Origin of the sequence: Steroidobacter agaridevorans (assembly GCF_009932555.1) — a bacterium.
Taxonomy (GTDB): domain Bacteria; phylum Pseudomonadota; class Gammaproteobacteria; order Steroidobacterales; family Steroidobacteraceae; genus Steroidobacter; species Steroidobacter agaridevorans.
In genome coordinates this window covers 1-57536 of record NZ_BLJO01000004.1, presented here as the reverse complement: position 1 = coordinate 57536, position 57536 = coordinate 1, and the positions used below count along the sequence as shown (strand labels likewise).

50 protein-coding genes (1 of these 50 running past the window's edge) are annotated in these 57536 nt (G+C 62.4%); 21 read left to right on the top strand and 29 right to left on the bottom strand.

Going from position 1 to position 57536, the window contains the following annotated elements:
- Positions 1-218: the 3' portion of a hypothetical protein gene (locus GYH35_RS14930; protein WP_161828879.1), read on the top strand. Its footprint begins 310 nt before the window's first position; 218 of the gene's 528 nt are visible here — the last part of the coding sequence; its start codon lies beyond the left edge, outside the window; the stop codon is at positions 216-218.
- On the opposite strand, the gene GYH35_RS14925 is transcribed toward GYH35_RS14930, so the two are convergent.
- Positions 208-1956 (bottom strand): diguanylate cyclase, encoded by a 1749-nt coding sequence (locus GYH35_RS14925; RefSeq protein WP_161828878.1) that lies wholly within the window; start codon positions 1954-1956, stop codon positions 208-210. The two genes, GYH35_RS14930 and GYH35_RS14925, sit on opposite strands and share 11 nt — an antisense overlap.
- A gap of 193 nt (positions 1957-2149) precedes the next feature.
- On the opposite strand from GYH35_RS14925, the gene GYH35_RS14920 reads away from it, so the two are divergent.
- Positions 2150-4417, top strand: coding sequence for a di-heme-cytochrome C peroxidase (locus GYH35_RS14920; protein ID WP_161828877.1), 2268 nt, complete (start codon positions 2150-2152; stop codon positions 4415-4417).
- A 95-nt stretch (positions 4418-4512) separates the two neighbouring features.
- On the opposite strand, the gene tal is transcribed toward GYH35_RS14920, so the two are convergent.
- Positions 4513-5622 carry a transaldolase gene (tal, locus tag GYH35_RS14915; RefSeq protein WP_161828876.1) on the bottom strand — a complete coding sequence of 370 codons (1110 nt, stop codon included), beginning with the start codon at positions 5620-5622 and terminating at the stop codon, positions 4513-4515.
- A 166-nt stretch (positions 5623-5788) separates the two neighbouring features.
- Here tal and GYH35_RS14910 point away from each other — a divergent pair, with 166 nt between their 5' ends.
- On the top strand, positions 5789-6712 hold the full coding sequence (locus tag GYH35_RS14910) for an aspartyl/asparaginyl beta-hydroxylase domain-containing protein (RefSeq protein WP_161810709.1): 924 nt from the start codon (positions 5789-5791) through the stop codon (positions 6710-6712).
- Between the two features lie 253 nt (positions 6713-6965).
- Positions 6966-7760: a hypothetical protein gene (locus tag GYH35_RS14905; protein WP_161810708.1), complete on the top strand. Its 795-nt coding sequence runs from the start codon at positions 6966-6968 to the stop codon at positions 7758-7760.
- Between the two features lies 1 nt (position 7761).
- On the opposite strand, the gene GYH35_RS14900 is transcribed toward GYH35_RS14905, so the two are convergent.
- From GYH35_RS14900 to GYH35_RS14880, 5 genes are all read right to left on the bottom strand, one after another.
- Complete coding sequence (locus tag GYH35_RS14900; RefSeq protein WP_161828875.1) at positions 7762-8310, bottom strand: DUF2058 domain-containing protein; 549 nt, start codon at positions 8308-8310, stop codon at positions 7762-7764.
- An 84-nt stretch (positions 8311-8394) separates the two neighbouring features.
- The gene (locus GYH35_RS14895) at positions 8395-9342 is read right to left on the bottom strand and encodes an AraC family transcriptional regulator (protein ID WP_161810706.1); all 948 of its coding nucleotides are present in this window, start codon (positions 9340-9342) and stop codon (positions 8395-8397) included.
- Between the two features lie 274 nt (positions 9343-9616).
- A complete protein-coding gene (locus GYH35_RS14890; RefSeq protein ID WP_161828874.1) occupies positions 9617-10327 on the bottom strand; it encodes a pseudouridine synthase in 711 nt (236 codons plus the stop codon).
- Positions 10324-11400, bottom strand: coding sequence for a class I SAM-dependent methyltransferase (locus tag GYH35_RS14885; RefSeq protein WP_161828873.1), 1077 nt, complete (start codon positions 11398-11400; stop codon positions 10324-10326). Before GYH35_RS14885 ends, GYH35_RS14890 begins: the two co-directional genes overlap by 4 nt.
- Positions 11390-12673 carry an aminotransferase class I/II-fold pyridoxal phosphate-dependent enzyme gene (locus tag GYH35_RS14880; RefSeq protein ID WP_161828872.1) on the bottom strand — a complete coding sequence of 428 codons (1284 nt, stop codon included), beginning with the start codon at positions 12671-12673 and terminating at the stop codon, positions 11390-11392. Before GYH35_RS14880 ends, GYH35_RS14885 begins: the two co-directional genes overlap by 11 nt.
- 79 nt (positions 12674-12752) lie before the next feature.
- Between GYH35_RS14880 and GYH35_RS14875 the strand changes: the two genes are divergently transcribed.
- Positions 12753-13685 carry a ketopantoate reductase family protein gene (locus GYH35_RS14875; protein WP_161828871.1) on the top strand — a complete coding sequence of 311 codons (933 nt, stop codon included), beginning with the start codon at positions 12753-12755 and terminating at the stop codon, positions 13683-13685.
- 1 nt (position 13686) lies between these two features.
- Here GYH35_RS14875 and GYH35_RS14870 read toward each other — a convergent pair whose 3' ends face one another.
- Positions 13687-13986, bottom strand: coding sequence for a hypothetical protein (locus GYH35_RS14870; RefSeq protein WP_161810701.1), 300 nt, complete (start codon positions 13984-13986; stop codon positions 13687-13689).
- Positions 13987-14094: 108 nt separating this feature from the next.
- Between GYH35_RS14870 and GYH35_RS14865 the strand changes: the two genes are divergently transcribed.
- A complete protein-coding gene (locus GYH35_RS14865) occupies positions 14095-14922 on the top strand; it encodes a fumarylacetoacetate hydrolase family protein (RefSeq protein ID WP_161828870.1) in 828 nt (275 codons plus the stop codon).
- 82 nt (positions 14923-15004) lie between these two features.
- Here GYH35_RS14865 and GYH35_RS14860 read toward each other — a convergent pair whose 3' ends face one another.
- On the bottom strand, positions 15005-16246 hold the full coding sequence (locus GYH35_RS14860) for a VOC family protein (protein ID WP_161828869.1): 1242 nt from the start codon (positions 16244-16246) through the stop codon (positions 15005-15007).
- Positions 16247-16523: 277 nt separating this feature from the next.
- Between GYH35_RS14860 and GYH35_RS14855 the strand changes: the two genes are divergently transcribed.
- From GYH35_RS14855 to GYH35_RS14845, 3 genes are all read left to right on the top strand, one after another.
- The gene (locus tag GYH35_RS14855) at positions 16524-17216 is read left to right on the top strand and encodes a histidine phosphatase family protein (RefSeq protein ID WP_161828868.1); all 693 of its coding nucleotides are present in this window, start codon (positions 16524-16526) and stop codon (positions 17214-17216) included.
- Positions 17217-17301: 85 nt separating this feature from the next.
- Positions 17302-19365, top strand: a complete 2064-nt coding sequence (locus tag GYH35_RS14850; RefSeq protein WP_161828867.1) for a carbon starvation CstA family protein — start codon at positions 17302-17304, stop codon at positions 19363-19365.
- Positions 19362-19556, top strand: a complete 195-nt coding sequence (locus GYH35_RS14845; RefSeq protein WP_202624337.1) for a CstA-like transporter-associated (seleno)protein — start codon at positions 19362-19364, stop codon at positions 19554-19556. Before GYH35_RS14850 ends, GYH35_RS14845 begins: the two co-directional genes overlap by 4 nt.
- A 4-nt stretch (positions 19557-19560) precedes the next feature.
- Here the strand turns inward: GYH35_RS14845 and GYH35_RS14840 are convergent, their stop codons facing one another.
- The gene (locus GYH35_RS14840; RefSeq protein WP_161810696.1) at positions 19561-21717 is read right to left on the bottom strand and encodes a xanthine dehydrogenase family protein molybdopterin-binding subunit; all 2157 of its coding nucleotides are present in this window, start codon (positions 21715-21717) and stop codon (positions 19561-19563) included.
- Between the two features lies 1 nt (position 21718).
- On the bottom strand, positions 21719-22198 hold the full coding sequence (locus tag GYH35_RS14835) for a (2Fe-2S)-binding protein (RefSeq protein ID WP_161810695.1): 480 nt from the start codon (positions 22196-22198) through the stop codon (positions 21719-21721).
- Between the two features lie 229 nt (positions 22199-22427).
- Here GYH35_RS14835 and GYH35_RS14830 point away from each other — a divergent pair, with 229 nt between their 5' ends.
- From GYH35_RS14830 to GYH35_RS14815, 4 genes are all read left to right on the top strand, one after another.
- Positions 22428-22898, top strand: coding sequence for a bactofilin family protein (locus tag GYH35_RS14830; protein ID WP_161810694.1), 471 nt, complete (start codon positions 22428-22430; stop codon positions 22896-22898).
- Between the two features lie 14 nt (positions 22899-22912).
- Positions 22913-23263, top strand: a complete 351-nt coding sequence (locus GYH35_RS14825) for a hypothetical protein (RefSeq protein ID WP_161811367.1) — start codon at positions 22913-22915, stop codon at positions 23261-23263.
- Between the two features lie 14 nt (positions 23264-23277).
- Positions 23278-23859, top strand: a complete 582-nt coding sequence (locus tag GYH35_RS14820; RefSeq protein ID WP_161810693.1) for a histidine phosphatase family protein — start codon at positions 23278-23280, stop codon at positions 23857-23859.
- 147 nt (positions 23860-24006) lie between these two features.
- Positions 24007-24522 carry a DUF1993 domain-containing protein gene (locus GYH35_RS14815; protein WP_161810692.1) on the top strand — a complete coding sequence of 172 codons (516 nt, stop codon included), beginning with the start codon at positions 24007-24009 and terminating at the stop codon, positions 24520-24522.
- A gap of 44 nt (positions 24523-24566) precedes the next feature.
- Here the strand turns inward: GYH35_RS14815 and GYH35_RS14810 are convergent, their stop codons facing one another.
- From GYH35_RS14810 to GYH35_RS14785, 6 genes are all read right to left on the bottom strand, one after another.
- A complete protein-coding gene (locus GYH35_RS14810; protein ID WP_202624335.1) occupies positions 24567-25550 on the bottom strand; it encodes a hypothetical protein in 984 nt (327 codons plus the stop codon).
- Between the two features lie 141 nt (positions 25551-25691).
- Positions 25692-26762, bottom strand: coding sequence for an alpha/beta fold hydrolase (locus GYH35_RS14805; RefSeq protein WP_161828866.1), 1071 nt, complete (start codon positions 26760-26762; stop codon positions 25692-25694).
- Positions 26763-26822: 60 nt separating this feature from the next.
- Positions 26823-28013, bottom strand: coding sequence for an ABC transporter permease (locus tag GYH35_RS14800; protein WP_235936786.1), 1191 nt, complete (start codon positions 28011-28013; stop codon positions 26823-26825).
- Positions 28014-28026: 13 nt separating this feature from the next.
- The gene (locus tag GYH35_RS14795) at positions 28027-29178 is read right to left on the bottom strand and encodes an ABC transporter permease (protein WP_161810690.1); all 1152 of its coding nucleotides are present in this window, start codon (positions 29176-29178) and stop codon (positions 28027-28029) included.
- Positions 29175-29867 carry an ABC transporter ATP-binding protein gene (locus GYH35_RS14790; RefSeq protein WP_161810689.1) on the bottom strand — a complete coding sequence of 231 codons (693 nt, stop codon included), beginning with the start codon at positions 29865-29867 and terminating at the stop codon, positions 29175-29177. Before GYH35_RS14790 ends, GYH35_RS14795 begins: the two co-directional genes overlap by 4 nt.
- Before the next feature lie 161 nt (positions 29868-30028).
- The gene (locus GYH35_RS14785) at positions 30029-31273 is read right to left on the bottom strand and encodes an MFS transporter (protein ID WP_161810688.1); all 1245 of its coding nucleotides are present in this window, start codon (positions 31271-31273) and stop codon (positions 30029-30031) included.
- A 156-nt stretch (positions 31274-31429) separates the two neighbouring features.
- Between GYH35_RS14785 and GYH35_RS14780 the strand changes: the two genes are divergently transcribed.
- Positions 31430-31795, top strand: a complete 366-nt coding sequence (locus GYH35_RS14780; RefSeq protein ID WP_161810687.1) for a DoxX family protein — start codon at positions 31430-31432, stop codon at positions 31793-31795.
- Here GYH35_RS14780 and GYH35_RS14775 read toward each other — a convergent pair whose 3' ends face one another.
- Both GYH35_RS14775 and GYH35_RS14770 read right to left on the bottom strand, forming a co-directional pair.
- The gene (locus tag GYH35_RS14775; protein WP_161828865.1) at positions 31796-32761 is read right to left on the bottom strand and encodes a helix-turn-helix transcriptional regulator; all 966 of its coding nucleotides are present in this window, start codon (positions 32759-32761) and stop codon (positions 31796-31798) included.
- Between the two features lie 449 nt (positions 32762-33210).
- On the bottom strand, positions 33211-33834 hold the full coding sequence (locus tag GYH35_RS14770) for an inorganic pyrophosphatase (protein WP_202624334.1): 624 nt from the start codon (positions 33832-33834) through the stop codon (positions 33211-33213).
- Between the two features lie 123 nt (positions 33835-33957).
- Here GYH35_RS14770 and GYH35_RS14765 point away from each other — a divergent pair, with 123 nt between their 5' ends.
- From GYH35_RS14765 to GYH35_RS14755, 3 genes are all read left to right on the top strand, one after another.
- A complete protein-coding gene (locus GYH35_RS14765) occupies positions 33958-34461 on the top strand; it encodes an adenine phosphoribosyltransferase (RefSeq protein WP_161828864.1) in 504 nt (167 codons plus the stop codon).
- 108 nt (positions 34462-34569) lie between these two features.
- Positions 34570-36345 carry a redoxin domain-containing protein gene (locus tag GYH35_RS14760; RefSeq protein ID WP_161810684.1) on the top strand — a complete coding sequence of 592 codons (1776 nt, stop codon included), beginning with the start codon at positions 34570-34572 and terminating at the stop codon, positions 36343-36345.
- 220 nt (positions 36346-36565) lie between these two features.
- The gene (locus GYH35_RS14755; RefSeq protein ID WP_209005389.1) at positions 36566-37225 is read left to right on the top strand and encodes a TIGR04211 family SH3 domain-containing protein; all 660 of its coding nucleotides are present in this window, start codon (positions 36566-36568) and stop codon (positions 37223-37225) included.
- Positions 37226-37570: 345 nt separating this feature from the next.
- Here the strand turns inward: GYH35_RS14755 and GYH35_RS14750 are convergent, their stop codons facing one another.
- Positions 37571-38704, bottom strand: a complete 1134-nt coding sequence (locus GYH35_RS14750) for a metallophosphoesterase (RefSeq protein WP_161828863.1) — start codon at positions 38702-38704, stop codon at positions 37571-37573.
- Between the two features lie 156 nt (positions 38705-38860).
- Here GYH35_RS14750 and GYH35_RS14745 point away from each other — a divergent pair, with 156 nt between their 5' ends.
- Positions 38861-39334, top strand: a complete 474-nt coding sequence (locus GYH35_RS14745) for a GNAT family N-acetyltransferase (protein ID WP_161810681.1) — start codon at positions 38861-38863, stop codon at positions 39332-39334.
- 6 nt (positions 39335-39340) lie between these two features.
- Here GYH35_RS14745 and GYH35_RS14740 read toward each other — a convergent pair whose 3' ends face one another.
- From GYH35_RS14740 to GYH35_RS14725, 4 genes are all read right to left on the bottom strand, one after another.
- Positions 39341-41080: a DUF885 domain-containing protein gene (locus GYH35_RS14740; RefSeq protein WP_161810680.1), complete on the bottom strand. Its 1740-nt coding sequence runs from the start codon at positions 41078-41080 to the stop codon at positions 39341-39343.
- Between the two features lie 114 nt (positions 41081-41194).
- Entirely contained in the window at positions 41195-43609 is a 2415-nt protein-coding gene (locus GYH35_RS14735) for a TonB-dependent receptor (protein ID WP_161810679.1), read from the bottom strand.
- 32 nt (positions 43610-43641) lie between these two features.
- On the bottom strand, positions 43642-46590 hold the full coding sequence (locus GYH35_RS14730; protein WP_161810678.1) for a TonB-dependent receptor plug domain-containing protein: 2949 nt from the start codon (positions 46588-46590) through the stop codon (positions 43642-43644).
- Positions 46591-46797: 207 nt separating this feature from the next.
- Positions 46798-47400 carry a rhomboid family intramembrane serine protease gene (locus tag GYH35_RS14725; RefSeq protein ID WP_202624333.1) on the bottom strand — a complete coding sequence of 201 codons (603 nt, stop codon included), beginning with the start codon at positions 47398-47400 and terminating at the stop codon, positions 46798-46800.
- Positions 47401-47519: 119 nt separating this feature from the next.
- On the opposite strand from GYH35_RS14725, the gene GYH35_RS14720 reads away from it, so the two are divergent.
- Positions 47520-48854 carry a DUF418 domain-containing protein gene (locus GYH35_RS14720; protein WP_161810677.1) on the top strand — a complete coding sequence of 445 codons (1335 nt, stop codon included), beginning with the start codon at positions 47520-47522 and terminating at the stop codon, positions 48852-48854.
- Positions 48855-48860: 6 nt separating this feature from the next.
- Here GYH35_RS14720 and GYH35_RS14715 read toward each other — a convergent pair whose 3' ends face one another.
- The 5 genes from GYH35_RS14715 to GYH35_RS14695 all read right to left on the bottom strand — a co-directional run bounded on the left by GYH35_RS14715 (position 48861) and on the right by GYH35_RS14695 (position 55372).
- The gene (locus GYH35_RS14715; RefSeq protein ID WP_161810676.1) at positions 48861-49511 is read right to left on the bottom strand and encodes a PEP-CTERM sorting domain-containing protein; all 651 of its coding nucleotides are present in this window, start codon (positions 49509-49511) and stop codon (positions 48861-48863) included.
- 166 nt (positions 49512-49677) lie between these two features.
- A complete protein-coding gene (locus GYH35_RS14710; RefSeq protein WP_161810675.1) occupies positions 49678-51234 on the bottom strand; it encodes an ATP-dependent DNA ligase in 1557 nt (518 codons plus the stop codon).
- A 14-nt stretch (positions 51235-51248) separates the two neighbouring features.
- On the bottom strand, positions 51249-52502 hold the full coding sequence (locus GYH35_RS14705) for an RNA polymerase sigma factor (protein WP_161810674.1): 1254 nt from the start codon (positions 52500-52502) through the stop codon (positions 51249-51251).
- Entirely contained in the window at positions 52483-52839 is a 357-nt protein-coding gene (locus GYH35_RS14700; protein ID WP_161810673.1) for a YciI family protein, read from the bottom strand. The genes GYH35_RS14705 and GYH35_RS14700 overlap by 20 nt, the downstream gene beginning before the upstream one ends.
- A 175-nt stretch (positions 52840-53014) precedes the next feature.
- Positions 53015-55372: a TonB-dependent receptor gene (locus GYH35_RS14695; protein ID WP_161810672.1), complete on the bottom strand. Its 2358-nt coding sequence runs from the start codon at positions 55370-55372 to the stop codon at positions 53015-53017.
- A gap of 378 nt (positions 55373-55750) precedes the next feature.
- Here GYH35_RS14695 and GYH35_RS14690 point away from each other — a divergent pair, with 378 nt between their 5' ends.
- Both GYH35_RS14690 and GYH35_RS14685 read left to right on the top strand, forming a co-directional pair.
- Positions 55751-57262 carry a tryptophan halogenase family protein gene (locus GYH35_RS14690; protein ID WP_161811363.1) on the top strand — a complete coding sequence of 504 codons (1512 nt, stop codon included), beginning with the start codon at positions 55751-55753 and terminating at the stop codon, positions 57260-57262.
- Positions 57263-57300: 38 nt separating this feature from the next.
- Positions 57301-57447, top strand: coding sequence for a hypothetical protein (locus GYH35_RS14685; protein WP_161828862.1), 147 nt, complete (start codon positions 57301-57303; stop codon positions 57445-57447).
- Positions 57448-57536 lie beyond the last annotated feature (89 nt).

Here is a 57536-nt window from a genome sequence, read left to right as displayed (position 1 = left end):
TAGCTGCCATGACCGATGGCGTGCTGTTCGATACCGAGCCGGGTCATTTCATCGCGGCCGACGAAGCACTGGCCTGGGCGCGCAACGAGCGGTATCAGCCGATCGCCACTTATCACCGGCGCGCGATGCGTCGCAAAGCGCGCCTGACGCCGCCCATCATCCTGCGGCTGCTGATCATTCTGTTTCTGGTGCTCGCGATCTACTGGCTCAGGAAGTAGCGGCCCGTTGCGCCGGAGGCTCCTGCTCCCGCGCCGGTTCGAGCGAAGCGTGAAAGGCCACCACGCAATTGCGTCCTTGCTGCTTGGCCCGGTACAGCGCCGAGTCGGCCGCCTCGAAGAATTTGTCGGCGTTCTCGAAGTCGCCGCGCGACAGGCACGCATAGCCCACGCTTATAGTGATCGCCAGCTCGCCGTTCAATGTTTCTTCCACGGTGCGGCGTAACCGCTCGCTCATCGCCGATGCTGTCTGGCAATCGATGCCGGGCAGGATCACCGTGAACTCTTCGCCACCGTAACGACAGGCAACCATGGGCTTGCGGGCGAACTTACGCAAGGCATTCGCAACGGCTTTGATGGCGTGGTCGCCGCGCGCATGGCCGTGCCGGTCGTTGTAACCCTTGAAGTGATCGATATCGAGCACCAGCAACGACAGCGGCTTCTGCTCCTGCCGGGCGATGATGAACTCCTGCGGCAGCCTGTCATCGAACAGGCGGCGATTGCCGAGCAGCGTGAGCGGATCGGTCCGGCTCTGGTGCTGCAGCTCATTCATGCGCGTGCTCAAGGTCATCGACAGCAGGATCATTTCCAGCAGCGAGCCGATCTGCCAGCCGTTCTGAGTGAAGAACGTGTGCGGCAGCACGCCGAAGGTCTTCAACAGGAAGATCACCGAGCCGCACAGGAACGAGCTCCATGCGATGACGTAGAAGCGTGCCGGCCGCGAGCCCAGCAGCATCGCAGCGATGCCCATCACCAGCATGAAGATCACGCCGATCAGCACCAGCCCGGCGACTGGCGCGATGATGGTCGAGTAAGGCACGAACGGCGAAGCCAGCAGCAGGATGGCTGCAACCGTCTGCAGTCCTCGGGCTGCCAGATCCAGCCGCGGTGTGACTTCCTTCGCACGCAAGATCATCCGCGAGAACTGCAACCCCGCGAACAACGCGATGTTGATCAGAGCGACCAGACTCGTATTGCCCCAGCGCGGACTCTCCGGCCACAAGTACTGATAGGCCAGCCCGTTGTGAATCAACATGTACAAGCCGAAGGTGCCCACATACGCGAAGTAGGCGAGGAAGGCCTTATCGCGCACGGCGATGAACACCAGGCTGCTCCACACCAGCAGCATGATCACGCAACCGTAGTAGATGCCGTATGCCAACTGCTCGCGGCTGAGCGATTCCAACAGCTCCGGCGAACTGAACAACGACAGGCTGATGTCGATCGGCCCCTGGGATTGATAACGCAGGTACACCACGCGCTCGCCTTGCGACGGCACATGAATCGGAAACACGAAGTCGCGATGAGCGATGTCGCGCGCGGCGAAGGGCCGACGGTCGCCGGTCTTGTGAATGCGCCACTCGTTCGAGCCGGTGTGCTCGTAAACGTCGAGATAGTCGATCAGCGGGTAGGTCTGGCGAATGAAGATCTCACGCTCGCGCGAGCCCGAGTTACGAAATGTGACCCGAGCCCACCAGACCGAGCTGGTAAAGCCGACATTGGCGGCCGCCAGGCTGCCGGGGCTGAAGGTCGACTGGGCCACCCGGTCGAGCGACAGATCGCCCTTGGCGTCTTCGAGCAGGTCGATGTGACGGCTGAATTCCTCGACGTGGATGCGCTCGGCGGCGGGCAACTCGAACACGGTCGCGCCCGGCCCGGCAGCGGCGGCCTGCACGCTTACGCCCAGCAGCAGCGCCAGCATCAGGCGCCCGGCGAAAACGGCAATACGAAGCGGCGACATCGGCACTCTCTCCTCCCTATCCGCTGTGCCTCTACGAATTGGCGCGAAGTATGCGACACCGCGACCAAAGCCGCGACCTTCTCAGTCATGAAATATTGGAATTGTGATGTCGTCTGCGGGCGCTGTGTGAGCCTGTCGGTAACTTCCGCGCCTCGATGTGACTTGAATTCAAAAACACAACAGGGAGTAAGCGATGCGGCGTCCGGTTCGTTGGCTGCTCGCGCTGGTGCTGATCGCCGGCGTAGCACTGGTGGCAGGGTTTCTCTGGTTCGTGCTGTGGCCGGTCCACACCATTCCCGCGCTCGAGCCGGTCGACGAATACGTGTGGCTCGATCAGAACTGGGGCGCGGGCCAGCACACCGAGCAGCGCCAGACCTACTACTACACCGGCCAGGGCACCTCGATGCCGCAGGGCGCCTCGGGCGGCGCGCTTCGTTACGACTGGTTCGTGCATCTGGAGCTGCCGTTCTCCAGCGAGCGCTTCGCGAACCCGGATCACATGCGCAAATACCGGTTCCTGGTCGATCCAGAGCCGAGCCCGGCCAATCCGGATCAGCTGCCCATCGGCTTCACCAGGCACTTCGATCCGGCGATCGGCGAGTACGTGCTCGATATCACTTGTGCGGCCTGTCACACCGGCGAGATCCACTACACCCAGAACAATCGCACCATTGCGATGCGCATCGACGGCGGTCAGGCCATGCACGCCTTCACCGACATGACCCGCGGCAGCTTCGCGCCGGTGCTGCTGGCGTCTCTGGTCGACACCGCGGTCAAGCCCTGGAAGTTCGATCGTTTCGCACAGCGGGTGCTCGGCCCCGGCTATCCGGATTCCAAATCGGAATTGAAGTCGGCGCTGTGGGCGACCATCAAGGCCATGCTCGGCAGCGGCCAGAACAACCCGCTGCGCAAACTGTATCCGGTGCACGAGGGATTCGGCCGCACCGACGCGCTGGGACGTATCGGCAATACGGCCTTCGGCGATCACCTGGCGAAAGGCAATTACCAGGTCGGCGACGCGCCGGTCAGCTATCCCTATCTTTGGAACATCTGGAAGTTCGATTGGGTGCAGTACAACGGCTCGGTGGCGCAGCCGCTGGCAAGAAACATCGGCGAGGCGCTCGGCGTCGGTGCGATTGCACCGCTGCGCAGTGCCATGAATGAGCCGCTGCCGAACGATCACCGATTCCGCAGCAGCGTCGACATCGCCGGCCTGCAACGTATCGAACACACGCTGCAACAGCTCGCACCGCCCACCTGGCCTGAGCAGATCCTCGGCCCGGTCGATACCGCCAAGGCCGAGCAAGGCTCCAAACTGTTCGAACAATACTGCCGCGGCTGCCACGGCCCGCATGTTTCAGATGCTGCCCGTCAGCAGGCGAGCGCGCCGCTCAAACCGTTCCCCGAGGTGGAATGGCGCATCGAAGTGATTCCACTGGAACACATCGGCACCGATCCCAATGCGGCGAAGGGCTTCATGGAGCGTCGTTACAATCTGTCGACGACTGGCCTGACGAATGCCCAGCTCGCCGATGCTCTGCGTCCGTTGTTAGTTCGCTCGCTGGCACGCGATGCGCGCTTCCGTCTGCGCGAAGTCGTACGCCTGCGCGGAGAGCAACAATTGCCGCTGGGTGAAATGCCGGCATTGCTCGAGAGCTATCCGGATCCCGACGCGACTGCCACGCCGAGCTTGCCGCAGGACAGCTTCGATGCGATCGACACGGCGTTGGAAACATTGCTGTCGCCGATGCCGGTCCTGTCGGCCACGCAGCCGGACGATCCGCTCGACTGCGGCCTCGATTGCCACACGCTCAATCTGCTGTGGGATGTGCGCAATGGTTCGGCCAACGTCGAGCAGACGGTCGCTGGTCTGGATGTGACCAAGCTCAGCGAAGGATTGGCGCTGAATCTGGTCGGCATTCTGATCAAGAACCGGTTCTACGCGGACTACGGGATCGACTACGCCACTCAGCAATGTTTGGAAGGCTTCGGCGCACTGGATCTGCCGCAACAGATTTCTGGCTATAAGCCGCGCCCACTGCAAGGCGTGTGGGCCACGCCGCCATTCCTGCACAACGGCTCGGTGCCGTCGCTGTATCAGATGCTGCTGCCGCCTGCGAAGAGAGATCAGAAATTCTTCGTCGGCCGCCGCGACTTCGATCCGGTGCACGTCGGTTATGTGACTTCCCCGGACGCGGAAGGCGATGATGACGGGTTCTGGCTGGATACCAGCATCCCCGGGAATCGAAACATCGGCCACGGTTTCGCGGCCGATGCCGCGACGTGGAGTAAACATTTGCAGGATCCGAACGCGAACCCGCTGCCGAGCGGCGTCATCGGCCCCGAGTTCACGGACGAGCAACGGTTCGCGCTGATCGAATATCTAAAGGTTCATCGGGATCCGCCGACGCCGGAAGGGTTCCAGCCGCCACAGTGCCAGTTGTTTGGGCGTTCGCTTTAAGTCGGCCTGACCTCGGCCGGGTTGGAGGTTAGTCACGCTCGACGCCGCTGTGACGTTTCGGCGGCGTCGGGAGCGAGCCACCGACGCTCCGGCTCCTACTTCCCCGCACGCTTGGCCAACGTCACAAACAACGCGTCGAACGGCTCCTTGAACTTCTTCACGCCCTCGCGCTCGAGCTGCTCGCTCACGGCCTTCAACTCGATGCCCATGCCGCGAAGGATCTGCACCGTCTCTTTCGCTTCAGCCAGATCCTCCTCGATACGAACTCCCGCATCGCCGTGATCGCGAAACGCATCGACCGTCGCGGGCGGTAATGTATTAACAGTGTTCGGCGCGATCAGCGCCTCGACGTACATCGTGTCCTTGTACGCCGGATCCTTGCTGGAAGTAGACGCCCACAACAAACGTTGTGGTTTCGCACCCTTCTCCGCCAGCGCGCGCCAACGATCGCTCCCGGTCCACTGCTTGTAGTACTGATAAGCCAGGCGCGCGCTCGCGATGGCAGCGCGGCCGCGGCGGGCTTTGGATTCGTAGGTGTTCATCGTGTCGAGCTTGGCGTCGATCAACGTGTCGATGCGGCTGAGGAAGAAGCTCGCAACAGAAGCCACTTTATCGATGGGCTGCCCCGCCTTCACTCGCTGTTCCAAACCAGCCAGGTACGCATCGACCACCGCGCGGTAGCGATCGACGCTGAACAAGAGAGTGACATTGATGTTGATCCCGGCCGCGATCAGCTCGGTGATGGCGGGCAGGCCAGCCTCGGTGCCGGGCACCTTGATCATGGCATTGGGTCGATTGAACGCCTTCCACAGGCGCAGCCCTTCGGCGATCGTGCCTTGTGTGTCGTCCGCCAGATGCGGCGAGACTTCCAGGCTCACGAATCCATCGCCGCCGCCCGTCGAATCGTATGTCTGACGGAACAGATCGGCCGCGGCCTGCACATCTTCGAGCGCCAGCGTCTCGTAGATGTCGTTGATGCTTTTACCGGCGCGGGCCAAAGCAGCGATGGCGTCGTTGTACTCCGCACCTTCGCCGATGGCCTTGGCAAAGATGGCGGGATTGGAAGTCACGCCCGCGAGTGCGTCCTCGGAGATGAGGCGAGCCAGGTGCCCGTCGCGCAGCCAGCTGCGACGGATGTCGTCGAGCCAGATGCTCTGACCCAACTGGTGGACCTGGCGTAACCGATTCGGGACTCGCTCATTCATCTCATGACTCCAGTTCAAAGACTCTGCAATGCATCACGCGCAATTGTATAGGACCCGAGTGCGATTAGAGCTGTAGCGTCAATACTGCAATTCCCCACAATGGCTTGTTCTCAAGCTTTCGGTGAGTATCCTCCGCCCAACACCGCCTACTTCCTCACGCCGCGCAATGCTTCACTCGCTCATGTCACCCCGGATGCTGATCCTGGTGACGTTCCTCGCCTCGGTCACCTTCGTCCAGTTCCGCGGCCGGGTTCGCCACAAGTTCTCGCGCCTGGTGGCCGATCACGCCAACCTGCTCGCGCCTTACAACACGCTGATGTATTTGTTCTCGGCGGTCAAAGCCAAGCCCTATGCCGACATCCGGGAGTTCCCCGAGCTGCAACAGGTCACCGAGCAGTGGCAGATGATCCGCGAAGAGGCACTGAAGCTGTTCGACGAAGGCCATATCCGTGCCGCCTCGGGTTACAACGACATCGGCTTCAACACCTTCTTCAAGCGCGGCTGGAAGCGCTTTTACCTGAAGTGGTACGGCGACTTCCTGCCGTCGGCCTCGGCGTTGTGTCCGAAGACGGCCGAGCTGCTGGGGAAAATTCCTTCCATCAACGCGGCAATGTTTACACTTCTGCCGCCCGGCTCCCGTCTCGGCGCCCACCGCGACCCGTTCGCGGGCTCGTTGCGTTATCACCTCGGCCTGATCACACCGAATTCGCCCGACTGCTACATCGTGGTCGACGGCCAGAAGTATTACTGGAAGGACGGCGAGGCGGTGATGTTCGATGAGACATACATTCATCAAGCCGAGAACCGCGCCGACACGACCCGCGTGATTCTTTTCTGCGACATCGAGCGGCCGATCTCTAACCCCGTGTTGCGATGGATTAATCGCACCGTCGGCCACGGCATGATTCGCGCGGCGGCAACACAGAACGTGCCGGGCGAGCACGTCGGCGTGCTGAATCATATATTCGCTTACGTGTATCAAATTCGCGCGCTCGGCATCCGCATCAAGGAATGGCACAAGCCGCTTTATTACCTGCTGAAGTGGTGTCTGATCGCCGCCATCGGCTACGGGATCGTTGTCGGTTTTTGAGACAACGTCTCATTCGAGTTTTCGTTCGTCGTCGATCCTACCCTCGATCGCCGCGGCAATTATTTCCTCCGCGGCTTTAATCCAAGCCCACATCGCCTGCTAATTTGCTGGTCACGGCGGTGATCCGCTGGCGCGCCTTTTTCCACATGGAACTTCCGTGCGTGCGTGTCGTTGCTTGCTTATCCTCGGCATGGTTTCTGCAAGTTCCTAAGGGCCAAGGGGACTTGACCAGTGCCGCTGGACGGGGGCTGCAATGATGATGCGTCTCGGACTCGCGTGTATCACTCTGCTATTTCCTGTGTTGGGTCTCACCTGCGAGAGCGTCAATCGCGAGCAATGCAAGCAGCGCTTCGAAGCGCTGGTGAATTACCGCACCGAAGCCATCACCAACGCCTTTGGCGATTTGCTCGGCACCCTGCCCACCGAGCTCGATGTGAAATTCGTCGGCAGCAAAGAGCTGAAAGACAGCGACGGCAAAGAAACGTACGACGCCGACCACCACGCGCTGGTGTTTCCTCGACGCCTGCTCAGCGCCAAGGTGCCCAATCCGATCCGCGCCGCCGCTTACTACTGGCCGTTCTACGAGAACGAGCAATATAGAAATGCATTCCCGGTGGTGGAGACCATCGATCAGCTGATCTGGACCGCGTTCCTGCAGGAAGCGGCCAAACGCCGCGGCCTGTCCTGGCCGCACAAGGACTGCAACTCCAGCGATCTGGGCGAACGCCTGCCCTGCGAGATGCTGGTCGAAGGCATCAACGAACATCTCAAGGAAGTGCGCACGCCCATCTTCAATGCCAACCGGCTCGACATGATCTGGCCGGAAGACTTCGCGGGCTTCCGCCGCGGGTTATGGAATAAAGGCGATCAGCTGTATCTGGACGTGCAGCGCTATGGCGGGATTCTGTTAATCGGCCCGCTGATCGATCAATTCGGCGTCCCGCGAGCACTCGCGTACATCGCGCAGACGCCGTTCCATGTCGAAGACAACAACATGCGCCTGTCGGCGCAGCGCTATCAGGAGCGAGCGCGCAAGGTGCTCGACTGAATTACCACATCAGATCGTCGGGGACGACATAGTCCTTGTACGGATCGTCTTCGGCCGGCTTGCCTTCTTCGGCGTTCAGTTTCACGACGGCGCGCTCATCGCGCTCGCGGATGCGCTCGGCGATTTCCGGAAGCACGAGATCGTACTTGCCTTCGCAGCGGGCGATGACGACCGTGCCGGCGATCAGCTTTTCGCGCAAAGCATTGTCGGCGACGATCCGACGCACCTTGCCGCGATCGATGAAATTGAAATATTCCTCGCTCTCCGGCTTCGGCAGCCGATGCTGCTCGATGAGCTGCTTGATCTGCGCCCAGCGCTCCTTGCGGTCCTGATTTTCCTGGCGTTTGCGGTTCAGCTCGGCATCGCGCGCAGCTTTCTCGGCCTGCGCTTTGGCGCGCGCCTCGGCAGCCCGCTTTTCCTGCTCTTCACGCAGCTGGCGATTCTTCGCCTGCTGATGTTGCTGCTGCTTTTGCTGATTTTCGGCCTGGCGCGCCTGCTTCTTGCTGCCGAGGCCGGCGGCCAGCAGCTGATCGCGCAATGACATGCTCATCGAAGGCTCCGCACGGACTCCTTGGGGGACGGCGCCATTCTACGCAAACCGCCGCCGCGGGGGAGTGTGATGCTCTTCGAAAACTCAGGCCGGTTGCAGGCCGCCGCCGCGCACCGTCTCTATTTCCCGTCGCGGCGGGGCGCCGAACAGGCGTCGATACTCGCGACTGAATTGCGACGGGCTTTCATAACCCACGCGATGCGCGGCCGCGGCGGCCTCCAGCCCCTCGGTGAGCATCAGGCGGCGCGCCTCGTGCAGGCGCAGGTGTTTCTGAAACTGCATCGGCGACATGGCCGTCACGGCTTTGAAACGATGATGCAACGATGATTCGCTCATGTGCGCGGCCGCGGCCAGGTCTTCGATGCGCAACGACTCGGTGAATCGCTTGCGCAACAGATCGATGGCGCGCGCCACGCGATTCACCTGGCTGTCGACGACGCACAACTCGCGCAATCGATGCCCCAGCTCGCCCGTGAGCACTCGATAATGAATTTCTCTCAACACCAGGGGCGCGAGAATCGCCGCATCCCGCGGCTGTTCCAACAAGCGCGTCAGCCGCAGAACGGCGTCGAGCAATTGCGGACTGGTGCGTGCGACATACAGGCCACGATCCGTCGATGGCGGCACGGCGCTGCGGCCGACCTGCAACAACAGCTCGCCGATCATGCGGGCGTCGAGCTCGAGACGCAGACACAGATAGGGCTTCTCGGAGGTCGCCTCGAGGACATGACCGATCGCCGGCAACGTGACTGACACGGTGAGGTAATTCAACGCATCGTAGTAATAGACATCGTCGCCGAGCACCGCGCGCTTGCGCCCTTGCACGACGATGCAAAGGCTCGGCTCGTACACCGACGGCGTCGGCACCGAGGGCGTGTTGGCGCGAATCACCGTCAGGGCCGGAATGGCGGACGGATGAATGCCCTCCTGGGGCGTCAACCGGGTCACCAGGGCGGCCAGCTCGGCTTGCTGCTCGTCCAGGTTGGGGAGCTCGACGGTGGCGGGATTCGGGATGGGAATGGCGGCGCTCATGAGTGCGGCCTGCGGAAGCTAGGAGTAAACGAGTTCCCTGATCGTGCAAGTTTGCCACTGGTTGAAATGCTCCGTCCGGCACAGCCGGTCTGCCGAGGTTCAAGCATGAGTTGGCAATCTCGGGACGATAATCAGGCTAGTTCGACCGCCGGATTATCAACATAGTTCAGCGTCCTTGTCCCACGCGGGCAAGGCACCTTTGCGGAATCAGGCAAGAATCGACGAGGAATCGACAGCGCCCGCCGGGCTGGCTGACGGCTGTGTCAGCCCGGTGTCAGTCGGCGGTCACAGCGAACAGGCGTTCGCGATCGGCGGCGTCGAGCGGGCGCCATCGGCCCTCGGGCAGAGCGCCCAGGTCGAGGCCCCCAACCTGGCTCCGGTGCAGCTTCTCGACGTGATTGCCGACCGCCGCGAACATCCGGCGCGCTTGATGGTAACGCCCCTCGGTCAGCGTGAGCCTCGCCTGTCTCGGGCCGAGCACTTCGAGCTTCGCAGGCGCCAGCGGCTCGCGCTCGGACTCGAGCATCAACTTGCCGCTCGCGAAGATCTTTACCTCGTCGCCACGCAGATCGCGCGCGAGCGTCGCTTCATAGATTTTCGGCAGCTTGGATCTGGGCGAGACGATCTGATGCAGCAACTTGCCGTCGTCCGTCATCAACAGCAGACCGGTCGTGTCGCGATCGAGCCGCCCGACTGTCGCCACGATGGGATTGCGAGAACGAAACCGCTCCGGCAACAGGTCATAAACGATCTGGCCCGGATCGCTGGTCGAGCAGGTATAGCCCACCGGCTTGTTCAGCATGAGCAGCAGACCGGGCGCGGGATCGAGCGGCTCGCCATCGATCAACACGCGCGAATGATCGACCTTGTCGTCCGAGTACAGCACGTCGCCATCGACGTCGGTGATGCGACCGTCGCGAAAGATCGCGAGCACCTCCTTGCGGCTGCCGTAGCCCAGATTGGCGATGAGCTTGAGCAGCTTCATCGCGCGGCCCTGCGGGCGGCCTTGGCGCGCACCGCTTCGATGATCTTGTAGCCGTGCTGTTGCACGACCGTGCGCACGCTGGCGAAGCTTTCGCTCAACACGTTCTCATAGGGCAAGTGTCGATTCGCCACCAGCCACAGCTTGCCGCCGGGACGCAGCGACTCCGCCGCGACTGCAATGAAACGACGGCCGATGTCCGGCCGATCGATAGCACGCTGCGCATGGAATGGCGGATTGGTGACGATGACGTCATAGGTATCGGGCAATCCGGCCGCTACGTCATGCCACCGATAGTCGATGGGTGTGCGCGCTTCGAAACTCTTCAAATTCACACGCGCCAATTCCAACGCGCGGTTCTCCGCCTCGTAAGCATCGAGCGCAGTAATGCCGGGACAGCGAGTCAACAACTCCGCCGACAAATAGCCGAACCCCGCGCCGAGATCCGCAGCCCGGCCGGACAAGTTGGATGGCAAATGCTCGGCGAGCAACGCCGACGCCACGTCGATGCGATCCCACGCGAAGATGCCGGGGCGGCTCGTGAAACGACCGTCGGCGATCGACCGAGGCGCATCGAGCTCCTGCCAATGCGCGATCAAAGAAACATTGAGCCGCGCGAGCGATGCCGTCCAGAACACACGACATTTATTCTTGCTCATCGACTCGACGTCGCCGGTGAGCTGCGTGAGATCCGCTTCGCTCGAGCGAGCGCCTTCGTCATTGCTCTGGCTGACAACGATGCGACCGCCAGGCTTGGTCATCGCGACGGCGCGCGCCATCAGCGCACGCGCCTCATCGCGTTGACGAGGCGGCAATATCAGCACCAGCTCGTAGGTCTTGGCCGCGCCCGTGACATTGACGGCGAAGCCCGCCTGCGACAACGCGTCCGCTTCGGGCTTGAAGCTTTGCTCACAAACCAGCCCGGGCAACGGCCGCTCGTGCAGCGGCCAGCCGTCGCGCGCGCGAAGAAACATCGCGCCGCCTGCAGGCCCACTTTCTGTCGGCCATGGCAGGCGGCCTTCGCTGAATGGTACGAAGAGCGTTTCGAGCGCCGCGTCGCTGCGATCAGCCGGCATGCGACTGCAACAGCTTCTCGGTGGCGGCGAGCAGCACGCACACGGCCACGCCTTGCACGGCTTCCGTCACTTCCGCCAGCTCCGGGAAGCTCGGCGCGATACGGATGAAACGATCCTGCGGATCCTTGCCGAGCGGATGCGTCGCGCCGGCAGGCGTGAGCTCCACGCCGGCTTCTTTCGCCAGCTGCACGACGCGCTTGGCGCAGCCGTCGAGCACTTCCAGCGAAATGAAATAACCGCCCTTGGGACGCGTCCACTTCGCCACGCCCGAATCGCCGAGCACTTGCTCGAAGGTATTCAGCACCTGCTCGAATTTGGGCGCGAGGCTTTCGCGATGACGATCCATCAGCGCGGCCACACCGCCGTTGCTGTTGAACAAACGGATGTGACGCAGCTGATTCACCTTGTCGCCGCCGATGGTCCGCATGCTCATGTTCTTCAGATACCAGGCAGCGTTGTCCTTCGAGCCTGCGAACAATGCGACGCCGGCGCCGGCGAACGTGATCTTGGAGGTCGAGCCGAAGATGAAGGCGCGATTCGGATTGCCATGGCGCGCGCAGAGCTCGTCGATGTTTGCAATCTCGACGCGCTCGGCGGTGAGGTGGTGCACGGCGTAGGCGTTATCCCAGAACAAACGAAAGTCGCGCGCGGCGGTCTTCATCTTCGCCAGGCGCTCGACGGTTTCGTTGGCATACACCGTGCCGCACGGGTTGCTGTATTTCGGCACGCACCACATGCCTTTGATCTGCGGATCGGCGGCCACCAGCTTCTCGACCGCGTCCATGTCCGGACCGGTCGCGAGCATGGGCACCGGAATCATCTCGATGCCGAACTGCGCGCAGATGGAAAAGTGACGGTCGTAGCCCGGTACCGGGCAGATGAAAGCCACGCGGGATTCGCGCGACCACGGCTTCTCGCTGTCGACCGTGCCCTTCAGCATCGAATACACGACCGCGTCGTGCATCAGCGAGAGGCTGGCGTTGTCGCCGAGAATCACGCGATCCGGGCTGACACCGAAAATCGGCGCCAACTGCGCGCGCAGCTCGGGCAAGCCCTGCAGCTCGCCGTAGTTGCGGGTGTCCACGCCACCGGCCAGGTAGTCGGCGCCGGGCAGGCTCAGCAGCTCGTTGCACAGGTCCAGCTGTTTCGACGACGGTTTGCCACGGGTCAGATTCAGTTTCAGCTTGCGCTCGGCAAAAGCCTGGTAGCGGCGGCGGATGTCCTCGTGGACGGCGCGCAGGTCGTTGGCGCCTAAAGTCGTCAGGTTGGGCATGGGTGGGTGAAGTTCGGGGCCGGTGCGGCCAGTTGGGGTAAATTTCGCGGCTGCGGATCTTAGCGGCTATTCTCAACCCATGACATCCATCCTCATCGTCGGCGCCGGCGCGGTCGGTGCTCTCTTCGGCTCGGCGCTGGCCCGTCAGGGGGCCCAGGTCGCGGTGGTCTGTCGGTCGGATTACGACATCGTCGCGCGGGAAGGCTATGACATCACCAGCCCGCTGCTTGGCAATCATCGGTTCTATCCACACGCCGTGTTCAAGAGCGTGGCCGAGTGCAAGGCGCCGCCGGACTACCTCATCCTGACCACCAAAGTGCTGGAAGGCGTGGATCGCGCCGCCCTGATCCGCCCGGCCGTCGGGCCGAAGACGGTCATCGTGCTGATCCAGAACGGCGTGGATATCGAGGCGGAAATCGCCACGGCTTTTCCCGAGAACGAAATCCTCAGCGGCCTCGCCATCGTCGGCGTGGGGCGCAGCGCCCCCGGCATGGTGAATCACCAGACGATGGGCCAGCTGAACCTGGGCCGCTACCCGAACGGTGCGTCACCGGCGGCCGAGCGGATCGCCGCCCTGCTCAACGGCGCGGGCATCGGCTGCAAAGTGACCGACAACGTGGTCGGGGCGCGCTGGCAGAAGGCGGTGTGGAACGCGACGTTCAATCCGATTTCCATCACCGGCGGCATGCTCGATACGGCGATCATGCTCGGCACGCCGGAGTCGACGGCCTTCATTCAGCGGGCGATGGAAGAGGTCTGCGCTGTCGCCGGGGCCGCTGGGTACCCGATGCACCCGAAAGTGATCGAGCAGTTCATCGGCGGCACCAAGGCCATGCCGCCGTACCACACCAGCATGGCGCTGGATTACAAGTACGGCCGGCCGATGGAGATCGAGGCCATCCTGGGCAACACGGTGCGTGCCGCCCGGAAGCACGCGGTCGACACGCCGATCCTGGAGACCCTGTACGCGGTCACGAAAATGATCGAGGCGCGGATCCGCGCCGATCGATAGTTCAAGTCCCCGCGGCTTTTTTCCGCGTCTTCGGCGGCTGCTTCACCGCATGGAGCACGTTGTCCGCGACTCGGGACATCCAGCCGCCCGAGTACAGCATCATCTTCAACGTGTGCAGCAGCACCTGGCCCGGGCCTTCCACGGCCAGCCGGCAGTCTTCTTCGATCTTGCAATTCTGCATCTCGAAGAGCCCATTGCCCTCGATGATCAGATTGGTGTCCTTGAAGTGGCAATCGACGAACGACTTGCCGTCGAGGACCACGCGCTGCCCGTCAAAGGTCTTCCCGGTTACCTTCTTCATCTTTATGTAACTACCGCGCTTGGCGCGCCACATTGAGCGAGGCGGTCTTTCTACACGAATGTGCCGGCTCTTGCACGGCCGGACGCCGTAGGGGAAGCTGCCGGCCGCATGCGTCTATGTAGATTCGATACCGACAGAGTAGGTGTGCTTCGCGGCGACATGGTCGTCGATGTGACCACCGTCCTGGACTCCATCCCCGCCGCGCGCTGGCCGCTCGACCCGGGGGACCTGCTGATCGCGAACTTCGACCGGCTGCGCGGCCTGATCGACTCGATGGCCTTGTCCGGCGTGCCCCGCCATCTGGCGGACTGCGCGCTGAAAAGCCCGATCGCCAATCCCAGCAAAATTCTGGGCGCGCTGAAGAACTATCACGAGCCCGCCGACGACGCGGACTATCCGGTGAGCACGCTGGACCGCGACGGCCTGTTCCTGAAGGCGAGCACCTCGGTCGCCGGTCCGTCCGACGGCATCGAGCTCACCCTGCCGGGCCGGCAACACGATCACGAAGTGGAGCTGGCGGTCGTCATTGGCTCCTGGTGTCGCAACGTCGGTCGTGAGCGCGCCATGGATCATGTGATCGGCTATACGGTCGCGCTGGACATGACGGTCAAAGGCACGGAAGAGCGCAGCCTGCGCAAGTCGCCGGACGGCCATACCGTCCTCGGCCCGTGGCTGATTACGCGCGATGAGATTGCAGACCCGGGAGCACTCGGCCTGTGGCTGCAGGTGAATCGTCAGCCGCGTCAGCGCGGCAACACTCGCAATCTGCTGAACGACGTGCCGCGCCTGATCGAATATGCGTCGTCATTTTTCACGCTGTATCCGGGCGACATCATTCTCACGGGCACGCCGCCGGGCGTGGGGCCGGTGGTGTCGGGCGACATCGTCGACGCCGGCATCGGCGGCATCGGCTCGATGCGGGTGGAAGTCAGATAGAAGTCGGGGTCGTCGAATCCTTCGACGACCCCGGCGCTAATCGCTAAGGCTAATTACTAGTCCCTTCCCTGGGAGTGTTTGATCACTTCCCCTTACGCGGCTTTTTCGCCGCCTTCTTCTTTCCCCCTGAGCGCGTCTTGCTCTTGGCCGCAGCCTTTTTCTTGCTGGCTTTCTTGGCTGCGGTCTTCTTGCTGCCGGCGGTTTTCCCCGCCGACTTCTTACTCGACTTCTTCTTGCCACCCTTCTTGGGTGCCTTGCCCGGCGCTTTCTTGGCGGGTGCCTTCTTCTTGGCAGGCGCCTTCTTCGCCGGAGACTTCTTCTTCGCGGGCGCCTGCTTGGCGGGCGCTTCCTCAGCCGGGGCCTCCGCGGGCGGAGCTTCCTTCGGCGGAGCCTTCTTCGCAGGCGCGCGCTTCCTGGCGGGCTTCTCTGCCGGAGCGGCGGGCGGTGTTTCGACCGGCGGCGCCTGCTCTTCAGCCGGCGTTTCCGGATCCTGCACGGCCGACGGCGGCGTCTCGGTATCGAGTTTCAACTGTTCAGGCTTCACCTTCTTCTCCTTCTTTTCTGATTTCTTCATGTTCGCCGCCGTGGCATGGGCCGCGAACATCGCGCCCTGCGGGTCGATCGCTTGTACGATCCAATCGCCACCCGGCACTTCCATCGGGCCATTGATCACCTGGCCGCCGGCAGACTTCACTTTCTTGGCGGTCTGGTTCACGTCCTTGACGTGCACATAGCTCAACCAGTTCGGGCTCGGCCCGGTCTTCAGGGTCATCATGCCGCCGAACGGCACGTCGCCGACGCCGTAGATCAGATACTTGCCCATCGGCCCCATGTCGTGCTCGACCATGTTCTCCCAGCCGAACAAGGCGGAGTAGAAGTCGAACGCGCCCTCGTGGTCGGTGCTGATCAGCTCGTGCCAGGAATGCTCGCCCGGCTGCGGTGGCGTGATCTTGCCGTAGTCTTCGGCGGATTCATACACACCGAACTTCGCGCCATAGGGATCTTGCAGCACCGCGTGGCGGCTGCCGCTGGACAGCGTGTCTACATCCTTCAAGACCGAGCCGCCCTTTTGCCTGGCCAGCTCGATGGTCGCGTCGATATCGCCGGTGCCGATATACGGCAGCCAGTGCGGAGCGGATCCGTTGCCTGCGACGGTGGCGCCGATCGGACCGCGCTGCGCGGCGAACATTACGTAAGAAGCATCCTCTTCCCAGGGCTGGGGCTTCCAGCCGATCGCCTTCCCATAGAACGCATGGGCGGCATTGGCGTCCGGCGTCACCAGCTCATGCCAGACGAATCGTCCACGGACACTCTGATCTGCCATCGCGATTTCCCTCGATGAACTTTGTTAGGTAATCAAGCGGTCGAGTCAAGAGACGTTTCGTTGGCGGCTGAGCATACTCCGCTCGTTGGCTCAAAAGTAGTCAACACTCGATCGACGATCTCACATTGCACGTTTGCTACATGCGATGCGCACGCGAGGCGTACGCAGACTTGCCAAAAAATGGCGATGAGGTACAACAGCACGCCAGACTTGCCACCCTCATCGCAGCAATACACCGGATCGCATGATCACCACGCGGCTCAATCGTCGTGCATTCGTGGGCCTCGTCGGCGCGGTGGCGCTCGCCGCTTCGCTGCCGTCGACGGCCGATACACCATTGCAGATCTGGTTCGTCCGCCATGGCGAGAGCGAGATCAATGTTCCCGGCAATCCGCGCACCGTGCCTGACGGCGGGGTGAGTTATCCATTGACGCGGAAGGGCGTGGAACAGGCGCGCGCGCTGGCTGAATCGCTGAGCGGCGCGCCCATCACCAAGATCTATAGCAGCACCCATCTGCGCGCCATTCAGACAGCGGATGCAGTGGCGTTCGATCACACCCTCACGCTGTCGCTCGCGCCCGAAGCGGTCGAAATCGACTTCGGCATGACACCCGAGTCCACGCAGGACATCCGCGCGGTCTACGGCGAGCTGACGCGTAAGTGGTTAATCGAAAAAGACCTCGACGCGCGCAACGGCGCCGGCGAAAGCTTCGCCGACGTGCAGCGCCGCTTCCTGCCGTTTGTGCGGGAAGTAATGAACCGTCACGCGCTGGACTCCGGCATCGTCGTGATCGTCGCGCACAGCGCGACCCTGGGCTTCATGGTGCCGGTGCTGGCCAGCAATGTGCCGGCCGATTTCGCCCTGCGCCATCCGCTGCCGAACACCGGCATCATCAAGACCGAGCTGCGCGACGGCCGGCTGTTCTGCACCGACTGGGCCGGCCTCGCCGCGAGCCAATTCGGCGAATAGCCCTGCAACTCTTAACTTCGATTGGGGGCTGACCGGCGCTACCATGCGGCCCGCATCAGGCGGCGCAGGGACCCGGCGGAATAAAATGATACGAAAAGCGTTCTGGACTCTGGTGGCGCTGGTCGGCGCCTTCGCGGTCGGCGGCGTCGCGCTCCATCGCGGCGAGACCATCAATGCCATGTGGATCGTGGTGGCCGCGCTCTGCATCTACAGCCTCGGCTATCGTTTTTACAGTGCGTGGGTGGCCGCCAAGGTATTGAGCGTCGACCCGACGCGCGCGACGCCGGCACTGCGGCTGAACAACGGCCGCGACTTCATGCCGACGCATCGCTGGATCGTGTTCGGCCATCACTTCGCCGCGATCGCCGGCCCCGGCCCCTTGATCGGTCCGACGCTCGCGGCCCAGTTCGGCTACCTGCCCGGCACCTTGTGGATCCTGGTCGGCGGCGTGCTCGGCGGCTGCGTTCAGGACATGACCATCCTGTTCCTGTCCACTCGACGCAATGGCCGCAGCCTCGGCCAGATGGCGCGTGACGAGCTCGGCCCGGTCGGCGGATTCGCGGCCATGCTCGGCACGCTGACCATCATGATCATCCTGATCGCGGTGCTCGGCCTGGTCGTGGTCAATGCGATGAAGCACAGCCCGTGGGCCACTTCCACCGTGTTCGCCACCATCCCGATCGCGGTGCTGGTCGGTCTGTATCTGCGCAATATCCGGCCGGGTCGCGTGCTGGAAGGATCGCTGATCGGTCTCGCGCTATTGCTGTTCGCGGTGGTCGGCGGTGGCTGGGTCGATTCGCATCCGGCGCTGCGCGAGCTGTTCAACCTGCAGGGCAAGCCGCTCGCCTGGTTCGTGATCGGCTATGGATTCATCGCGGCCGTGCTGCCGGTGTGGCTGCTGCTCGCGCCGCGCGATTATCTGTCGACCTTCCTCAAGCTCGGCACCGTCCTGCTGCTGATCGTGGCCGTCATCCTGATGCGGCCCGAGATCCACATGCCGGCGGTGACGCAGTTCATCGACGGCAGCGGCCCGATCTTCGGTGGCGCGCTATTCCCGTTCGTGTTCATCACCATTGCCTGTGGAGCAATTTCGGGGTTCCACGCGCTGGTCTCGAGCGGCACGACGCCGAAGCTCATCGGCAACGAGAGCGATGTGCGCCTGATCGGCTACGGCAGCATGATGCTGGAATCGGTCGTGGCGGTGATGGCGATGATCGCCGCAACGCTGCTCGAGCCGGGCGTGTATTTCGCGATCAATAGCGCGCCCGGCATCGTCGGCGCGACTGCCGAGGCGGCCGTCACCACCATTTCGAGCTGGGGCTTTCCGGTGACCGTCGATCAGATGGCGTTCCTTGCCAAGGAAATGGGCGAGTCGACGCTGTTCGCGCGTACCGGCGGCGCGCCGTCGCTGGCGGTCGGCATGGCAAGTATTTTCTCGAGTGCGTTCGGCGAGAGCATGCTGGCCATCTGGTACCACTTCGCCATCATGTTCGAGGCGGTGTTCATCCTGACCACGCTCGACGCCGGCACGCGCGTCGGCCGCTTCATGCTGCAGGATGCGCTGGGCCATGTATGGAAGCCGATGGGCGAGACTTCGTGGTACCCGTCGGTGCTGATCTCGAGCGGCCTGGTGGTGGCCGGCTGGGGTTACTTCCTGTACATCGGCGTGGTCGATCCGAACGGCGGCATCAACATTCTGTGGCCGTTGTTCGGCATCGCCAATCAGCTGCTGGCCGGCATCGCACTGAGCGTGGCGACCGGCATCCTGATCAAGCAAGGCAAGCTGCGCTATAGCTGGGTCACCGGCGTGCCGCTGGCGTGGCTCGCGATCATCACGACTTCGGCCACTTGGGAGAAAGTAGTTTCCGACGATCCGCGCATCGGCTTTCTGTCGGCGGCGAACCAGATGGCGGCCAAGCTGGCCTCCGGCGCGATGTCACCTGAACAAGCCGCGGTCGCCCCGCAATTGATCTTCAACCAGCGCCTCGACGCCGTACTCGCGGTGCTGTTGTCGGCAATTCTCTGGGTTGTCATCGCCGACATGGTGCGTGTTAGCCTGCGCGCCATCCGTGGCCAGCCGGTGCCTCCGAACTCGGAAGCGCCGCATGTCCATATCAGCAGCATCAAACTCGGGGCGGAAGCGGCATGAGCATGCAACGACTGACATCATTCCTGGGCCTCGCCTGGAGCATGATTCGGTCGCTCGCCACCGATGACGCCTACGACAAATATCTGGCGCATCATGCTCACGCGCATGCCGGCTCTCCCCCGATGAGCCGGCGCGCCTTCTATCTCAAACAGCAGCAGAGCAAATGGACCGGGGTCTCGCGCTGCTGCTGATTCCTCACACCACAAATCCCTGCTTTACGATCGGCAACTTCCTGAGCCGCTTCCTGGTCGCCGCGTAGATCGCGTTACAAACGGCCGGCGCTACCAGCGCGACGGTAGGCTCGCCCATACCGCCGGGTTTCTCGTCGCTGTTCAGCAAGTGAACCTCGATGACCGGCGCCTCGTTCATCCGCAGCAGTCGATACGTATCGAAGTTCTGTTCCTGGACCTTGCCGTTCGTCACGTTGATCTCGCTGAACAGCGCCGCGGTCAAACCGAAGATGATGCCGCCTTCGGCCTGGGCCTGAACGATGCCGGGGTTCACCATCTGGCCGCAGTCGACGGCGCAGACGATGCGATGGACCTTGAGCTTGTCGCCTTCGAGCGAAATCTCCGCGACCTGAGCCAGATAGGAATCGTAGCCCGACATCAGAGCCACGCCTTGATGACGTCCCGCCGGCGGACTGCCCCACTTCGCCTTGCTCGCCGCGGCGTCGAGCACCGACAGCCAGCGCGGCTGCTTGGTCAGCAAGGAACGACGGAACTCAACGGGATCCATCTGTGCTTCGGCGGCCAACTCGTCCATGAAGCTTTCGATGGTGAAACAGTTGAGCGCATGGCTCACCGAACGCCAGTAGCCAACATCCAGCCCGACTTCGTGCTGCACATAATCGATGTGCAGATTCGGCGCCTCGTACGGAAAGTTGTGAGCCGCCTCGATCGCGAATGGATCGGGCGTTCCCTGCGGCACAGCGCCTGGCGCCCAGCGTGCAGTTATGGATGGCGCGACCAGGTGCACCTTCACCGTATTCAACTTTCCATTGCCGTCAAACGCCGCCGACAGCGTGTTGCGAGCGGGCGGACGATATTTGTCGTGCGACGTATCGTCTTCACGCGTCCACAGCAGCTTGACCGGCTTGTTCATCGCCTTCGCGCATTCGACCGCGGCAGGAACGAAATCGACATCCAGTCGACGACCGAAGCCACCGCCCAGGAACGTCGTATGCACGAACACTTTCTCCGGCGGCAGCCCAGCCGCTTTCGCCGCCACAGCCTGTGACATCTGCTGCACTTGAGTGGGCGCGTACACGTGACAGCCATCGTCGCGGAACTCGACGGTGCAGTTCTGCGGCTCCAACGTCGCATGTGCGAGCATCGGAAGCTCGTAGGTCGCCTCGACGCGCCGGCTGTTCGCTTTCCAGCCCGCATCGACATCGCCTTCCTTGCGAACATCCAAGCCTTTGCCGCCCGAAGCCTTCTTCAATCCGGCGTAGATGGCTGCATTGGTGAGCTTCGCCGCTGGGCCCGGGCTCCACTGAATATCCAACGCATCGCGGGCGGTCTTCGCCTGCCACCAAGTGTCGGCAACCACCGCCACGCCTGACGATGTTTGTAACACCTCGCGCACGCCGGGCATTGCCTTGGCTTTGTCGGCATTGAAGCTCTTCACGGCGCCGCCCAGCTCCGGCGGCTGCGCGAGCGCTGCGTACAACATGCCGGGCAAGCGCATGTCGATGCCGAACTGCGCGCTGCCATCCACCTTCGATGGCGTGTCGAGTCTGGGCAAGGTTTTGCCGACGTATTTGAACTCGTTGCGCCCTTTGACCTGAACGTCCTGCGGCGCCGGCATCGCAGCGGCAGCTTCGGCCAACTCGCCGAAAGAAGCACGACGGCTGGTAAACAACACATAGCCATCGGCGACCGTGCATGACTGCGGTGGCGCGCCCCACTCTTTAGCGGCGGCGGCAATCAAACGAGTGCGCGCTTCGGCGCCCGCCATTCGAATCTTGTCCCACGCTTCACGAACGCTCGTGCTGCCGCCCGTTGCTTGCGCGCCGAGCAGCTTGTTCACGTACTCGTCTCCAGGCGGTGCGAATTCAACTTTGATAGCGGTAGGCGCAACGCCCAGCTCTTCGGCGAGCAGCGTCGGCAGCGCGGTGTATACGCCCTGGCCCATTTCCGATTTGTCACAAAACATCGTGATGGAGCCGTCGGTGCCGATCTGCAGGAAGGCATTGGCTTTGACCATCTTCGCCGGACCGGACTGGCTCGCGACTTCTTCCGGCTTGCTACAGCCCGGCAAGTAACAAGCGATGACCAGACCGCCAGCGGCAGTCGCGCTCGATTTGAGAAAGCCACGACGAGACAAGGCGATGATAGGTGTGGTTGCCATGTCAGCCGCCCTCCCTGCCGGTTTGCCCCGCGGCTATCGCCGCGGCTTTATGAATCGCCTTGCGAATGCGCGGATAGGTGCCGCAGCGGCAAATGTTGCCGCTCATCGCCGCATCGATATCGGCATCGGAAGGTTTCGGGTTCTGCTCGAGCAGCGCCGCCGCCGACATGATCTGTCCGGACTGGCAGTACCCGCATTGAGGCACATCGATTTCCATCCAGGCTTTCTGCACCGGATGACTGCGATCGGAAGACAGACCTTCGATCGTGGTGATCGCCTTCCCCGCGACACTCTCGACGGGCGTGATACAGGCGCGGGTTGGCGCACCCTCGACATGAACGGTGCAGGCTCCGCACAGCGACATCCCGCAGCCGAACTTGGTGCCTGTCAGCCCCAACGAATCCCGAAGCACCCAAAGCAGTGGTGTATCCCCCGACACGTCCACATCGCGTGGCTGGCCATTGACCGTGAGCTTGATCATGTAGAAATCCTCACCGGCTTAGAGTTGTGCGGTCCGAATATAGGCCCGCGAGTGAGCAAATTCACAATCCGTATTCCTGCATCGCAAAAGCCGCAACTGAACGACGCGGCGGAACGAACAGCCTCGCAATGCTGTCTCCAGCCCGCGACGCTTCATGTCGGAATGTTTGACACGTTTTAGCTGGCTGTGTAATTAACCGCAGCTCGTTCAACTTGAGGAGTGTGCCGATATGGCGTTGTGGAAAGATCAGTACGGCAGGGAACAGAACACCCCCGATCCCGCCCCGGAAAAAGCCGTGGCCACGGTCGCGAGTGTCGAAACAGCCCGTACCCCCGCGCCGGCGGCTCGCTCTGCCGTTGCTGCGGATAACAAGGAATCGGTGCTGGCCGCCGGCCTGACCATCGAAGGCAAGATCGAAGGCTCGGGCAACGTCCGCGTTGCAGGTAATTTCAAGGGCGACGTGCACGTGCAGGGCAACCTGACCATCGAGCAGGGCGCCAAGATCACCGGCAGCGTTCGCGCCAACACCGTCGTCGTCGGCGGCGAGCTGGAAGGCAACATCGATGCGGCCACGCGCGTCGAGCTGTTGCAGACCGGCGTGCTGAACGGCGATCTGAAGGCTGGCTCGCTCACCGTCGCTGCGGGCTCTCGCATGCGCGGCCGTGCCGAATTCGGCTGGGATGAGAAGGGCGGTAAGTAACCGCCGTGGCTTCGATAGGTTCGGGACGCGCGTCCGCCTATGGCAAGACGCGCGTCTGCCCGCACTGCAAGTCGACCATTCTCGAAAGCGCGAGCATCTGCCCGGCGTGCAAGCACCACCTGCGCTTCGATCCCAAGGCCGTCGCGGAACAGCGAGCGAAAGCCACCTTCTCGGCCTTGCGGGTCGAGGGCGGGTTCCGTCATCCGGCGGAAGGCGAGCCGTGGGAATATTCGATCGTCATTTCGGTCCGCAATGACCGCGGCGAGGAAGTCGAGCGCAAGGTGGTCGGGGTCGGCGCGCTCAACGTGAACGAGGGCCGGACCGTCACCTTGTCTGTCGACGTGTACAAGCCGCCCGAAAAATAACGCAAACTGGCGGCATGCCACGTTTGTATCTGGTCCGACACGCCAAACCCGCCGCGTCCTGGGGCGAGGATCCCGATCCGGGCCTCGACCCCAACGGCCTGACCCAAGCGCAATCCACCGCTGAAGAGCTGGCCCGCTCGTTGTCCCGGCTGCCGCTCTACTCCAGCCCGATGCGCCGTTGCCGCGAAACCGCGCAGCCGCTCGAACAGATCTGGTTCTGCAACGCCGAGCCGATGGCTTCGGTCGCGGAGATTCCCTCACCGCCGATCGCCGCCACCGAACGACGCGACTGGCTGATCGCATCGATGCGCGGCACCTGGCAACAGCTGCACGAGAAAGCGCCGCCAGGATCGATCGATTATCTGCAGTGGCGCCGTCAGCTGATCGAGTCCTTGCTCGCCATCGAGCACGACTGCGTCATCTACACTCATTTCATCGCGATCAATGCCGCCGTCGGCGCCGCCCAGCAGAGCGATGCTGTCGTGTGCGTCCGGCCGGATCATGCATCGGTCACCGTCATCGGCAACGACAACGGCCGGCTGCGCCTGATCGAGCTCGGCCGCGAAGCCGACACGTTGGTGCTCGCTCGACAGTGAGGTGTCTGACACCTGCGGTGTCAGGCAAAAGACTCGTGATCCAGAGCGCTGAATATTCCGTCCGCCGACCGGAGACCGGAATGTTACCGCCCACCTATAATCCGCGGCGCCAAACCAATAGAGCCCAGGGGGGCTGGAGACCACGCCATGAGCCTGTCACTGTACGACGTGTCGATTCCCACGTTCCTGCATTCGTTGCGCAGCCTGAAAACCATCCTGGACAAGGCAGTCGCGCATGCCGAAGCGCGCAAGTTCGATCCCAACGTATTCGCTTCCATGCGGCTGTATCCGGACATGCTGCCGCTGGCCCGTCAGATTCAGATCGCGAGCGACGCCGCCAAGGGCGCGGCCGCGCGCCTGAGCGGCACTGAGCCGCCGAAGTTCGAAGACACCGAGACCACGATGGCTGAACTGATCGCGCGCGTGACCAAGACCATCGACTATCTGGAGGGCTTCAAGCCCCAGCAGTTCGACGGCGACGACAACCGCATCGTCACGGTCAAGACGCCGCGCACCTCGCTCAACTTCAAGGCAGTGGATTTCGCGCGCCACTGGGCGCTGCCGAACTTCTTCTTCCACGTCACGACCACGTACGCACTGCTGCGTCATGGCGGTGTGGAGATCGGCAAGCTGGATTACCTGGGTCCCATTCCGCAGGCCTGAGCGGTAGTTCCGAATGGGGCCGACGAGCGTCGGCCCCTCAGCGTTCAGACTCGTCCGCCCATCATCAGCGCCAGCGACGCCTGCACGCGCTGCAACTGCTGGCGCGTCACCATGCTGCTCAGCATCTTGGTGAACTGCGGATGCTGGACGCCCGACACGATGTACTGCCAGCGATAGGCTCGCAGCATCGTGTTCCGAATCTGCTGCTGCTCGGCCGGCGAGAAGCTGCGCTCACACAGCCGCATGAAATATCCCGCGTCCGCCGAGGACTGCGCGCTCACTACCTCATCGAGTGTGCGCAGCAGGGAAATGAAATCGTCGACGGCAATGTCACGCTCCGCCGACGTGAGATTGCGATCCTCACGACTCCACTCGATCTCGTCCATGACCGCGTGCTGACATTCCTCCAGCCAGTGGAAACGGAAGATGTCGCGATACAGATCCGACAGCTCGTCGTCGCGCTCCAGGCTTTCACGATAGTGAGCCTGCGTGAACAACTCGATGTGACAGGTCAGCGCCAGCACCGCCCACGTGGATTTGTTCAGCACGGTGCGCGCCACTTCGTTGGCATCGGCGATCGAAGCATAGCCACCCGGCATGCGCGCGGCGATTGCCGTTTCGATGCGGCGAAACAGTTCCTGATGTTTCAGCTCTTCGTCGCTGAAGCGCACCAGCCCTTCGAGCGCGACCTGATCGCCCAACACCTGCTTGCTGGCGAGCTCGAGCGTCTTGGCGCTGATGAATCGTTCCACCAATCCGAACAGGCACGCATAGCTGCGCCCCTGCACGTGACTCATCGCCCGCTTCTCCTCCACAGTGAGGAACTCGAGCTCGTCCACCTTGGTGAGACCGTCGGGCAGGAACTTGCGGCGAAAATCGAACGTCCGGCCGCGGAACACGTCGGCGTCGATATCCCAGCGCACTCGTTTGGACGCCTTGATGCAGCGGGCATAGCGGGCACGGTCGGAATTTTCCTGGAAGAGCTTTTCGGCGGCGGGCGACACCACCATGGCGGCTGCGGCACTCATACGTTTGACTCGCGAGCGGGTTTTCAAAGTGCGCGCATGTTGCAGATTTATGGCAAGCGGCGCATGAGGCAGAAGGCTCATTCGCAGCGCCATACGAGCGGGACAAATGTCCCGGTCTGCTTCAAAACCTGCCCGATAGGACTATGCGACGCCCCGGTCGCGGGCCACGACGATGGCCCGGGCGCGCGATTCCACGCCCAACTTCTCGAAAATGTTCGTCAGGTGATTGCGCACCGTTTTCTCGCTGATGAACAGGCGCCGTGCGATTTCCCCATTCGCAGCACCCTGCGCTACCAGGCGAAGGATTGCGTTCTCACGAGCGGTCAGTTCCGCCAGATCCACTGGCGCGATCGCTTGAACGCCGGCATCGGAGGGCTCAGTGACGCCCATCCATTCGTTGAACGCCTCGCCGAACCGGGCCCACGCCGGTTCGCTCTCGATGAGAATGTGATTCCGGCTCTCCAACGTCACGAAACTGGCGTTGGGAATCTCGGCGGCCAGCAGCCGGCCTTGATCGAAGGGAATGCGGGCGTCATTGCGAGCATGCACCACGACGGTCGGCACTTTCACCAGAGGCAACAGCGAGCGAACATTGATCTGCCCGAACGATTCGATGATTCGGGCGGCAATCTCCGGTTCTGTCGTGGTGCGCATCAGGTCCGAGAACCAGCGGACCTGCTCGGTCGTCGCGTCCGGGATGAACAACGAAGCAAACAACAGGCGGAACGCCGGATTCTCCTGGCCCCAACCCTGACGGATCAGCTCGACCAGCGCCTCGCCGTGGCGTCGCGAATCGTCGCCTCGTTGCGCCCAGCCTTCAGCGTAGCAACCATGCAAGAGCAGCTTGCTGACCCGCTCCGGATGGCGCACGGCGTACTCGATACAGGCAGCGCCGCCTTGTGAAACGCCGAGCAGCGGAAACGTTTCCAGATCGGAAGCATCGACGATCGCTTCGAGGTCCGCGACCTGAGCGGCATGCGAGAGATCGGCGACATTCCAATCCGAGAGTCCGCAGCCGCGGGGATCGAAACGAATCAGCTGCCGGCCGGCGGAGAGAAAGCGAAACCAGTGCCGCCACACCGGGCTTTGCCAGTCGAACTCCAGATGCGACAGCCAGTTGGCCGACTTCACCAGCGGCGCTCCCTGCCCCGATGTGCCGACCGCCAGACGCGTGCCGTCCGCGGATTTTATGAATCGAATCGTTTGTTGCATGGGGGCGCCCGCTCCGCCCCCAGAATAACAAAATGTGTCCCGCAGGGATGGCGCTGCGGACTAAACCGCCCTTAAGGCCACGGCCACCGGCAAGCGCGCGGCCCGCAATGCAGGGAACAAACCGCCGAGCACGCCGATGACGCAGGCCCAGACAACGCCAAGAATCATCAGTTGCGGGCTGACGCTCAGCTCGAACACCACCTGGCCGAGACCGCCCGCACCGCCTAACGTGCTCACGGTATTGCCATTGAAGAATCCCCACGCGAGCAGCGCGCCGATGACACCGCCGATCAACGCCAGAATCAGCGCTTCGGCCAGCACCGACATGACCATCGCGGTTGAACCGAACCCGAGCGCTCGCAACGTTGCAATCTCCTGTAAGCGGGCACTCACGGCCGAGTACATGGTGTTCAGAGCGGCGAACACCGCGCCCACCGCCATGATGCCGCCCACCACATAAGCAATGATGGAGATGATGTTGGCCATGGTCTTCGATTGTTGTTGGTAATAATCGCGCTCGCGCACCACGTCGATGGCGAGCGCCGGGTTGGCGCTCAACGAATCCTTGAACGCCTGGAATGCCGCTGGCGATTCGAGCAAGGCGGTGACACTTTGGAACGAACCGCGCTGATCGATGGAGATCAAGGTTTCCGCGTCCGTCATCAGCGACGATTCGTGCGCATCGCCACCGGTATCGAACACTCCCACCACGGTCCAGTTCGCGCCTCGCGACCGGACCACGTCGCCGACATTCAAGCCTTTGAACTGCGCGTGCGCCGATTTGCCGACGATCACCTCGGCCACCGCCGGCTGAAACATCCGGCCTTCGATAATCTTCAGCTCGGGACGCACCGCGAGGATTTTCGGACCGACGCCCCGCAGGATTGCACTCACCTCGGCGTCATCCGCCTGCTTGCGCAGGCTCAGGATGCGGAACGTCTCCGCAGACAGAATCGGCTCGCCGTTCTCGTCACGTTTGATGCCTGCGCCATCGACGATCAGCTTCGCCGAATTCCGGTCGAGCGCGCTCGACGTCTCGGCGATCGAGCCGTTGCGCATGACAATGGCGCGATCGTCGCGGCCCGTGCTTTCCATCGTGCGAATCAACCCTGTGGACATTGCGAGCACCGACACGAGCACCGCGACGACGCCGGCGATGCCGATGACGACGACCAGCGACGTGCTCACCCGCTGCGGCAGGCTGCGGAAATTCATCGCGGTGACCGCGCCGATCTGACGGAACATTTTCATAGGGCCACCCTGCTCAACGTCCGGCCAGGGCGTCGACGATGTTCAGCTGTCGCGCCCGCCATGCCGGCGGAAAGCCGCTGACGAACGCGACGAACACCGCGATGCCCGCGCCCATGCTCGCCACGAACAACGGCATGGAGAAGTTGCCGAACAATGTCTGCAGCGCCGGCGATTCGAATACCAGTGCGGCCAACCCGATACCGACCGCGGCAGCAAACAAGCACAACAGCAGCGACTCGGTGAGCACCAGAATCAACACCTTCGTGTCCGAATAGCCGAGCGTCTTCAGCACGGCCAACTCAGAAGTGCGCTCGCGCACCGACTGCATCATCGTGTTCGCGGTCAGGAACAACAGCGTGAACAGCACCGCGCCCACGATCGCATTGGCGATGAAGTTGATGTCGCCCAATTGCTTGAGCTGGGACTGCGCCAGCGCGGACTCGGTTTGCGTGCGCGTTTCCACCGACGAGTTGGCGAACATATCGTCGATCTCGCGCGAGACGCGCTGCGCCTGCTTGGGATCCTGCAGGGAAACGATGTAGTAATGAACCTGGCCGGTACCGAACTGCCGCGCTTCGTCGAAGTAGCTGTAGTTCAAGTAGAACGAGGGAAAGCCGGCGCCATACGCGCTCGAGTCGAACGTGCCGACGATGTCGAACTCCCAGGTATTGCTGCCGGACTTGTTGGTCCAGATCGACGTGCCGATCGGCACGCGGTCGCCGACTTTCCAGCCGTGCTTCGCCGCGAGCGCGTCGCCGATCAGCGCGCCGGTGCGGGTCTTGGCCATGGCCTCGATGTACTCGGGGCGAATCTTGATTTCCTTGTAGACCTTCATCAGCTCGACCGCATCGGTCGCGAAAGCCGGCACGGGATTGCGAGCGTCCTGATAGTAGCCGCCGAAGTACGCCCACATGGAGACGGCGCGCACGCCCGCAACATTGCGAATGCGAGGCAGATAGGAAATCGGCATGCCGTCGGTCATGCCGGTGCGTGCAGTCACGTACAAGCGATCCACATCCAGGCGGGACAGCGCCGTGCTGAAGCCCTGATTGATCCCTTGCAACAGGCCGAACAGCAGGAACGCGATCACGATGGAGATCATCGTGAACACGGTGCGCGTCTTCTTGCGCCACAGCCCGGCCCAGACGAGGCTGAAATATTTCACGCCGCGCGCCTTGTATCGTTGGTGAGCAGGCCCTTGTCGAGATGCAGCTCGCGCGAGGCGTACTCGGCGGCTTTCGGGTCGTGCGTCACCATCACGATGGTTTTGTTCTGGCTGCGGTTCAACGCCTGCAGCAGATTCATGATCTCTTCGGCGTTCTGCCGGTCGAGGTCGCCGGTGGGCTCGTCGCAAACCAGCAGCGTGGGATCGGAGACGATGGCGCGGGCAATGGCGACGCGCTGCTGCTGACCGCCCGACAATTCGTTGGGTTTGTGCCGGGCCCGCTCGGCGAGACCGACCAGCTCCAGCGCAACCTGCACGCGCCGGCGCCGCTCGGCCTTGGAAAGATTGGTCAGCAGCAACGGCACTTCGACGTTGGCCTCGGCGGTCAACACCGGCAGCAGGTTGTAGAACTGGAAAATGAAGCCGATGTGCCGGGCGCGCCAATCCGACAGGCTGCCGCGCGACAGTCGATCGATGCGATCGCCCGCCACCAGCACTTCGCCGCTGGTGGGCTGATCCAGGCCGGCGACCAGGTTCAGCAACGTGGTTTTGCCCGAGCCCGACGGGCCCATCAGCGCCAGGAACTCACCGGTCTCGATCGTCAGATCGACTCCATGAAGCACTTCCACCTTCTGCTTACCGCGAACATAGCTCTTGGTGACATTGCGCAAAGTCACGAGTGCAGTCATGGCACCGGGTCCGTGTCGACTATTGGAGGCGCGGCAGTGTACCCACTGGAGCAGCAGGACGTCAGGGGGTGCCGGCAAAATACGGTTATCAGCCGGGCTTGGGCAGGGATGCCCTGATGCAGCGGGCACATGGACGTGCAGGAGCTGCCGGCCGCGCGGGGTCAGGCCGTTGCTGGCTGAGCCTGCAACCTTTGTTCGCGAATCGGCAGATTGATAATCGCCGCCAGCAGGGCCAGCGCGATGTCGGCGTACCACATCCATTGATATGAATTGGTTTCCGACAGCACCACGCCGCCGAGCCACGCACCGAGGAAGCCACCGACCTGGTGCGAGAACAGCGTGAGACCAAACAGTGTCGCCAGGTAGCGCGTGCCGAACAACTTGCCGACCAGGCCCGCCGTCGGCGGCACGGTCGCGAGCCAGGTCACACCGAGCGCAGCGGCGAAGATATAAATGTTCAGCGCCGTCTTCGGCATGACGAGATAGACCGCAATCATCAGGGCGCGACTCGCATACACCCACGCCAGCAGATATTTCATCCGGTAACGCTGGCCGAGCCAGCCGATGCCCAGGCTGCCGACGACATTGAACAAACCGATCAAGCCGAGCGAGTTAGCCGCCACGTTCGGCGTCAGTCCGCACAGCTGCAGGTCGCTCGGGAAGTGCGTGACCAGGAACGCGATGTGGAATCCGCAAGTGAAGAAGCCGGCGTGCAGATACAAGTAGCTCGGATTGCGCAGCGCCTCGCGCAACTGACTGCTAAGGGTAATGTGACCCGCCGCGACGGTGCTGACAGCGTTGCTCGCCGCACTTTTAGCTGAGCGTATCAACGGCAGCACCAACGGAATCGTCAGCAACGCCGCGAAGGCCGTAGCAAACATCGCACTCGCCCAGCCCGCCACGCCGATGATGAACTGCACCAGCGGTGCGAACACGAACTGACCGATCGAGCCGCCGGCGTTGATGATGCCCGAGGCCATCGAGCGCTTTTCCGCCGGCAAGCGCTGCGAGGCGATGCCGATCAATATCGAGAAGCTGCCCGCCGCCGCGCCGGCCGCTGCGATCACACCCATCGTCAGCAGCAACCCGGCGCTCGTCGTCATGAGCGGCGTGAGCGCGGCGCCGAGCGCCAACAACAATGAGCCGGCGATGATGACTTTCGGCGCGCCAAATTTGTCGGCGACGGCGCCGAACACCGGCTGAGCCGCACCGAATACGAACTGGCCGACCGCGAGCGCGAAGCTCATGGCGACGATCGAGACGCCCGTGGTCTGCGTGATGGGCAACAGGAACAAGCCGGTCGTTTGCCGCACACCCATCGTAATGAGCAGGATGGCCGCCGCCGCGAGAATGAGTCCAAACGTGCTGGCGGAGACGTTGGACGGAGATGCGGTAGTTGTGCTCATAAGGCGGCGAAGTATTGCGCGTTATCCGTGCGCGTCACCAGATGCTTTTAGACGTGATGCGGTCATCACTCTGATGATCGAAATTCCGCTAATGCTGCAATCACCGACGCGCTCCCTTATGATCGCGCGCCTTTTCTAAAGGATAGCTGATCGATCATGAAGATCTCTTCAATCATGGTGGTGCGCATCGCGGTCGCGGCCATGTTCATCATTCATGGCGTCATGCGTGTCGTCGAGAATGCAGTGGGCCCGTTCGGGCCGTTTCTCGAATCGCGAGGTTTGCCGTTCGGTCTCGCGTGGGCCTGGGCGGTCACACTTATCGAGATCGCCGGCGGCACGTTGCTGGCGCTGGGCCGTTACACCGCGCCGCTCGCGGCTTACTTCATCATCCAGACCGCGCTCGGCATCTGGTGGGTGCACTGGCATGCGGGCTGGTTCGTGGTCGGGCTCGGCCGCAACGGCATGGAATACAGCGTGCTGATCATCGCGTGCCTGATCGCCGTGCTGTTGGGGAAAAAATAATCAGGTGGTCGCGGCCACGACTCTCTTGGCTTGATTGCGCAGCTTGCGACGCAGTTCGGTGGGTTTGACGATATCGGCCTCGAACACCAGGTCGAACAGGATGCGCAGCGCCGCTTCCTCCCGCTCGAAATCGAGTGTCACCGGCTTGCGGCCCTTGAAGTTCTCGCCGAGCGGCTCGAGCCGGGTGCGAAACCAGTTGCCGAAGCTGTCGAGCAATTGCTGCTTGCCCTTGGCGGAAATATTCAGATCCACCGGGAAGGCGACCGGCGGATTCTTCTCGAACTTCTCGCACCAGGCGTTCCAGAACTTGTGCAGGTCGAAATCGGGATCGCGCGTGAAACTCGTGCCGGTCGTCGCCAATGACAACATGCGTGAGATGCGGAAGACGCGAGTCTCACGCTTCACGCGGCCGATCAGATACCAGGTGTCGACCTTGACGACGAGCGCATAAGGCTCGACCAGATACTCCTTTTCTTCCCCGTTGCTGCGGCGGTAGTTGATGTTGATGCATTCGTCTTTCCAGATCGCGGCCCGCAACGTGTCCAGGTAAGGCGAAACGGAATACGAACGGAACCAGGGCTTGGTATCGAACAGCAACCGGCCGCGAGCATGCTGAGCGCGCAGCTGGTGCATCGTCGGCACGGCAGCCGCGAGCTTGTCGAGCGCGGTTCGAGTTGGAGCGGCGAGATCCTGAACGCCGATGCCGGCAGGGCTCGCGATGAGCGCTAATGCTTCAGCTTCGCCGGAAGACAGGCCAGTCAGATCGGAGGTGTAACCTTCGACGAGCCGGATGCCCCCGCCCCGCCCCTGCTCGGTGTACACCGGCACGCCCATGGTCGAGAGCGCGTCGATATCGCGAAATATCGTGCGAACCGAAACACTCAGACGCTGAGCAAGCTCACCGGCGGTGAGCGCCTGAGCCCTCTGCAGGGCCATGAGAATGGCAATGAGTCGTTCGGCGCGCATGTCGGGATTACAACTTCAAACGCTGACAGGCAGTGGCAGGGTATCAGCCCAAACCTGTCAAATGCCGCCGACTTTAGCTCCCCTCGCGATTTTCCTGGGAGCATCTCATCGAATCTAACGGTGTCACCGAGGCTCAGGAAAAGAGGCGTCAGTGGCTCGCGCCGTCCGAGGTGACGTCTCTCCTCCCGGCACCGGGCGCCGGCCGGAGCGCATTGCGCCCCTCGCCGCACGTCCATGGTGAGCCCTGCTGTTTCGGCTCCGTCCCTGTGCCGAAAAGCTGCCGGGAGGAGAGACGTCACCTCGAACGACGCCGATAGGTTCGCTGAGACTGAGAGGTTCGGACGAGGCTGGAGCCCGATGACTTTCCGTGGCTGTGAGCGCGAGAAGGCTCCCGCCATTTCTTTAGCCCCCTCGCCCTTGAGGGCGAGGGGGTTGGAGGTGTGGGTGTCTTATCTCACACCCATGAACGCCGACGTGTAATCCGCCTGGCTGCGTCGAATCGCTTCGTACGCTTCGTCGCGGCCATACGCGTGCGTGATCTCGACCGCGTGATCCGGCGAGCCCGGGGCGTGTTTGTACGTCAGGAAGTAGTGACGCACTCGCTCGATCACCGACTTCGGACACTGCGAAATATCGGTCAGGTGACCGTACAGCGCGTCATCGCGCATCACGGCGATGATTTTGTCGTCGGCTTCGTTGTCGTCGATCATGCGCAGGCCGCCGATCGGGATCGCCTGCACCAGCACGTCGCCGTGGCCGATCGATTTTTCGGTGAGCACGCAGATATCCATCGGGTCGCCGTCGCCCTTGATACCGGTCTTGCCAGTGCGCTCTTCGCAATAAGCAGCGACGCGCTCGGCGCACAGCGTGCGCGGCAGGAAACCGTAGAGCGAGGGGCAGATGTTCGAGAAGCGCTGGGGCCGGTCGACCTTGAGCAGGCCGGTGGCCTTGTCGAGCTCATATTTCACCGTGTCGGTGGGCACGATCTCGATGTACGCGGTCACGATGGACGGGGCTTCGGCGCCGATTTCGACGCCATGCCAGGGATGGGCACGAAATGCAGAAGGAAACATGGTCGGCATGGATTACGTAATGGACTGGGGATGAAAACGGAGGCCGCAGCGAAAAGCGGCGACATGGTCGATAATTGGGGCCGAGAGTCTACCTGAAGCGCGCCCCCAACCGACCTCGACCTCATGACCGATCTGAAACAATTCATCCGCGATGTCGCCGATTTCCCACGGTCGGGCATCATTTTTCGCGACATTGCCCCATTACTGCGCAGCCATTTCGGGCCAACCATCGAGACGATGAGCGGCTTGCTGAGCGCCGAGGAATGGGAGCGGATCGACGCTGTTGCGGGCATCGAGTCCCGCGGCTTCATGCTCGGCTCGGCGCTGGCGCTTCGGCATGGCAAGGGCTTCGTGCCGATCCGCAAAAAGGGGAAGCTGCCGCCGCCGGTGGTCAGCATCCCGTACCAGCTCGAGTACGGCGAGGGTGTGCTGGAAATGCAGCAAGGAAACGGCCGGCTGCTGTTGATCGACGACGTGCTCGCCACCGGCGGCACCCTGGCCGCCGCGGCCGATCTGTGCCTGCTCGCGGGCTACCGGGTCGATGCCCTGGCGGTGCTCATCGATCTCAATCTGATCAAGGACTTCCGTTGGGAAGGCCAGGCGGCGCGGACCGTCATCCGATACTGATCGGACACAAGAACTGACAAATCTTCACGCGGGGCCAGAGTGCCCGCCGCCGCGCCCTCGCTGACAATGCTGTCCATAGCCGGACCAAGGATGTCGTTTGGGGGTGCCATGAAAGATTCAGCGAAGCGGGCGCTGGCCGCCCTGATCATGACCATCGGACTGACCACGCAGGCTGTGGCCGTCGAGCCGGGCCAGGTCGTCGACAACTTCCGCCTGCTCGATCAGCAGGGCAAATCGCACGAGCTCTACTACCTCTCGGACATGAAGGCCGTGGTGCTGATGGTGCAGGGAAATGGCTGCCCCATCGTGCGCCAGGCGTTGCCGGCGCTCGCCGAGGTACGCGCGAAGTATCGGGCCCAAGGCGTCGAGTTCCTGCTGCTGAATTCGAACCTGCAGGACACGCGCGAGCTGGTCGCCAAGGAAGCGAGCGAGTTCAAGATCGACTTCCCCATCCTGCTCGATGACTCGCAGCTCATTGGCGAGGCGCTCGGTGTGGTGCGCACTTCCGAAGTGTTCGTCATCGATCCCAAGGGCTGGCAGCTCAAATATCGCGGCCCGATGGATGACCGGCTCTCTTATGAGCGCCAACGTCCGGCGAAGCATCACTATCTGACCGATGCGCTCGATGCCGTGCTCGCCGGCAAGCCGGTGCAGACACCGCAGGCCGACGGCGTGGGCTGCCTGGTCAATTTCCCCGAGCGCGATCGCAAGATGAGTCACAACCAGATCTCCTATTCGAAGGAGATCGCACCGCTGCTCAAAGACCGTTGCGTCGTGTGTCATCAAGTTGGCGGCGTCGGCCCGTGGGCCATGACGAACTACGACATGGTGAAAGGCTTCGCGCCGATGATTCGCGAAGTGCTGCGCACTCAACGCATGCCGCCGTGGCATGCCGATCCTCATTACGGCACGTTCGAGAACGCGCGCGGCCTCACCAGCGATCAGCGCAAACTGCTGGTGCATTGGATCGAAGCAGGGGCGCCTCGCGGCAGCGGCGACGATCCGCTGTTGGCGGTCAAGCCGGAAATCAAAGAATGGAAACATGGCAAGCCGGACCTGATCGTTGAAATCCCCGCGTACGACATTCCCGCGACTGGCGTCATCGAATATCAGTATCCGCGCGTGAAGAACCCGCTCGGCCGCGACGTGTGGATTACCGCGGTCGAAATTCATCCGGGCGCGAAACAGGCGATTCATCACATCATCGCCAACGATCCGGTGGTCGCCGGCTCCACCGGCGAGCGCAGCGGCGGCAATCTTGCAGGCTTCGCGCCCGGCATGGAGCCGATCGTTTATCCGCAAGACACCGGCGTGCTGTTCCCGAAGGACGCGGACTTCGTGTTCCAGATGCACTACACGCCGAACGGCAAAGCCGTCACGGATCACAGCAAGGTCGGCTTCTACTTCCGCGAAGCCAGCAACCCGCCGAAATATCCGTTGCATCTCACGGCGCTGACCGATTTCAAGTTCGAGATTCCGCCGGGTGCGAAGGAACACACCACCACGGTGACGCGCCCAATTCAGCGCGACATGTTGATCTACAACATCATGCCCCACTCGCACCTGCGTGGCCGCGCCGGCACGATGACTGCCGTTTATCCGGATGGGCGCGAAGAAATTCTGCTCAACGTGCCCAAGTACGACTTCAACTGGCAGACGGTGTACGAATATCGCCAGCCGAAAACCATCCCGGCCGGTTCGAAGCTGGTGTGGCGCTTCAGCTGGGACAACTCGACGCAGAATCCCGCGAATCCCGATCCGAGCAAGCCGGTGCGCTGGGGCGATCAGACCTTCGAAGAAATGGGCATCGGCTTCGTGCGCTTCCGTTATCTCGACGAGACCACCGACACGCGGAGCCAGAAGACCGCGGCACTCGACGATTAAATTTACGTCAGCTCGCTGAGCGGGCAACTCTTACAGGGCGGCTCCACGAGCCGCCTTTTCTTTTGTATGCGCGGTTTTTAGCGCTGTAGAAATACCTACCAGCGTAACTGTCGCCAATTGGCGAACGGGTTCAGATCAGGCCGTTATTGCGGTTCAGTTTCGCTATAGTTCGCGTCTGCCGACAGATCGGCAGCAACTAGACCTATAAGGATTCGTGCTGATGTTGAGAAAGGTGCTGCTAGCGCTGCTGCTGGTGCTAGGACCGGCGTCCGCCTTCGCCGCGACGATGTATATCTCCGATGAGCTGACTGTTCCTCTGCGTCGCGGCCCATCGAACGGCCACAAGATCATCAACGCCGCGTTGCCGACCGGTCTCGCGTTGGAAGTGCTCGGCGAAGACAAGGCCGCGGGGTTCACGCAGGTGCGCACACCGAATGGCACGGAGGGATGGTTACCCACTCAGTACCTGGTCGGTCAACCCGTCGCGAAGGACCGACTCGCCGCCGCGACCAAGCGCGTCGAGGCCCTCGAAGCGCAGCTGAAATCGACTCGCGACAATTACCAGGACGTGCGCGGTGCACGCAGCGAGATCGAAGGCAAAGCCAACGAGCTCGCCAAAGAAAATCAGAAACTGCAAACCGAGCTGGCGGAGATTCGCCGCGTCTCGGCTACCGCGATCACGCAGTTCGAAGAGAACAAACAATTGAAGGCCAGCAATGCGTCGCTGACCACGCAGGTCACGCAGCTGACCGACGAAGTGCAGGACCTGAAGCGCAATGTGATGTTGCGCTGGTTGTTGTCCGGCGGCGCCCTGGTGCTGATTGGCTTGGCGCTCGGCGCATGGATCAAATCGCGACCGAAGCGCAGCACCTGGGCATAAGTAAGAAGCGTTAGGGTGGGCTCTGATGGCGGAGCCCCGAACAGAAGCCTGTGAACGATCGCGGCGTCAGTGTTGAGAGATCGTTGTGCCAGGGCCTGCAGGAGGACACCGATTAGCCAAGGAACAACGGGCCAACTCGCAAAACCTTACTCGCCTCGATCGCTCACAGGCAGGCTCACAGATTGACATGAGACCAGCACGATCACATCGGACCCGGGAGCGGACTCGCAGTTTCGAATGAGCTGCTTGTTGGTATAGATCCGGTAGCCCTCGGAAATGAACCCTGGGGGTGCGAAAAAAATTCTACGAACTAACGGCAACCGCACCGCAGGCGTTGGGCCCGCATCAAGAGCGGGGCAACATTTCGCTGCTGCCGTCGACGCGCGCTCGAAACATCTGCCCGTCCTTGCGAATCATCAGACCTTCCATTACGGGCGCCTGAGTCTGCTCATCCCGATGCGGATAAACCTGCACCGCGATTACGCGTCCGCCATATAGAGAAGTGACGGCCGGCACGGTCGTATGCCCAACCAGAATTGCCTTTACGCCGAAGCGCCCGCGAATCAGCTCGATGTCACTTTGCTCCGCGACCCTGAAGCCGCCTTTGCGAGCCGCGTCCTGAAAATAACCGCGATACCACAGTGGCCCGTTCTGACCCATCACGAATTCGGTTTGCATATCGGCGGATGCGCCTGGCTCCAGCAAGGCGCCGCGCACTGTTTGATTCACAGCCGACAACGTCAGCCCGCGATCGACCAGCTCACGCGAGATGCCGCCGTGCAAACACAGATATTGGCCGAGCCGGAACACGGCGGCTTTGCTACGCAACCACTGGCCGAGTAATGTTTGCTCGCTCCAGAGCAATGTGTATCGATCGGCGCCAAGCAGCGCAGCGACCCGTCGATATTTCGGATTCAGATAACGATCGTCGCCGGTAAGCACCATCGACTCGTGATTGCCGATCGCGAGATGCACGCCGCCGCCGATCCGCGCCGCTTCCGCTTCGAGCTTGTAAATCAACCACAGCAGCTCGGTCTGGTTCGGGCCGCGGTCGAACACATCGCCGAGCACAGCGAGATGACCTTTGCCGAACGACCAGCGCAGGCGCTCGTCGATGATTCCGTGCCGCTGCAGGAGCTGCACGGCGATCTCGAATTCTCCGTGCGTATCCGCCATCACGAAGATCGGCGTGCGTGGGTTGACGCGAATCTCATCGTCCGCCGGCTGCGCCGGGGCGCGCAATTTCACCTCGAACGCAGGCAACGAGCCGACAGCCGCGAGGGTCACTGCATCGCCGATCTCGACGGCCTGATCCCGTACTTGCGGACCCTCGCTGGCCGCTTCGACCCAGCGTGAGCGCCAGCTGCCGTCGGCGGCGCGGATGACATAGGGCCCGTCCTGCAGGGATTCGGCTTGCGCCAGGCCAACGCCGAAGGCCAGCGCCACGGCGGCGATCAGTATCTGAAGAAGATGCGACATGGATCGCATCATAGAGCAAATATTTCTTTGCCAGCCGCCGGCCGCGTCACGGCGCCGAAACCACATCCCCACCTGAACGCGAACAACCTGCAGGAATGCCCAATTGAGAGTCCCGGCGGCTTTCAGCCGCGCCGGATTTGGTTACTATCGACACCGATGAGCACCGTCACTCTTGGTCCAGCGCGCATGGGGGATGCACCTGCCATTGCCCACCTGTCGCGCGACCTGATCGAAGCCGACCTGCCCTGGAGCTGGACGCCCCGGCGCGTAGCCAGCCTGATGCGCCAGCGCGAAAGCGCTGCCGTGATTGCGCGCGATCAGAATCGTCTGGCCGGATTCATCCTCGCCCAGTACGGCGACGAGTCGGCGCACATCGCATTGCTGGGCGTCGCGGACGAATATCGCCGGCAAGGCATCGGCCGGCGCATGGTGCAGTGGGTGGAGGAGACGGCGATGGTCGCCGGCCTGTTCCTGGTGCGGCTGGAAGTGCGCGCCATCAAGCGTGAGGCGCGCCATTTCTACGCAAGGCTGGGCTACCGCGAGACCGATCGCGTCGATGGCTACTACAGCGGCCTCGAAGACGCGATCAAGATGTCACGGGACCTGCGCGCGCTGTCCACCTCGAAGTAGGCGACCTCAAAACAGCTCGCCCGCCGGCCCCGGCATCATCTGCGAGCGCACCAGCGGAATCGGCGGACCGCCGTACGACAGGAACTCGTCGTTGAACAGCTTCCACGCCTCGCGTCCGCCGCGACTGCCGGACCAGTCGTCACGCAGCTTGCGGATCATGAGCTTGCCCAGCGTGTAATTCAGATAACCGGGATCGTAAGTGCCGCGCGCCGCCTGTTGTCGCGCATTGCCTGCATCCTGAAACGCCTTCTCCTTGAACATCTGTTCGCACTGGGCAACGGTCATGCCTTGCGTGTGCAGTCCGATTGCGCACATGTAACGCACGTTCCGCAGCAGCGCGTTCAGCAACTGGCCGATGTGCAGCTCCGGCTCGGTGGCCGCGATGCCATGCTCGATCATCAGCTCTTCGCCGTAATGGGCCCAGCCTTCGGCGAAGGCGTAGCCGACGAATAACTGACCAAATCGCCACGGCGAACGATTCGAATGCAGGAACTGCAGGAAGTGGCCCGGCCACACTTCATGAATCGAAGTGAACAGCAGATCGGCCTTGCCGGGGATGTACTCGTCCTGCTCCGCTTTGGACCACTTCGGATCCGGCGGCGCGATGTAGTAGACCGAAGGCAGTTCCTTCTCGAACGGCCCGGGAATGTTGATGTACGCGAAGTTCTGGCGTCGATACGCCGGCGCTGCTTCGACCTTCGCTTCCTCGGTGCCCGGAATGCTGACGATGTCGTGATCCAGAATGTACTTCTTGATGGTCTCGAGCTGGGCTCGCGCCCCCGCGACGGCGCCGCCCTCGGGCTTGTCGGCCTTCACGCGAGCGACGCACTCCTCGATCTTCGCGCCCGGCGCGAACGCCTTGCACGCTTCATTGAGCGCAGACAGGTTGCGCTCCAGATCGGCGCGACCGATTGCCTCGATCTTTTCCAGGGGCACATCGACGTTCTCCGTCATTCGCAACATGGCCGCGAAGCGCTCGGGGCCAAGCGCGTAATTGTCGTTGGCCGTCGCACGCTGCGATTCCAGCCACTTTGCGAAATCCTCCATCGCCACCGCGGCGGGCTCGATCGCGGCGGTCAGTTCTTTCTTCAGATCGTCGGGTATTTCCGCGAACGCCTGCGGCACATCGTTGCGATAAAAATCCACGAAGCCGCCGAAGCTCGCGACGCCGAAATCGATGAAGGTCCGCGGCAACGGCAGTTGCAGATTCGCTTTGATCTGCTCCAGCGCGTTCGGCACCTGCTTCACATAGGCGATGAATGCGCGCGCCCGCTGATCCGCGGGTGCATACGGCGTCGTGACATAGGTGCTCGGATCCAAACCGGAGTCGAAGTACCAGGCCGGGTTGGTGAAAGGCTGGCGCATGTCGCGCAGCGCGAACAAATCGTTATCGATGCGGCTCACGACGTAGTCGCGCTGAAACCGTTCCTCTGGCATCAGGCTGTCGTCTTTGAAGCCGACTGCCTTGGCGCGCATCTGCTCGAGTCGCGCGATCTCTTTCTTGATGCCCTCGGCGCTCCAGTCCGGCATCTGGCCATCGAACTCGTGTTTGCCCTGCGCCACCGCAAAACTGGGATGAGCGCGGAAGTAGCCGTCGACGAACTCATCGACGTACTTGGTCCACTCGACGTTGACGACCGGCGCCGGCGGCTCGGTGGCTCGAGCATTCGGCTTGGGCGAGCGATCGCAGCCGGCCAGCGCGGCCAGCATCGTGATGACGCACAGGGTGCGACGTAGACCTGACATTCCCAATCCTCGGCGAAAGATGAGCGGCGATGATACCCGCTCAACGCCGGTACTGGGGGACGCCGGCGGGCAGCCGGCGTCCAGCGAAACGAGTTAGGCAATATTTACGCAGGTTCAGAAGTTCATCCGCAACGACACGCCGTAAGTCCTCGGCATGTTGGTCAGATAACCGACGCGGGCGCGAAAGCCACGCTCGCGATCCAACGACAGGAACGCACGTTCGTCCGACACATTGTTCACATACGCCGCCGCCTCCCACACCTCCGACTTCACGCCGAAGCGAAAATTGCCCAGATCGTAGCTGGGCAGCTCCGGATCGAAGGTGAACTGGGAGATCGTCGGGTCGCCGAACGGGAAGAAGCCCGGCGCTCCGGCACAACCCACGCAACCGGTCGTCGGTTCCTGGTCCGCCAGCTGTGTGTAGGACGAGCCCACGTGCTGGAAAGTAAGGTTCACGAATCCATCCAACGCCGTCGAGAACGCCCAGTTGTATGTAACGCTGGCCGCTGCCTGAAACTCCGGCGACGTCGGCAGCCGGTTGCCGTCGCGAATGCCCGCGATCGGCACGCCGCTCGCATTCAGCCGCGACTCGGTGATCTCTGCCTGTACATAGGTCGCCGACAACCCGAAGTCCCAGTGCTCATCGGGCCGCGCATATAGTTCCACTTCTGCGCCTAGCGCCTCGGCCTGGGCGTTGAGCACGATGCGCGACGAGCAGGAGCCGGCGTCGGCGATCACTTGCAGATCGTCGATATCGGAATAGAACACCGAAGCGTTCAACGTGACTCGCCGGTCGGCCAGCAGCGTCTTCGCGCCCAGCTCGTAGTTCAGCACTTTCTCGTCCCCGAACGTCGGCTGACCGCCGTAGGTCACGCGATCGTCAGGAGTGCAAAGCGAGACGTTGAGCGGGTCGTTGATGCCGCCCAAACGGAACCCGCGTGCCACCTGCGCCGTGAGCAACACATCGTCGTCCGGCTCGAAAGAAAGAATCACGCGCGGCGAAAAGCCGTCCGAGTCGGTCGAGCCCGGCTGGTTCGTGTAGCCCAAGTCCGCGAACGCACCGGCGAAGGTCAGGGTCCGGTCTTCCTTGAAATCGTAGTAGCGCAGTCCGCCGGTCAAGCTCCACTGCTCGTTGAAGTGCATTGTGCCTTCACCGAACACCGCGTACTGCCGGAAGCTGTAAGGCACATTCGAGAAATAAGGCGTATCGGGCGGCGCATTGAAGCCGGCGCTGGTCGGGAATCCCAAGCGCGTGAGCAAGGCATCGTAGCCGGGCGTCGGCAGGCTCTGCCCGTAGTCGCGATCGATGTCCTGATAGAAGGCGCCGACCAGCCATTCGAAAGAACCGCCTCCGTCGGAAGCGAGCCGCAGTTCCTGACTGAACGCTTTGAGCGAAGTCACATCGTAGAGGGGCGAGTTCAGGCGCACGTCCGCCGAGGTCACGGGAATTTCGGCTATGCCGCTGAATGTCAATGTGACGCTGCCGCTCAGCTGGCTCGCATCGCGCAGCACCGTCAGATCGCGGTCGGTGTAGGAACTCACGGAAGTCAGCGTGACGCCGCCGAGACCGAATTCCATCTTCAGATCGGCAAGCGTGAGCTCGTCGTCGATGCCTTCGCGGATCTGCGTGACCTGACCACGCTCGCCGGGATTCACCGGCGGCTCGGTCGTCGTGTAGGGGTTGCCGAGAATGTTATAGACGTCGATGCGGGGATACCCGTCCGTCTCCAGCTTCTGATAAACAATGCGCGGCGTGATGGCAATCTGCTCGCTGGGCTGGATGAGCAGCGCGACGCGGGCGCCGCTCTTCTCACCGCTGTTGACATCCTCCCGGACGGCGCGACCGGGATAGAATGAATCGATAAAGCCGGCCTGCTCGTTGTAGTAGCCGACCAGTCGCAGTGCCGTGGTCTGTCCCATGGGCGCATTGATCATGCCCTTGATGGCGCCGCCCCAATCGGCATCGGTGCCGGTATAGCCACCCACTTCGACCGCGCCTTCGAACTCACCCAACTTCGGCTGACGCGTGATGTAACGCACTGTGCCCGCCGACGAGCCCGCGCCGAACAAGGTTCCTTGCGGGCCGCGCAGCACTTCGAAGCGCTCCAGATCGAACAGATCCAGATCGGGCGTGAACAGCGCGACCGAGATCGCCGACTCGTCGAGATAGACGCCGACGGATTCCTTCACGCCCGGCTGATCGCGCACCACCTGTCCGGCGCTGATGCCGCGAATCGCCACCTGGCTCTGGCCGGGCCCGAGATCGGTGATGGTCAACCCCGCGAAGTTGCGCGACAGGTCGACGATGTTGTCGGAACCGGAGTTGCGGATCTGCGTCTCGCTCGCGGCCGCGACGGAAAACGGCACGTCCTGCAAAGCCGTTTCGCGCTTCTGCGCGGTGACGACGATGGTGTCCAGAATATTCGTGTCGGCTGCTGCGGGCGTGGCTGCTGCCGCGCTTCGCGGCGTCATCGCCAATCCCAGTGCAGAAGCGATCGCGATCAAGATCACGTCATTGTGCTTGCTCATTGGATCCTCCCAGATTGTCGAAACGGCCGCGCTCAGAACTTGAGCGCGGCTCGGGCATGGAAATACCTGCCGGGCACCGGGTAGAGCGTGCCGTCGTAGTTGTTCAAATCGCAGCTCAGGCACGGCGGAGGATCTTCGTCGAGGACGTTGTTGACGCCGATGGCCACCTGCAATTGTTGATCGAAGACCGCTGGCGTCCAGCTCAGCTGCAGGTCGGTGAAGACCTTGCTTTTCATCTCGTTGGTCAGGTTCACCGGGTCGGAACACACCTCTGGCACACCGGCATCGACCAGCGTACCGGGGCAGATCTCGGTGAGATCGCTCAGATAGCGCAGCGTCAGCGAGGTGATGAAGTCATGGAACAGCCAGTCGACGGCGAGCGTGGACTTGTAGCGCACATAGCCGCGCGTCGGCGATCCGACTTCGATGCCGGCACGCTCGGTGGCTACCAGTCCGTTGGTGCCCAACGTGAACTCCTTGTAGCCGGCGAGGTAAGTGTTCGCCCATTGGAAACGGAACGAGCCGAAGCTGCCCTCGGACGTCGCGAGCAGTACCGTCCAGTCGAAGCCGTCGGTTTCGATGCGGCCGATGTTGGTGAGCTGATTGGCGAACGCGGTGATCGATCCGCCCGGTCCGCGCACGATGCCATCGCAGAACAACGGCGTGAGTGTGTTCACACAATTGGTCAGCTGACTCTGCGCCGACAACGCCTGGATCGCGTCCTCGAGCTTGATGTCGTAGTAATTGACGTCGAAGGTGAGCTGGTCGATCCAGTCGGCATTCTCGGCCCACGACGGGTTGTACGCGAAACCGATGTTGATCGTTTCCGACGTCTCGGGCTGCAGCTCTTCGTTGCCGCCGGTCTGCACGCTGATCTGCTGGTTGATCTGCGTGAACGAGGTCGGCACGCCCAGCGCCGCGCAATTGGTCCGCACCGTCGCCGAGGGGTTGGCCAGATAATTGGAGCAGGGATCGTTGATGTTGCTGTCGAAGCGCGAGCCGCTATTGAACAACTCACCGATGTTCGGCGCCCGGAAGCCTTCGGAGTAGCTGGCGCGCAACGCCAGATCGTCGATGACGCGCCAGTAGATGCCACCCTTCAGAACGTTGTCGCTGCCGATGTTGTCGTAGTCGGAGTAACGCACTGCCGCCGACAACTCCAGCCGTTTGAACGCCGGCACCTCCGCCAGCACCGGCGCGCGCAACTCGAGATAGGCTTCGCGTACTCGCGTCTGACCATCCGTCGGTTGCGCCGGCACGTCGGCAGTCTCTCCTGCCTGTACCGCGGCGTCTGGCGTGAACGAGCCGGACTCCTTGCGATATTCGAAGCCCACTGCGTACGCGAATGCACCGGCCGGCAGATCGAACAAGTCGCCGCTGACGTTCGCGATGACGTCATTCAGCTCCTGCTCGCTCTGATCGCTCTGCGTGAACGTTGCCCATCCGAGCATCTCCGGCGTGATGCTGCCCTCGCCGTTCGCGCCCTGACCGCCAAAAATATTGAATGGCACGCAGCCGGGCACGGCCAGACAGGCAGCCTCCGGCCCGAGCGCCAGCGCGGTCTTGCGCGAATTGAATATGTTGTGACCCTGCTGTGAAGCGTTGTTGCGCCCCCAGTTCAAACTCACATCCCAGAACAACGGCTTGTTGCCGAACTGCAGGTCGCCGCTCAACGTGCCGGACACCATCCAGGTGTCGACGGTTTGATCGAAGATGCGCGGCCCGGCCTCCAGCGGACGCCGGCCGATCGTGATCAGATTGTCGGTGCCATCCAGATCGATGCCGAACGGGTTGTAACGCTGGTCGGCCGGAATGAAGATATTGTCGAAGTAGAAGCCGGAGCCGGCATCGGAGCCGAGGAACAGCGGATTCGGCGCCGCCTGGTTGCTCGACTTGCGATTGGTGTACGCCGCCGTGAAGCGGACCAGCACGTTGTCCGCAACATCGTATTCGGCCTTGCCGAACAGGTTCACGCGCCGGTTCGGCGTCACCAGATAATTGTACGGCCGGAAGTTGAAACGGTCCGCCGTGCCGAACTCATGAAAGTCGCCGCTGGCGGGATTGTTTGGATCGTAAGCCGGCAGCGTCGTGCCATCGTTGAGCGCACCGGTGTTGAGCGCGAGATTGATGACATCGGGATCGCCATCGCCGTCCACGTCACCGCGTGGGTCGAGGAAGATGTAGCGTCCTTGCGGCGTGCCCGAGCTGCCACCGACTCCGGGAGGCGCTCCAAAAATAACCTCGCGCGACAACTCGCGGTCTTTCGAGAACACCGCGTCCTGCCGCGAGTAGCTCGCGGCAAAGAAGGCGCGACTGCGCTCGGCGCCGGCGCCAAAAGAAACACTGTAGTCCTGAGTGTAACCGTCGCCTTCATCGAACATTCCCTGGTTCGTCTCGAAACCGGCGCCGCTGAAATCGGAGCGAGTGATGATGTTGACCACGCCGGCAATCGCATCCGATCCATAGATCGGCGACGCGCCGTCCTGTAGCACTTCGATGCGCTCGATGGCCGCGGTCGGCACCGTGTTCAGATCGACTGAACCGGACACGCCGCTCGCCGACGAGCCGCGCACCCAACGTTTGCCGTCGACCAGGACCAGCACGCGTTTGGCACCGAGATAGCGCAGATCGATCTCGCTCGCGCCGGCGCCGATGCCGCCGCCGTCCGGTGGAAAGCCAAGATTGCCGCTGGAGTTGTTGGAACGATTGATGGCCGAGCCCGAGATGGGCAATCGCTGCAAATAATCGGCTACCGAGATTTCACCGCTGCGATCGATATCCGCCGCGGTGGCCGTCTGCAATGGCGCGACGCTTTCCACCGGATTCTGGCGAATGCGCGAACCGGTGACGACGACTTCTTCGGGCTGTTCCCCGGCCCAAGCCGAGCTGGCGCACACCATGAGTGTTGCCTGGGCAACACACACGCTGGCCGTTGCGGACAAATGACGGGCGCTCCAACGATCGATCTTTCTTCTTTCCATGATCGTGACCTCCGCTGGGAGAAGGTCGGAACGTAACACCGATCATGGCAACGCCAATACGTCTATATACTGAACGTCTATAGCAGTATGCATCTGCTTGGATTGCATACTTTTCCGCTGCCGCTTTTTCGCATCACCTCATAGTGCAGCGCAATGATTTGCGCGTATACAACGAATGCCGCGAACTCGAAAACGTCGCAGTAAACGTCACAGTAAATTAGCTAACAAATAGCGGTAGGCCTCGGGCGCGACCAGCGCGACGTATACCAGGCCGGTGATGGCGCCCGTGAAATGAGCGTCGTGATTGATGCGACCTTGGGGATTGCGCGAAGCCCACCAGCTATAGGCGAGGAAACCGATGCCGAACAACGGCGCCGGAATCGGCACCGGGATGGGAATGATGTACAGCGAGTTGTCGGGAAACAGCACGATGGCCGCGAACAGGACTGCCAGGATCGCGCCGGACGCGCCGAGGCTGGCGTATTCGGGGTCGCTCTTGTGTTTGATGTAAGTGCCGACATGACTGATCAGCATGCCGGCGAAATATAACGTCAGGAAGTGAACCCAGCCGATCGCGCGCTCCAGCAGGAAGCCGAACGCCCAGAACGTCACCATGTTGAAGATCAGGTGCATCAGGTCGCCGTGCACCAGGGTGCTCGTCACGATGGTGTGGTACTGACGACGCCGCAGGAACCAGTACGGCCGGAAGATGCAGTGCTCGATGACCTTGGTATTGCCGAACAGGCCGACCAGACTGGTAGCGATGGTGACGACGAAAATGATCAGCGCGGGGGACAACTGCAAGCTCACGTGAGATTCCCAAGGACGGCGACGCCGCTATTGTGCCGGAATCGTCCGACGCGGGTGCGCCTCACGAGTCCCAAAACCCGCTTTATGGCGTAGCGTCGCGGGGGTACCGTAACCCTGTCATGTCTTCCCAACCCGCCGCCGTAGCCGACGACCATCGCATCGGCATGCTCGATACGATGCGTGGTATCGCCGTGCTCGGCATCCTGCTGATGAATATCACCGGCTTCGGGCTGCCGTATGCCTATGACAACCCGACGGTCTGGGGCGCCAACTCAGCGACCGATCTGGCCGTCTGGCGCGTCATGGCGCTGTTCTTCGAAGGCACGATGCGCGGCTTGTTCACGCTCCTGTTCGGCACCAGCGCTTTGTTGTTTCTACAGCGTCACGCAGCACGCGCCAACGATCTGCGACCGGCCGATTTGTATTTTCGACGCACGCTGTGGCTGATCGTGTTCGGGTTGGTCAATGGCTATGTGCTGTTATGGAGCGGCGACGTGCTGTTCTATTACGGCTTCGCCGGCCTGGTGCTGTTCGTATTCCGCGATCTCTCGCCACAGCGCCTGTTGATCCTCGCCGCCGTGTTCATGTTCTTTCAGACCGCGATCTCGGCCGGCGAGTGGCTGGATTTCCATGAGACGCAGGCGCTCGCACAGGCGGCGAATGAACGGCGGGCAGCGGGCGAGCCGCTGGCCGACGGCGATCAGGAAGCCATCGATGCCTATGCCGCCCTGCAGGCCGAGTTCCAACCGGCGCGCGAGAACCTGGAAGCCTATGTCGCCAACGTCCGTGACAGCTACGCGTCCGCCTTCGCCGTGCTTCGGGGCGACACCTGGTTCATGCAAAGCGTGTTCTTCTTTCGACACGGCATCGTCGAGTGCTTCGGCATGATGCTGTTGGGCATGGCGCTATTGAAATGGGGCGTGCTGACGGGCGCGAGCTCGAACCGCACCTACCTGGCGATGATTGTGATCGGCTACGCCATCGGACTGATCGTGAATGCCGCCGAGGTCCGCGAACTGGAGGGTGGCGGCTTCTCGGCCGAAGCGATGATGAATGCCCTTCTTACTTACGATCTCGGCCGGATTCCGATGACACTCGGACATCTCGGACTGATTGCAATCATCTGCCGGACGCCCTGGCTCGCGAACGCAGCGCGCGCCTTTGCCGCCGTCGGGCAGATGGCCCTGACGAACTACCTGACGCAAAGCTTGTTGTGCCTGTTCATCTTTACCGGCGCCGGTCTCGCCTGGTACGGCCAGCTCGCGAGACATGAGTTGTATTACGTGGTTGCGGCGATCTGGGCGATACAGCTGATCTGGAGCCCGCTGTGGCTGCGGCACTTCCGTTATGGACCCGCGGAATGGTTGTGGCGCTCGCTCACCTACTGGCGGTTGCAACCGATGCGAGGCATGGAGCGCCGCCCGCAGGCGGCGCTGTTGCGTACCGACCGATGATTTGAACTACGCGCGACGACGCCGGCGCATCGCGCCGATTCCCGCCATCCCGACCGCAAAGAGCGCCAGCGAACCCGGCTCGGGCACGTTCGTCTGGGGTGGCACATTGCCGCCAGCGCGGTAGAGGAGCCAACCCACGTTCTCGGCCGCATCCATGAGCGCGACATCCGCCACGTCGTTGGCCTTGAACAGACCGCCAAGATCGCCTTCGTGGGTGTACTGGAGGAAGCCCGCCTGAACGTTATCTTCCGAAAGGAAGCCGACCATATTACTGAGGCCGCCGGGGCCCGAATTCCCCAGCAGGTCGGTCAAGACGTTGGGCAGGGTACTATTGCACGTGTCCGAGCCGACTGCCGTGCAGGCGTTGGTCAGGCCTTGCAGCAAGGCATTGGTGAACAGTTGCGCCTCACCGTTACGGGCAAACTGCCATCCTTCGTACTGACCGCCGCTCGAAATCGCTGCCAATGTTTCCGCGTACGTCAGATCGCCCAGCACGTCCCACCGCAGCCATTCATAGTTGTTCAAGCTGTCGGTGATGATTGCCGTGCTGCCGTCGTCGTCGCTCGACAACGCGCCAAACGAAACCGGCACGGCATTGGCGGCAAGGGGGAGCGCCACGAGTCCCGCGGACAGCGCAGCCAAAACTTTCTTATTCATGATTCTCCTGCGTTCGTTGATTTATGAGTTCGTCGAGCGGCGCAGTATCCAAAAACGGTTCGGCTCTGAGAATGAGTCTTTCGAGCCGTTTACTACACACGCGTGCGTGGCAGACTTCGGGCTCTGTCAGAGTCGGCGACAGTGCCCTTAAGGGATGCTCGAGAGATCAGGCGGCGGGCGCCGCGCTCTGCGCTTCGAATATTTTTCGCACCGAGACCATCGTGTCGGCCTCGTCGGGCCGCTTGTCATCGCGATAACGTTTCACTCGCGCCAGCCGTAACGCCAGCCCGCCGGGATAGCGCGGACTCGCCTGCAGGTCGCTGAACGCAATCTCCACGACCAGCTCCGGGCGGATATAGACGGTCCAATCGTCACGATGAGTCTCGCGCGCCAGGAACTCCTTCGTCTGCCACTCGAGCATCGCGTCCGTGAGACCTTTGAAGGTCTTGCCGAGCATGACGTACTCGCCCGTCGCCGGATCGAGCGCACCGAGATGCAGGTTCGACAACTTGCCCGTGCGCCGGCCATGCCCCCACTCGGCGGCGAGCACGATCAGATCCAGCGTGTGAGCTCGCTTGATCTTGAGCCAGCTCGCGCCACGATTGCCCGCTTCGTAGGGCGCCGATAGCGCTTTCGCCATGATGCCTTCGTGACCGGCGGCCAGTGCAGCGTCGTAGAATGCACTGGCCTCGTCCTCGGACGCCGTTACCAATCTTGGAATGATCAGATCCGCTGGAACGGCCCGCGCCAGAGCTTCGTAGCGATCGCGCGTCGGTCGATCGGCGAGACTCTCCTCGCCCAGGCGCAAACAATCGAAGAAGTAAGCACGCATTGGCAACTCGGCGCGCAGCTTCTCGACATCGAGCTTGCGTCCGAAACGACGCATGGTGATCTGGAATGGATGCGGTCGACCCGCCGCAGTGAAGGCAATCGCCTCGCCATCGAGGATGACTTCGCGCGCCGGCAACCCTTTCACGAGCTCCGCGATCTCGGGGACTGCAGCCGTCACATCGTTGAGGCTGCGCGTATAGATATGAACCGAGTCGCCGCTTTTGTGAACTTGGATGCGCGCACCATCCATCTTCCACTCGAAGACAGTGTCTTCGCCGAGCTGTTCCAACGCTTCGCCAACATCGGCCGCCGTTTGCGCCAGCATGGGCGCGACCGGCGATAGCAGCTCCAACTGAAAGCTCGCCAGCGCGTTTTCACCTTCAACCAGCGCGGCGTGCGCAACAGCGCCGAGGCTCTTCGCATACATCGCCGCGCGCCGGACTTTATCCACTGGAATGTCGGCGGCCGCCGCGATTGCATCCGCCATCACGCCCGCGAGCGCGCCCTGGCGCAGTTCGCCGATCAGCAGGCGCATCAGGAAATGTTGTTCTGCCTCGGTCGCGCGAGAAAACAATTCGCGTAGTGCATCGGCGCGGCGCGATGTCGATCCGCCCCCGCGAATGCTCGCGATCTCGGTCAGCCGTTGGTCGATTTCCAGAACGGACAATGCGGGCTCGCTCGCTGAGGCCGCTGCGCTTGCGATCTTCAGCACCGAGTAGCCGATGCCGAACTTCCCCTGCGGCGTTTCTCCGGAGAGATAGGCGACGCCAATGACGATCTCATCCGCCTCGAACTGTCGCAGACAGGCGGCCAGCTCGCGCACCTTCGCCAGCCGCGCCGACGTGGACGCAACTTTGGACGATGTCTCGACGATGACCGCCAATAGCGTCATGACTCAAAGGATCGTTACTTCTTCACCGCCCGCGCACGGCGCCGGAACAGCTCGGCCAGCGTATCGCTCTCCGCAAGCTCGGCCGCCGCGCCAAATGCGGCCGCCGCTTGATCGTGCTCCTCGAGGGCTTCATGCAGTTCCGCCATCGTGGCGTGGTACACCATCGTGTCCTGAATTGCATGCAGCTCATCGCTGGCCCGCAGCGCCAGCAGCGCCTCTTGCGCACCACGCGCGTAGCGTAACGCGATGACCCGGTTCAAAGTTGCAACCGGGCTCGGGAATGATTCGCACAACTGATCGTAGTGACGCACGATCTGCGCCCAGTCGGTTGTTTCCATGCTGGCGGCGCCGGCATGCACGGTCGCGATCGCCGCCTCGATGTGATAACGAGTCAGCGCCTCGCCGCGGATGGATCGTGAAAAGAACTCCATCCCGGCGTTGATGGCTGCCTGATTCCAGCGCGAACGATCCTGCTTGGCCAGCGGCACGGGACGACCTTCGTCGTCCACTCTGGCCGGCGAGCGTGCCGCCGTCAAATGTAACAACGCCGCCAACGCATGTGTTTCGGGCTCCGCCGTCAACGGATGATCGGCCAGCATCCTCACCAGGCGCAACGCGTCGTCGCAGAGCAAGGGCCGGAACCATTGCGGATGTCGCGGACTCAGATAGCCCGCGTCGAACAACAGATAAATCGCATTGAGGATGCGCGGCAAGCGTTCCTGGACCAGCTCTCGCGGGGCGATGTCGAAAGTCACATCCGCATCGCGCAGCTCGCGCTTGGCTCGCACGATACGTTGCACGATGGACTGCGACGACGTCAGCAACGCATGCGCAATTTCCTCGACGCTCAAGCCGCAGGCCAGACGCAGCGTCAATGCCAGCTGCGACGCCGGCGTCAGGGACGGATGACAACAGAAGGCGATCAGTCGCAACAGTTCGTCATTGAAGGCGTGTTCCGAGGGAAAGGAATTGTCCGCCTCGGCCGAGCGTTCCTGCGTAAATTCCTCGGGCACTTCGAAGCGGGCCCGACGCAACTTATCGGTCAACGCATTCCGAGCCGCTGTGTAGAGCCATGCCGACGGATTCGCCGGCACGGCGTTGATCGACCAGTTACGCATCGCCGAGACGAGCGCGTCCTGCACGGCATCCTCGACCATGTCGATGCGCGCCACGCCGGCGCGATTGGCGAGCAGTGCGATCAGCCGACCCGACTCGCGACGGAACAGGTCGGCAACCAGTCCTCTCGCGTCAGGCGCACGGGATGGCATCGATCTCGCGCAACTCGATCCAGCCAAATTCCAGGTGCGGCCCCGAGCCCAGCCGGGCCTGCGCCTGCTCGTAGCTGTCGGCGGTCACGACGAACAGACCGCTGATGATGTCCTTGCCTTCGGCGTAGGGCCCCTCGCTCACGACCATCCTGCCCTTCTCGGAATGCAGATGACGGCCGCCCTCGTCCTTGAGCTTCTTGCCCACGGTGACGAATCCATCGGCACGCAGGCCGTCGATCCAGTCGGTATAGCGCTGGATCAGCGCCTGCATCTGCGTGGGACTGAGCGTGCGAGTAGCGGCGGGATCTTCGTGCAACAGAACCAGATACTCGGCCATGGCGGACTCCTGAAGAAGTGACGGACAGCATACCTGTCCGATGCCATGACGATCCGCTCCGGCCGGAATAGACATTGCCAATAAAAAAGGCACGGCCCATCCGTGGCCGTGCCTGAGTGCAGGATGAGGCGGGAGGTGCCCTCGTCTCCTGCCAACGATGACTGGTGGACGCCGATTACTTGTACTTGTACGCGAGGCGGAGGCCTACCTGGCGACGCTGGCCCCAGCTGTAGAACGTCTGCGGCGTCCCGTAGAAGGCTTCGGTCTTGACCTCCTCATCGAGCGCGTTGGTGATGAACGCCTCGGCGGTCCATTGATCCGTGCTCGAACGGAAGGCGATGGCCGCATCCAGCATGGTGTACGCCGGCTGACGGTCGAAATCCTTCTCTCCCGGATCGGCCGCATTGAGCGTGCCCGCGGGCCGGTCGCCGCGGTTCTCCCAGCTGAGGAAACTCTCGTCGTAGTAGCTAGCTCGAATGCGCGGCACCACCGCAGAACCGCCTGGCAGCGGGAACTCGTGCGAGTACTGCACGGTCAGCTGATACTCCGGCGCATACGGCAGGTTGTTGCCCGCGAAGTTGAACACGTTGCCGACGCAGGCGCCGCTCGACTCCACGCCGAGGGCGCAGGGGTTCCAGATACGGCCGTTTGCGTTGCCGAAGTTCTGGTCGTTGCCGAAGAACTCGTCGTACGTCGCATCCAGATAAGCGAACGTCGCAGCGAGCTGGCCCGCGCCGTCGAACAACCCCGTCGAAGCCTCCAGCTCCAGGCCCTTGATGGTGGCGCCGCCCGCGTTGGTGTTGGTCAGCGTCGACTGGCCGGTGACCGGATCGATCACTGCTCCAGTTACCTGCATGTCCGTGAAGTCCATGTAGAACAGGTTGGCGCTCAGCCGCCAGTCGCTGAAATCCGTCTTGATGCCGAGCTCCGTGCTGGTGACCTCTTCCGGCCTCTGCAGCAGCGAGTTGTTGCGCGAGAAATCGAGCGTGCCGCTCGGTGTCACGAGATCGTCGTAGCCCTTGCCATCCTGCAAGACCCCCGATTTCCAGCCGGTCTCGTACGACAAATACATCATGACCGAATCGGTCAGGTCATATTCGCCGCGCGCCATCCACGTCGTCTTGTCCCAGTCGCCTTTCATGTCGTTGTACTGGCGGTAGTAACAACCCTGCGCCCCATTCAATGCCGCCGCGTTGCGTGCAAGGTTGCTCGGGAGATCGCCGCGCAGGCCGAAGGTGCAGTCGATCGAGCGTCCGCCCTTATCCTCACGGCTATCCTCGATGTAGCGCGCGCCCGCGGTGAACCGCAGGTCGTCGGTGAACTTGAATGTTCCCTGCGCATACACGCTCTGCGTCTCCAACGAGCGCGCCGGCTGAACGAACGATGACAACACGGTGGCCTGGTCCTGAGGCGTGAAGCCCCAGCTCCCGTGCAGCATGTCGAAGCGGATGCTGTTTTCTTCTTCGAAGTAATAAAGGCCGGCCGTGTAGTTGAAGCGCGCTTCGGACGGATTCGTGAGCTGCAGCTCGTGCTGCGTGCCCTCGTAGGACGAGTCCACGGTGTTGCGCGTGTCGCCCTGCGGCTCGTTGCCGTACATCTGCGCCTGGCTGAACTCGGCGTAGCCGCCGATGTAGCTCAGTGTGTAACCCTCGCCGAAGCCGACATCGAGACGCGTGCGAATGCTGTCCGAATCCAGGTCCAGGTTGCCGGCCGCGGTCGCGTCGTTGACCCGATCCTCGAAGTCCTGGCTGGCCACATCGCCGGTGCCGCGATTGCGGAAATTCTCGTAGACGAGGTGCCAGCGAACATCGTCGGACGGCTGGAATAGCGAGCTGACTCTGAACGAGCTGAGATCGACCGTGCCGTACTTGCGCGAGGAAGCAAACTGATTGCCCGGCGCGTAGTCGGTCTGACCTTCCTGCTCATCCTTCGCGCCCGCGACGCGGATGGCCCAATTTTCCGTGATGGGCACGTTGGCCATGCCGCGCAGCTCCAGCATCGAGTAGCTGCCTGCGGCGATTTCGCCCGAAGCATCGAAGCCGTCCAGACGGGGTTTGGCCGAACGCAGCGACACCGCGCCGCCGGTCGAGTTGCGCCCGAACAGCGTGCCCTGCGGACCGCGCAGCACCTCGACGCCATCGAGGTCGTACATCATCACCGTCGTGCCCTGGGAACGGGCCGAGAACACGCCGTCAGTGTAGAACGCGATGCCCTGATCGCCGGCTTCGGTCTGATTGCGCGTGCCTAGACCGCGAATGAAAACCAGCGGCACGGCGTGATCGCCGTTCGAGAAGAATTGCAGATTGGGCACGAGGCCGCGCATGTCGAGCAGCGTCGAGACGTGATTCTCATCCAGGCTTTCCTGGCTGAAGGCCGAGATCGCCAGCGGCGTTTCCTGCAGATTCGTCTCGCGACGGGTCGCTGTCACGACAACGGTTTCCAGACCCGGCTCGCCCGTCTCGGCAGCCTGCACGCCCGCCGACATGGATAAGCAAATGCCTACCCCACCCAGTACCAAAGGCACCTTTCGCATGTGTCATCCCCCAAGTTTTCGCACTTGTCCCGTGGTTGCTACGAGCGGTGCCGGGAGCCAACGCCTAACTGTGCGGTCGGGCGCGTCCTGGCTGCGCTGTTGGTAAATATCCTAAAGGCAGAATGACAACGCTGTCCAAATATTTTTATGTAGCAGATCTTGCGCGCAACCTCGCCCTGGAGAATTTCGGCTAATTCTGCGGTTCTGGCGTGGTCTGAAGTCCTTGTTCGCGTTGACTATCGCTGGACATTTTGACGCAAGAGCACGTAGGCTTCAGCTACCGATCTTTGTTGTCCGTTTGATACAGCAGCACGTGCGCTCCGCACCCATGGCGCGCAACGCAGCCCAAACTGAACTCAGGGGAAGCCCGTGTCCGACATGCGAATTCGCAGCGTGCTCATAGTGGGCGGCGGCACGGCCGGCTGGATGACGGCCGCCGCGCTTTCGCAGGTGCTGCAGAACGACTACTGCGCGATTCGCGTGGTCGAGTCCGAAGAAATCGGCAGCGTCGGCGTCGGCGAGGCGACCATTCCCATGATCTCGGTCTTCAACCGGCTGCTCGGCCTGGACGAGAACGACTTCGTGCGCCAGACCCAGGGCACCTTCAAGCTCGGCATTCAGTTCGTGGACTGGGCCGCCCTCGGCCGCACCTACCTGCATCCGTTCGGACCTTTCGGCACCGACATCAAGGGCGTCTCCTTCCATGCCTGGTGGCTGAAACTGCGCTCGCTCGGCGAGCCGGCCGATCTCGACGATTACTCACTGCCCGCGGTCGCGGCCCGCAACGGCCGGTTCATGCGGCCGGTGCAGGCGGGCAACACGCCGCTCGCAACGCTCTCCTACGCATTTCATTTCGATGCGGCGCTGTATGCGCGCTATCTGCGCAACTACGCAGAGAAGCGCGGCGTAGTGCGGACCGAAGGCAAAGTGGTGGATGTGCAGCTCGATGGCGAGAGCGGGTTCATCAAGTCGGTGCAGCTCGCGAGCGGGGAGCGCATCGAGGCGGACCTGTTCATCGACTGCTCGGGATTTCGCGGCCTGCTCATCGAGCAGGCACTCAAGAGCGGCTATGAGAACTGGACCCACTGGCTGCCCTGCGACCGCGCCGTGGCCGTGCCGTCTGAAAACGTGGGAGAGCCCGTTCCCTACACTCGCTCCACTGCGCGCAGCGCCGGCTGGCAGTGGCGCATTCCGTTGCAGCATCGCACCGGGAATGGCTATGTGTACTCGAGCAACCATTTGAGCGATGACGAGGCTGCACAGACGGTGCTCGCCAATCTCGACGGGCGGCCGCTCGCCGAGCCGCGGGTGCTCAAGTTCGTGACCGGACGCCGGAAGCGATTCTGGATCAACAACTGTCTGGCCATCGGTCTTGCGGCGGGATTCATGGAGCCGCTCGAGTCCACCAGCATTCACTTGATCCAGAGCGGTATCGCACGGCTGCTCTCGTTGTTTCCCGACCGCCACTTCGAGCCGGCGGATATCGAGGAGTACAACCGCGCCTGCACCTTCGAGTGGGAGCGCATTCGCGACTTCCTCATCCTTCACTATCACGCGACTACGCGCGATGACTCGCCGTTCTGGAATGAGTGCAGGACCATGAGCATTCCGGAAAGCCTGCAGCAACGGATGGAGCTGTTCCGCAGTCGGGGCCGCATCTTTCGTCAGGACACTGAGCTGTTTACTGAGACCAGTTGGTTCGCCGTGTTCGTCGGGCAGGGCGTCGTGCCGCGCGGCTACGATCCGGTCTGCGATGCGTTATCTGCTGAGGAATCGCGGCGGCGCGTGCTTCAGGTTCGGTCTGTGATCGCCAATTGCGCTGGCGCTATGCCGAGGCACATGGATTTTATTCGCCAGCACTGCGCGGCGGCACTTCGGTCGGGGAACTGACTTACCTGGTTACTTTCCTTTGGCGCTGCGCGCCGGGTTTGGAAGATCCCGCCCACCCGCCCGCCCGTGTGTTGGCGCTGCGCGCCAAGCCTGAAGATCCCACCGTCCGCCGTGTGGTCGCGCTGCGCGCCAAGCCTGAAGATCCCAGCGGCCGCCGTGTGTTCGCGCTGCGCGCCCAGCCTTGAAGAGCCCACCGCCCGCCGTGTGTTCGCGCTGCGCGCCCAGCCTTGAAGAGCCCACCGCCCGCCCGTGTGTTGGCGCTGCGCGCCAAGCC

Bases quoted from the DNA above. Each gene is read 5' to 3' on its own strand.
- GYH35_RS14925 (WP_161828878.1), bottom strand. From the start codon at position 1,956: ATGTCGCCGCTTCGTATTGCCGTTTTCGCCGGGCGCCTGATGCTGGCG.
- GYH35_RS14920 (WP_161828877.1), top strand. From the start codon at position 2,150: ATGCGGCGTCCGGTTCGTTGGCTGCTCGCGCTGGTGCTGATCGCCGGC.
- tal (WP_161828876.1), bottom strand. From the start codon at position 5,622: ATGAATGAGCGAGTCCCGAATCGGTTACGCCAGGTCCACCAGTTGGGT.
- GYH35_RS14910 (WP_161810709.1), top strand. From the start codon at position 5,789: ATGCTTCACTCGCTCATGTCACCCCGGATGCTGATCCTGGTGACGTTC.
- GYH35_RS14905 (WP_161810708.1), top strand. From the start codon at position 6,966: ATGATGATGCGTCTCGGACTCGCGTGTATCACTCTGCTATTTCCTGTG.
- GYH35_RS14900 (WP_161828875.1), bottom strand. From the start codon at position 8,310: ATGAGCATGTCATTGCGCGATCAGCTGCTGGCCGCCGGCCTCGGCAGC.
- GYH35_RS14895 (WP_161810706.1), bottom strand. From the start codon at position 9,342: ATGAGCGCCGCCATTCCCATCCCGAATCCCGCCACCGTCGAGCTCCCC.
- GYH35_RS14890 (WP_161828874.1), bottom strand. From the start codon at position 10,327: ATGAAGCTGCTCAAGCTCATCGCCAATCTGGGCTACGGCAGCCGCAAG.
- GYH35_RS14885 (WP_161828873.1), bottom strand. From the start codon at position 11,400: ATGCCGGCTGATCGCAGCGACGCGGCGCTCGAAACGCTCTTCGTACCA.
- GYH35_RS14880 (WP_161828872.1), bottom strand. From the start codon at position 12,673: ATGCCCAACCTGACGACTTTAGGCGCCAACGACCTGCGCGCCGTCCAC.
- GYH35_RS14875 (WP_161828871.1), top strand. From the start codon at position 12,753: ATGACATCCATCCTCATCGTCGGCGCCGGCGCGGTCGGTGCTCTCTTC.
- GYH35_RS14870 (WP_161810701.1), bottom strand. From the start codon at position 13,986: ATGAAGAAGGTAACCGGGAAGACCTTTGACGGGCAGCGCGTGGTCCTC.
- GYH35_RS14865 (WP_161828870.1), top strand. From the start codon at position 14,095: ATGCGTCTATGTAGATTCGATACCGACAGAGTAGGTGTGCTTCGCGGC.
- GYH35_RS14860 (WP_161828869.1), bottom strand. From the start codon at position 16,246: ATGGCAGATCAGAGTGTCCGTGGACGATTCGTCTGGCATGAGCTGGTG.
- GYH35_RS14850 (WP_161828867.1), top strand. From the start codon at position 17,302: ATGATACGAAAAGCGTTCTGGACTCTGGTGGCGCTGGTCGGCGCCTTC.
- GYH35_RS14845 (WP_202624337.1), top strand. From the start codon at position 19,362: ATGAGCATGCAACGACTGACATCATTCCTGGGCCTCGCCTGGAGCATG.
- GYH35_RS14840 (WP_161810696.1), bottom strand. From the start codon at position 21,717: ATGGCAACCACACCTATCATCGCCTTGTCTCGTCGTGGCTTTCTCAAA.
- GYH35_RS14835 (WP_161810695.1), bottom strand. From the start codon at position 22,198: ATGATCAAGCTCACGGTCAATGGCCAGCCACGCGATGTGGACGTGTCG.
- GYH35_RS14830 (WP_161810694.1), top strand. From the start codon at position 22,428: ATGGCGTTGTGGAAAGATCAGTACGGCAGGGAACAGAACACCCCCGAT.
- GYH35_RS14820 (WP_161810693.1), top strand. From the start codon at position 23,278: ATGCCACGTTTGTATCTGGTCCGACACGCCAAACCCGCCGCGTCCTGG.
- GYH35_RS14815 (WP_161810692.1), top strand. From the start codon at position 24,007: ATGAGCCTGTCACTGTACGACGTGTCGATTCCCACGTTCCTGCATTCG.
- GYH35_RS14810 (WP_202624335.1), bottom strand. From the start codon at position 25,550: ATGAGTGCCGCAGCCGCCATGGTGGTGTCGCCCGCCGCCGAAAAGCTC.
- GYH35_RS14805 (WP_161828866.1), bottom strand. From the start codon at position 26,762: ATGCAACAAACGATTCGATTCATAAAATCCGCGGACGGCACGCGTCTG.
- GYH35_RS14800 (WP_235936786.1), bottom strand. From the start codon at position 28,013: ATGAAAATGTTCCGTCAGATCGGCGCGGTCACCGCGATGAATTTCCGC.
- GYH35_RS14790 (WP_161810689.1), bottom strand. From the start codon at position 29,867: ATGACTGCACTCGTGACTTTGCGCAATGTCACCAAGAGCTATGTTCGC.
- GYH35_RS14785 (WP_161810688.1), bottom strand. From the start codon at position 31,273: ATGAGCACAACTACCGCATCTCCGTCCAACGTCTCCGCCAGCACGTTT.
- GYH35_RS14780 (WP_161810687.1), top strand. From the start codon at position 31,430: ATGAAGATCTCTTCAATCATGGTGGTGCGCATCGCGGTCGCGGCCATG.
- GYH35_RS14775 (WP_161828865.1), bottom strand. From the start codon at position 32,761: ATGCGCGCCGAACGACTCATTGCCATTCTCATGGCCCTGCAGAGGGCT.
- GYH35_RS14770 (WP_202624334.1), bottom strand. From the start codon at position 33,834: ATGTTTCCTTCTGCATTTCGTGCCCATCCCTGGCATGGCGTCGAAATC.
- GYH35_RS14765 (WP_161828864.1), top strand. From the start codon at position 33,958: ATGACCGATCTGAAACAATTCATCCGCGATGTCGCCGATTTCCCACGG.
- GYH35_RS14760 (WP_161810684.1), top strand. From the start codon at position 34,570: ATGAAAGATTCAGCGAAGCGGGCGCTGGCCGCCCTGATCATGACCATC.
- GYH35_RS14755 (WP_209005389.1), top strand. From the start codon at position 36,566: ATGTTGAGAAAGGTGCTGCTAGCGCTGCTGCTGGTGCTAGGACCGGCG.
- GYH35_RS14750 (WP_161828863.1), bottom strand. From the start codon at position 38,704: ATGTCGCATCTTCTTCAGATACTGATCGCCGCCGTGGCGCTGGCCTTC.
- GYH35_RS14745 (WP_161810681.1), top strand. From the start codon at position 38,861: ATGAGCACCGTCACTCTTGGTCCAGCGCGCATGGGGGATGCACCTGCC.
- GYH35_RS14740 (WP_161810680.1), bottom strand. From the start codon at position 41,080: ATGTCAGGTCTACGTCGCACCCTGTGCGTCATCACGATGCTGGCCGCG.
- GYH35_RS14735 (WP_161810679.1), bottom strand. From the start codon at position 43,609: ATGAGCAAGCACAATGACGTGATCTTGATCGCGATCGCTTCTGCACTG.
- GYH35_RS14730 (WP_161810678.1), bottom strand. From the start codon at position 46,590: ATGGAAAGAAGAAAGATCGATCGTTGGAGCGCCCGTCATTTGTCCGCA.
- GYH35_RS14720 (WP_161810677.1), top strand. From the start codon at position 47,520: ATGTCTTCCCAACCCGCCGCCGTAGCCGACGACCATCGCATCGGCATG.
- GYH35_RS14715 (WP_161810676.1), bottom strand. From the start codon at position 49,511: ATGAATAAGAAAGTTTTGGCTGCGCTGTCCGCGGGACTCGTGGCGCTC.
- GYH35_RS14710 (WP_161810675.1), bottom strand. From the start codon at position 51,234: ATGACGCTATTGGCGGTCATCGTCGAGACATCGTCCAAAGTTGCGTCC.
- GYH35_RS14705 (WP_161810674.1), bottom strand. From the start codon at position 52,502: ATGCCATCCCGTGCGCCTGACGCGAGAGGACTGGTTGCCGACCTGTTC.
- GYH35_RS14700 (WP_161810673.1), bottom strand. From the start codon at position 52,839: ATGGCCGAGTATCTGGTTCTGTTGCACGAAGATCCCGCCGCTACTCGC.
- GYH35_RS14695 (WP_161810672.1), bottom strand. From the start codon at position 55,372: ATGCGAAAGGTGCCTTTGGTACTGGGTGGGGTAGGCATTTGCTTATCC.
- GYH35_RS14690 (WP_161811363.1), top strand. From the start codon at position 55,751: ATGCGAATTCGCAGCGTGCTCATAGTGGGCGGCGGCACGGCCGGCTGG.